The organism is Vitreimonas sp., from assembly GCF_035627415.1.
Lineage (GTDB): Bacteria > Pseudomonadota > Alphaproteobacteria > Caulobacterales > Aquidulcibacteraceae > Vitreimonas.
This window is the reverse complement of sequence record NZ_DASPLU010000020.1, coordinates 1-42,293: the sequence shown is the minus strand read 5'-3', so window position 1 is coordinate 42,293 and position 42,293 is coordinate 1. Positions and strand designations below refer to the sequence as shown.

Annotated in this window: 49 protein-coding genes; 36 read left to right on the top strand and 13 right to left on the bottom strand. The window is 66.6% G+C overall.

Translation table 11 applies throughout. The features are described from left to right. The 5 genes from queG to VEA80_RS12115 all read left to right on the top strand — a co-directional run. Positions 1-935, top strand: a 935-nt coding sequence (gene queG, locus VEA80_RS12135) for a tRNA epoxyqueuosine(34) reductase QueG (RefSeq protein WP_325061012.1), incomplete at its 5' end; no start/stop codon positions are given. Then, a complete protein-coding gene (mtgA, locus tag VEA80_RS12130) occupies positions 925-1,950 on the top strand; it encodes a monofunctional biosynthetic peptidoglycan transglycosylase (RefSeq protein WP_325061011.1) in 1,026 nt (341 codons plus the stop codon). The genes queG and mtgA, both read left to right, overlap by 11 nt. 78 nt (positions 1,951-2,028) lie before the next feature. Continuing rightward, positions 2,029-3,057, top strand: a complete 1,029-nt coding sequence (locus tag VEA80_RS12125; protein WP_325061010.1) for a hypothetical protein — start codon at positions 2,029-2,031, stop codon at positions 3,055-3,057. Positions 3,058-3,144: 87 nt separating this feature from the next. Further along, positions 3,145-3,417: a hypothetical protein gene (locus VEA80_RS12120; protein WP_325061009.1), complete on the top strand. Its 273-nt coding sequence runs from the start codon at positions 3,145-3,147 to the stop codon at positions 3,415-3,417. A gap of 67 nt (positions 3,418-3,484) precedes the next feature. After that, the gene (locus tag VEA80_RS12115) at positions 3,485-4,006 is read left to right on the top strand and encodes a rhodanese-like domain-containing protein (RefSeq protein ID WP_325061008.1); all 522 of its coding nucleotides are present in this window, start codon (positions 3,485-3,487) and stop codon (positions 4,004-4,006) included. Between the two features lie 63 nt (positions 4,007-4,069). Here VEA80_RS12115 and VEA80_RS12110 read toward each other — a convergent pair whose 3' ends face one another. Both VEA80_RS12110 and VEA80_RS12105 read right to left on the bottom strand, forming a co-directional pair. After that, the gene (locus VEA80_RS12110; RefSeq protein WP_325061007.1) at positions 4,070-4,456 is read right to left on the bottom strand and encodes a hypothetical protein; all 387 of its coding nucleotides are present in this window, start codon (positions 4,454-4,456) and stop codon (positions 4,070-4,072) included. Positions 4,457-4,545: 89 nt separating this feature from the next. Next, positions 4,546-5,241, bottom strand: coding sequence for a hypothetical protein (locus tag VEA80_RS12105; protein ID WP_325061006.1), 696 nt, complete (start codon positions 5,239-5,241; stop codon positions 4,546-4,548). A 262-nt stretch (positions 5,242-5,503) separates the two neighbouring features. Between VEA80_RS12105 and VEA80_RS12100 the strand changes: the two genes are divergently transcribed. The 4 genes from VEA80_RS12100 (at position 5,504) to VEA80_RS12085 (ending at position 8,884) form a co-directional block, all read left to right on the top strand. After that, a complete protein-coding gene (locus tag VEA80_RS12100; RefSeq protein ID WP_325061005.1) occupies positions 5,504-6,703 on the top strand; it encodes a glycosyltransferase family 4 protein in 1,200 nt (399 codons plus the stop codon). 24 nt (positions 6,704-6,727) lie between these two features. Next, positions 6,728-7,744, top strand: coding sequence for a glycosyltransferase family 9 protein (locus VEA80_RS12095; protein ID WP_325061004.1), 1,017 nt, complete (start codon positions 6,728-6,730; stop codon positions 7,742-7,744). Positions 7,745-7,841: 97 nt separating this feature from the next. Continuing rightward, positions 7,842-8,387 carry a translation initiation factor IF-3 gene (gene infC / locus VEA80_RS12090; protein ID WP_349257254.1) on the top strand — a complete coding sequence of 182 codons (546 nt, stop codon included), beginning with the start codon at positions 7,842-7,844 and terminating at the stop codon, positions 8,385-8,387. A 65-nt stretch (positions 8,388-8,452) separates the two neighbouring features. Then, complete coding sequence (locus VEA80_RS12085) at positions 8,453-8,884, top strand: hypothetical protein (RefSeq protein WP_325061002.1); 432 nt, start codon at positions 8,453-8,455, stop codon at positions 8,882-8,884. On the opposite strand, the gene VEA80_RS12080 is transcribed toward VEA80_RS12085, so the two are convergent. Then, the gene (locus VEA80_RS12080) at positions 8,881-9,297 is read right to left on the bottom strand and encodes a hypothetical protein (protein ID WP_325061001.1); all 417 of its coding nucleotides are present in this window, start codon (positions 9,295-9,297) and stop codon (positions 8,881-8,883) included. The genes VEA80_RS12085 and VEA80_RS12080 overlap by 4 nt on opposite strands. A gap of 60 nt (positions 9,298-9,357) precedes the next feature. After that, positions 9,358-9,576: a hypothetical protein gene (locus VEA80_RS12075; protein WP_325061000.1), complete on the bottom strand. Its 219-nt coding sequence runs from the start codon at positions 9,574-9,576 to the stop codon at positions 9,358-9,360. A 186-nt stretch (positions 9,577-9,762) separates the two neighbouring features. Between VEA80_RS12075 and rpmI the strand changes: the two genes are divergently transcribed. The 9 genes from rpmI (at position 9,763) to VEA80_RS12030 (ending at position 16,974) form a co-directional block, all read left to right on the top strand. Further along, a complete protein-coding gene (gene rpmI / locus VEA80_RS12070; protein ID WP_325060999.1) occupies positions 9,763-9,966 on the top strand; it encodes a 50S ribosomal protein L35 in 204 nt (67 codons plus the stop codon). 24 nt (positions 9,967-9,990) lie between these two features. Beyond that, the gene (gene rplT / locus VEA80_RS12065) at positions 9,991-10,347 is read left to right on the top strand and encodes a 50S ribosomal protein L20 (RefSeq protein WP_325060998.1); all 357 of its coding nucleotides are present in this window, start codon (positions 9,991-9,993) and stop codon (positions 10,345-10,347) included. Between the two features lie 147 nt (positions 10,348-10,494). Next, on the top strand, positions 10,495-11,574 hold the full coding sequence (gene pheS / locus VEA80_RS12060; RefSeq protein ID WP_325060997.1) for a phenylalanine--tRNA ligase subunit alpha: 1,080 nt from the start codon (positions 10,495-10,497) through the stop codon (positions 11,572-11,574). Continuing rightward, on the top strand, positions 11,574-11,954 hold the full coding sequence (locus VEA80_RS12055) for a WapI family immunity protein (protein ID WP_325060996.1): 381 nt from the start codon (positions 11,574-11,576) through the stop codon (positions 11,952-11,954). Before pheS ends, VEA80_RS12055 begins: the two co-directional genes overlap by 1 nt. Next, the gene (gene pheT, locus VEA80_RS12050; RefSeq protein ID WP_325060995.1) at positions 11,951-14,341 is read left to right on the top strand and encodes a phenylalanine--tRNA ligase subunit beta; all 2,391 of its coding nucleotides are present in this window, start codon (positions 11,951-11,953) and stop codon (positions 14,339-14,341) included. Before VEA80_RS12055 ends, pheT begins: the two co-directional genes overlap by 4 nt. A gap of 187 nt (positions 14,342-14,528) precedes the next feature. Then, positions 14,529-15,062, top strand: a complete 534-nt coding sequence (locus tag VEA80_RS12045) for a hypothetical protein (RefSeq protein WP_325060994.1) — start codon at positions 14,529-14,531, stop codon at positions 15,060-15,062. A 119-nt stretch (positions 15,063-15,181) separates the two neighbouring features. Further along, complete coding sequence (gene sugE, locus VEA80_RS12040) at positions 15,182-15,505, top strand: quaternary ammonium compound efflux SMR transporter SugE (RefSeq protein WP_325060993.1); 324 nt, start codon at positions 15,182-15,184, stop codon at positions 15,503-15,505. A gap of 57 nt (positions 15,506-15,562) precedes the next feature. Next, positions 15,563-16,072 carry a DUF2231 domain-containing protein gene (locus VEA80_RS12035; RefSeq protein WP_414731510.1) on the top strand — a complete coding sequence of 170 codons (510 nt, stop codon included), beginning with the start codon at positions 15,563-15,565 and terminating at the stop codon, positions 16,070-16,072. Between the two features lie 65 nt (positions 16,073-16,137). Beyond that, complete coding sequence (locus tag VEA80_RS12030) at positions 16,138-16,974, top strand: ion transporter (RefSeq protein WP_325060991.1); 837 nt, start codon at positions 16,138-16,140, stop codon at positions 16,972-16,974. Here VEA80_RS12030 and VEA80_RS12025 read toward each other — a convergent pair whose 3' ends face one another. Both VEA80_RS12025 and VEA80_RS12020 read right to left on the bottom strand, forming a co-directional pair. Further along, on the bottom strand, positions 16,975-17,547 hold the full coding sequence (locus tag VEA80_RS12025) for a DUF1134 domain-containing protein (RefSeq protein WP_325060990.1): 573 nt from the start codon (positions 17,545-17,547) through the stop codon (positions 16,975-16,977). It lies immediately after the preceding gene. A 68-nt stretch (positions 17,548-17,615) separates the two neighbouring features. Continuing rightward, on the bottom strand, positions 17,616-18,593 hold the full coding sequence (locus VEA80_RS12020; protein ID WP_325060989.1) for an acetyl-CoA carboxylase carboxyltransferase subunit alpha: 978 nt from the start codon (positions 18,591-18,593) through the stop codon (positions 17,616-17,618). Between the two features lie 313 nt (positions 18,594-18,906). On the opposite strand from VEA80_RS12020, the gene VEA80_RS12015 reads away from it, so the two are divergent. The 13 genes from VEA80_RS12015 to ftsH all read left to right on the top strand — a co-directional run bounded on the left by VEA80_RS12015 (position 18,907) and on the right by ftsH (position 33,077). Next, the gene (locus VEA80_RS12015) at positions 18,907-19,959 is read left to right on the top strand and encodes a CoA ester lyase (RefSeq protein WP_325060988.1); all 1,053 of its coding nucleotides are present in this window, start codon (positions 18,907-18,909) and stop codon (positions 19,957-19,959) included. A 97-nt stretch (positions 19,960-20,056) separates the two neighbouring features. Next, positions 20,057-21,406: a glycosyltransferase family 87 protein gene (locus VEA80_RS12010; RefSeq protein ID WP_325060987.1), complete on the top strand. Its 1,350-nt coding sequence runs from the start codon at positions 20,057-20,059 to the stop codon at positions 21,404-21,406. A 551-nt stretch (positions 21,407-21,957) separates the two neighbouring features. Beyond that, a complete protein-coding gene (locus tag VEA80_RS12005; RefSeq protein ID WP_325060986.1) occupies positions 21,958-23,271 on the top strand; it encodes an FAD/NAD(P)-binding protein in 1,314 nt (437 codons plus the stop codon). A gap of 100 nt (positions 23,272-23,371) precedes the next feature. Continuing rightward, positions 23,372-24,604: an acyltransferase gene (locus tag VEA80_RS12000; RefSeq protein WP_325060985.1), complete on the top strand. Its 1,233-nt coding sequence runs from the start codon at positions 23,372-23,374 to the stop codon at positions 24,602-24,604. Further along, positions 24,597-25,043: a YbgC/FadM family acyl-CoA thioesterase gene (locus VEA80_RS11995; RefSeq protein ID WP_325060984.1), complete on the top strand. Its 447-nt coding sequence runs from the start codon at positions 24,597-24,599 to the stop codon at positions 25,041-25,043. The genes VEA80_RS12000 and VEA80_RS11995 overlap by 8 nt, the downstream gene beginning before the upstream one ends. A gap of 85 nt (positions 25,044-25,128) precedes the next feature. Then, positions 25,129-25,815 (top strand): protein TolQ, encoded by a 687-nt coding sequence (gene tolQ / locus VEA80_RS11990; protein WP_325060983.1) that lies wholly within the window; start codon positions 25,129-25,131, stop codon positions 25,813-25,815. Further along, positions 25,815-26,285, top strand: coding sequence for a biopolymer transporter ExbD (locus tag VEA80_RS11985; RefSeq protein ID WP_325060982.1), 471 nt, complete (start codon positions 25,815-25,817; stop codon positions 26,283-26,285). The genes tolQ and VEA80_RS11985 overlap by 1 nt, the downstream gene beginning before the upstream one ends. Positions 26,286-26,289: 4 nt before the next feature. After that, entirely contained in the window at positions 26,290-27,018 is a 729-nt protein-coding gene (locus tag VEA80_RS11980) for a cell envelope integrity protein TolA (RefSeq protein WP_325060981.1), read from the top strand. Then, positions 27,015-28,346 carry a Tol-Pal system beta propeller repeat protein TolB gene (tolB, locus tag VEA80_RS11975; protein WP_325060980.1) on the top strand — a complete coding sequence of 444 codons (1,332 nt, stop codon included), beginning with the start codon at positions 27,015-27,017 and terminating at the stop codon, positions 28,344-28,346. Before VEA80_RS11980 ends, tolB begins: the two co-directional genes overlap by 4 nt. A 106-nt stretch (positions 28,347-28,452) precedes the next feature. Continuing rightward, positions 28,453-28,953, top strand: coding sequence for a peptidoglycan-associated lipoprotein Pal (gene pal, locus VEA80_RS11970; protein WP_325060979.1), 501 nt, complete (start codon positions 28,453-28,455; stop codon positions 28,951-28,953). A 42-nt stretch (positions 28,954-28,995) separates the two neighbouring features. Next, positions 28,996-29,808, top strand: coding sequence for a tetratricopeptide repeat protein (locus tag VEA80_RS11965; protein WP_325060978.1), 813 nt, complete (start codon positions 28,996-28,998; stop codon positions 29,806-29,808). A gap of 9 nt (positions 29,809-29,817) precedes the next feature. Continuing rightward, on the top strand, positions 29,818-31,011 hold the full coding sequence (gene tilS / locus VEA80_RS11960; protein ID WP_325060977.1) for a tRNA lysidine(34) synthetase TilS: 1,194 nt from the start codon (positions 29,818-29,820) through the stop codon (positions 31,009-31,011). Positions 31,012-31,151: 140 nt separating this feature from the next. After that, entirely contained in the window at positions 31,152-33,077 is a 1,926-nt protein-coding gene (ftsH, locus tag VEA80_RS11955; protein ID WP_325060976.1) for an ATP-dependent zinc metalloprotease FtsH, read from the top strand. A gap of 39 nt (positions 33,078-33,116) precedes the next feature. Here ftsH and VEA80_RS11950 read toward each other — a convergent pair whose 3' ends face one another. Then, positions 33,117-33,308: a hypothetical protein gene (locus VEA80_RS11950; RefSeq protein WP_325060975.1), complete on the bottom strand. Its 192-nt coding sequence runs from the start codon at positions 33,306-33,308 to the stop codon at positions 33,117-33,119. Positions 33,309-33,414: 106 nt separating this feature from the next. Between VEA80_RS11950 and VEA80_RS11945 the strand changes: the two genes are divergently transcribed. After that, positions 33,415-33,792: a VOC family protein gene (locus tag VEA80_RS11945; protein ID WP_325060974.1), complete on the top strand. Its 378-nt coding sequence runs from the start codon at positions 33,415-33,417 to the stop codon at positions 33,790-33,792. A gap of 29 nt (positions 33,793-33,821) precedes the next feature. Here the strand turns inward: VEA80_RS11945 and VEA80_RS11940 are convergent, their stop codons facing one another. The 5 genes from VEA80_RS11940 to uvrC all read right to left on the bottom strand — a co-directional run bounded on the left by VEA80_RS11940 (position 33,822) and on the right by uvrC (position 39,274). Further along, on the bottom strand, positions 33,822-34,802 hold the full coding sequence (locus VEA80_RS11940) for an SRPBCC domain-containing protein (RefSeq protein WP_325060973.1): 981 nt from the start codon (positions 34,800-34,802) through the stop codon (positions 33,822-33,824). 9 nt (positions 34,803-34,811) lie between these two features. Then, positions 34,812-35,138, bottom strand: coding sequence for a metalloregulator ArsR/SmtB family transcription factor (locus tag VEA80_RS11935; protein WP_325060972.1), 327 nt, complete (start codon positions 35,136-35,138; stop codon positions 34,812-34,814). Between the two features lie 198 nt (positions 35,139-35,336). After that, a complete protein-coding gene (locus tag VEA80_RS11930) occupies positions 35,337-36,485 on the bottom strand; it encodes a TIR domain-containing protein (RefSeq protein WP_325060971.1) in 1,149 nt (382 codons plus the stop codon). 46 nt (positions 36,486-36,531) lie between these two features. After that, positions 36,532-37,167, bottom strand: coding sequence for a CDP-diacylglycerol--glycerol-3-phosphate 3-phosphatidyltransferase (gene pgsA / locus VEA80_RS11925; RefSeq protein WP_325060970.1), 636 nt, complete (start codon positions 37,165-37,167; stop codon positions 36,532-36,534). Beyond that, positions 37,139-39,274: an excinuclease ABC subunit UvrC gene (gene uvrC, locus VEA80_RS11920; protein WP_325060969.1), complete on the bottom strand. Its 2,136-nt coding sequence runs from the start codon at positions 39,272-39,274 to the stop codon at positions 37,139-37,141. Before uvrC ends, pgsA begins: the two co-directional genes overlap by 29 nt. A 103-nt stretch (positions 39,275-39,377) precedes the next feature. Here uvrC and VEA80_RS11915 point away from each other — a divergent pair, with 103 nt between their 5' ends. The 4 genes from VEA80_RS11915 (at position 39,378) to VEA80_RS11900 (ending at position 41,882) form a co-directional block, all read left to right on the top strand. Further along, entirely contained in the window at positions 39,378-39,854 is a 477-nt protein-coding gene (locus tag VEA80_RS11915) for a hypothetical protein (protein WP_325060968.1), read from the top strand. After that, positions 39,851-40,159 (top strand): putative quinol monooxygenase, encoded by a 309-nt coding sequence (locus VEA80_RS11910; RefSeq protein WP_325060967.1) that lies wholly within the window; start codon positions 39,851-39,853, stop codon positions 40,157-40,159. The genes VEA80_RS11915 and VEA80_RS11910 overlap by 4 nt, the downstream gene beginning before the upstream one ends. Positions 40,160-40,220: 61 nt before the next feature. Continuing rightward, complete coding sequence (locus VEA80_RS11905) at positions 40,221-40,568, top strand: chorismate mutase (RefSeq protein WP_325060965.1); 348 nt, start codon at positions 40,221-40,223, stop codon at positions 40,566-40,568. 240 nt (positions 40,569-40,808) lie between these two features. Continuing rightward, positions 40,809-41,882, top strand: coding sequence for a hypothetical protein (locus VEA80_RS11900; protein WP_325060964.1), 1,074 nt, complete (start codon positions 40,809-40,811; stop codon positions 41,880-41,882). Between the two features lie 61 nt (positions 41,883-41,943). On the opposite strand, the gene VEA80_RS20470 is transcribed toward VEA80_RS11900, so the two are convergent. Further along, positions 41,944-42,293 (bottom strand): cold-shock protein (locus tag VEA80_RS20470; protein WP_349257252.1); only part of this gene is annotated, 350 nt, incomplete at its 5' end.

Here is a 42,293-nt window from a genome sequence, read left to right as displayed (position 1 = left end):
CCACCGAGCTATGGCCCGAGGCACGCTCGGCCATCGTGCTCGGTGTGAACTACGGGCCCGAACAAGACCCGCTGGAAATCCTCGATCATCCGGACCGCGGCGCCATCTCGGTCTATGCGCGGGGCGACGACTACCACGCGGTGGTGAAGGGGCGGCTGAAGACCTTCGCCGGCTGGGCCAAGGCCAAGTTCGGCGGCGAGGTGAAGGTGTTCATCGACACTGCGCCGCTGATGGAGAAGCCGCTGGCTGAGCGCGCCGGGCTGGGCTGGCAGGGCAAGCACACCAACCTGGTCAGCCGCGAGCATGGCTCGTGGCTGTTCCTCGGGGCGATCTACACCACGCTGCCGTTCGCGCCGGACGCGCCGCACATCGAACGGTGCGGCTCGTGCAGGGCGTGCCAGGCCGCCTGCCCGACCGACGCCTTCCCCGCGCCGTTCAGGCTCGATGCGCGGCGCTGCATCTCGTACCTGACGATCGAGCACAAGGGAGCGATCCCGGAGGTGTTCCGCGCGGCGATCGGCAACCGCATCTATGGCTGTGACGATTGCCTGGCGGTGTGCCCGTGGAACAAGTTCGCGGCGCAAGCGCGCGAAAACCGTATCGGCATGCGCGCGGATCTGCGTCTCGCGCCGCTCGCCGAACTCGCCGCGCTCGACGACGCCGCCTTCCGCGCGCGCTTCGCTGGCACGCCTGTGAAGCGTACGGGCCGCGACCGGTTCGTGCGCAACGTGCTCGTCGCCATCGGCAATTCCGGCGACGCCGATCTCGCCTCCGCGGCGATCGCGCGGCTCGGCGATAATTCAGCGCTGGTGCGCGGCATGGCCGTCTGGGCGTGCCGGCGCCTGCTTGACGCCGGGGCCTTCCAGCGCCTCAAATCCGAGCAGGCGCCGCGCGAGACTGAGGCGAGCGTGGCTGAGGAATGGCATGAGCCCTGACGAAGAGAATCCCGAACGTGAAGGCGAGCCGCCGCGCCCAAGTGAACCCGCAGCGGGAGGAGAGTCCGAGCCGAGCGAGCCGCCGTCCGAAGCGGACGATCACGAACCTCTGTACGATCCGAGGCCGCAGCCGCCTGAACCGGCGCCGCCGCCGCCGCGTTACGAGCGGATGCCTGAACCGCCGCCGCGTGAGGAACCTTTGTTCGGCGACGCCGAGATTCCGCTGCCGCCGCGCACGCCGCGGCGCAGCGATCGCCAGCGCGCGCGCGATGCGCGCACCAATCTCGATCTCGACCTCAGCCGCATCAAGCGGCGCAAGCGCTTCGGGCTGTTCAACACGCTCGTCTCGGTGATCTTCATCGCTTTCGTGCTGATCCCGGTGTCCTGGGCGGGCGCCTATCTCTTCTTCGATCCGCCGGCGACGATCCTGATGCTGCAGCGCGCGGCGGAAGGAGAGACCATCCGGCACTATCCGGTGCCGCTCGAGCGCATCTCGCCGCACATGGTGCGCGCGGTGATCGCGGCCGAGGACGGCAATTTCTGCACTCATGACGGCTTCGACGTCGAAGCGATTCAGCGTGCGATGCGCTCGAACGCGCGCGGCGGGAATGTGCGCGGCGGCTCGACCGTGAGCCAGCAGACGGCGAAGAATCTGTTTCTCTGGCCTGAGCGCTCTTGGGTGCGCAAAGGCTTCGAAACCTACTTCACGGCGCTGATCGAGTTCATGTGGCCGAAAGAGCGCATCATGGAGGCGTACCTGAACGCCGCCGAGTGGGGCGACGGCAATTTCGGCATCGAGGCTGCGGCGCGCGCCCGCTTCGGCGTCTCGGCCGAGGACCTGACGCCGCTGCAGGCCGCGCGCCTCGCCGCCGTGCTGCCCAATCCGAACCGCTGGAGCGCCGACAATCCGGGTCCGTATGTGCGCCGCCGTTCCGCGGCTTTGGTCGGCCGCGCGCGTGTGGTGCGCAACGAAGGGCTGGCCGGCTGCGTCCTTGAAAGTGACCGGCGTAACTAGTTTTCGCCTCGACAGGACTTTTCACTGCAACTCTGTTGCGAGTGCGATATGGTGAATGTCGCCTCGGGGGAGAGTGCGATGAATATGATCCTGATTATCGCCGTCGCGGTCGTGCTGGTCGCGCTGATCGCCGCCGCCGCCTTCGTCATCACGCGCTATTACGAAGCCCGCTATGACCGCACCTACATGACGCACAATGAGCGCGGCTTCAAACGCGCGCTCGAAGGCAAGGTGGTGCTGTGGGACGTCGAAGAGGCCGTCGTCAAAGGGCCCGAGGCCCCGCACATCGAGTTCGTCGCGCTCGATCCGTCGACGGGCGGTCGGCGCATGGTGCGGCTGCTTGATCCAAGGACCGGGTCGGTCAACCTGCGCCCGCAATATTGCGCGCCGCTGCCTTTCGAGGCGGTCACCGCCGACAGCCACCGCGTCATCGTCGATGCGCGCGTGCAGTTCAGCCTGAACCGGCGGCTGCTGAAGCACGTCTACGAAATCCAGGAATTCAGCCTCGCTCTGGATTCGCGCATCCAAAGCGCGTTTCGCTCCGAAATCGGCAAGCGCAAGGACGAAGAACTGCGCGCCGCCTTGCATGAAGTCGAACGCGCCGCGATCGAGCACTTGCGCCAAGCCGAAGCCGAAGGCGACGAGGCGGGCGAACCCGGCATGGCGCTCGGCGTCAACTTCCACACCGCGAACTTCACGTACACGCAGCCGGACGAATTCGCCGTCAACGCCTCGCCCGGCGCGAGCGTCGTCACCGCCGGCCCGGGCGGGACGCCCGCCGTCATCGACGCCGCGCGCGCAGCGATGCGGGCGCAAGGCGTGCTGGCGCTCCGGCCGCAGCAGATCGATCAGCTGGCCGATGTCTTCGCCGATCGCGATCCGGCCTCGACCGCCGCGATCCTGACGCTGCTCGAGATGCAGACGCGCCAGAACATCGCCGAAGCTCTGGCTTCGTCGGGTCAGCTGGTCGTGGTGACGCCGCAGGAGCTCGGCCTCATCAGCGCCGCCGCCCAGCGCGAAGCCGCTGCGCGCGTGCAGCGCAACGGCGCCGCCTACGAGCCGGTCCCTCCGCCGGTAACCAACGGCGGCATCCGCCCGGCGCTCTAAGCCTGCGACCCCCGCTTGCCGTCACCGGGGCGGGCCTGTCATGACAGAGCCCGCGCCCCGGGGGGCGGGACTTGAGATGAGGCTGGCGTGGATAATCTAAGGCTGCTGCTTAGCGTCGCGGCTTTCATCGGCATGATCGTGCTCTGCGTGATCGGCTGGAACTATGGCGGCATGGGCGGCCTGATCGGCGGCGGTCTCGGCTTTCTGGTCCGGCTTGGCGGGCGCGGCCTCGATTGGAGCGAGCGGCTCGGCAACGGCTATGTCGGCGCGCTGATGGGGATGCCGGTGGGGCTTTTGATCGGCGGCGCCTACGCGGTCGGCGTGCCGTACCTGATCGCGGCCATCAATAGCGGCAGCTGAGCCGCCGCAATAAAAGCCAGATCGAAGCGCCATCCTTCGCCTCGCCAGGAGGAGGAGGGTTCTTGCGATGCGCCTGTTCATTGCGCTTGCGGCTGCGTGCGGAGTGCTGACGGCGCCCGCGCTGGCGCAAGAGAAGCTGCGCCCGACAACCGAAGCGCAGATCGATTATCGGAGCTTCCGCGGGCTCACCGGCGAAGTGGAGGCCTATCGCGCCGAGAGGCTGATCTCACTCGCCGACTTCCAGCGGATGGCGCGCGAGCCCGGCACGATCGTTCTCGACGCGCGCTCGGCCGACGCCTACGCCCAAGGTCACATCGAAGGCGCGGTCAATCTGCCCTTCACGGATTTCACCGATCAATCCTTGCGCGCCGCGCTCCGCGATCCCGGCGTGCGGATCCTGATCTACTGCAACAACAATTTCTCGAACAACGCAGCGCCCGTGGTGCTGAAGCGGGTGGAGCTCGCGCTCAACATCCAGACCTTCATCAATCTCTACGGCTACGGTTATCGCAACGTCTACGAACTCGGCGATGTCGTTGATTTCAACGATCCCGAAGTCGGGTGGGTGCGCGGATTAGATGTTAGGTGATGGGGTGTTGGGTGTGAGCGGCGCCGAGCAGGTCACCGAACACCTAACACCCATCACCCAGCACTATTCCGCGAACAACCGCACCGTCGCCGTCCGGCGGCGGAAGCTCGTTTCTTCATAGAGCATCGACACCGTCGTGATGTTGCGCTCGTCGCCTTCGAGGTCGATGGCGCGCGTGCATTGGCCCGGATTGATGCGCTGGCGCACGCCGACGTCCTGATGTCCGCCATTGGCGAAGCGGACATCGAGATCGATGAAATGCACCGGGTTGCGATAGACGCAGAGCTTGATGCGGTCGAACCGGCGCGGCCCCTCGACGACGATGGTGTCGCGATCGGTGCGGTCACGCACTTCACGCACGCCGATCTGCGTCCAGGCTTCGGCTGGCGGCGCCGACGCGCACGCGGCGACGGCCAAAAACGCACCCATGGCAATGGCTTTGAACTTCACTTGGCGCCTCCCAGGCGACATCCCTCACCCTGGCTCAAACGGGCCAAGTGAGCGCTTCCGTCGCTGGGGCGGGCGAAATTTCGGCTACGCTATTGCTCGTCCACCGGCGCGCCGGTGCGCTTGCTCTCGCGCACGTGGCCGAGCACCAGCGCAGCGCTGACGCGATCGTCTTCGGTGGCCGCCAGCGTGAACGCCTGCTGCGCGTCGGCCTCGGCGAGGTCGAACGAGTTCTGATGCATCCGCGCCGACGCGCGCAGCCGCAGCGCCAGCGCATCGTTCGGACGCAGGTCGAGCGCGCGGGAGAGATCCTCTTCCGCGTGGCGCCAGTCTTCTTCCATAGCGTAGGCCCGCGCGCGATCGACCAGCAGGTCCGGCAGCTGCGTGGGGTCGCTCTCGATGGTGCTGATGGCGCGGGTGAAGGAGGCGCGCGCCCGCGCCGGTTCGCGCCCGAGCAGCCACGCGTTGCCGGCTTGGCTGAACAGTTCAGCCCGCGTCGCCGTCTCGGCCGGATTCACCGCCGACCCCAATGAGTCCAACCGCCGGGCGCCTTCCGCGTAGCGGTTCTGCGCAACCAGAGCCATCGCGGCGCACCGATATGCGCCGACCGACTGCACCTCGGCGGCCCAGGCCATCGCCTCTTCGTAGGCGCGCTCGGCGTCGTCATCGATCATCGCGACGCACTGGCTGAAGCGCTCAGCGGTGCGCGCGGCCGCGCCGCCCGCGTCGGGCGTCGCCGTCTGCATCAAAGCGAACGGCAGCAACAGGCTGGCGAATGCGGTCATCATGCGTGCGTAACTCCCCGGACCAAGGCGTAAAAAGCGATGCCCGAAGCGAAAGGTGATGCCAAGCGCCTCGCTCAGGGCAGGGGCAGATGCTGCAGCGCCGCCTCGACTTGGCCCCACGGCGGTGGCTCTACTAACAGGCGAAACTTGGCCCGCAGAAGGCGGGCGAAAGCGCGTCTTTAACGAATAGCAGCGCCAAGCTCGGCAAAATCGTGTCTAAACATCGGTTTAGCCGAAACGGGCGCAGTCGGGCGACGGCGAAGCATTGCAAGAAGGTCACATCCCGCGGGTTCTGCAAGTCACGCCTGAGCTGAACGCTGGCGGCGTGGAGCGGACTACGCTTGAAATAGCGGAGGCGATCAGCCGCGCCGGGGGGCTCGCTTTGGTCGCTAGCGCCGGCGGCCGTCTCGAGCCGGACCTCGAGACGGCCGGCGGCGAGCTGATCAAGCTCCCGCTCCAAACCAAGAACCCGTTCGTCGCCATCGCCAATGCGTGGAAGCTCGGCGCGCTGGCGCGGCAGCGGCGCGTCGACATCATCCATGCGCGCTCGCGCGCGCCAGCCTGGAGCGCGTTCTTCGCGGCGCGGCTCACCGGCAAGCCGTTCGTGACAACGTTCCACGGCATCTACAATTTTCGTTCGCCGCTGAAGCGCTTCTACAATTCGATCATGACGCGCGGCGACGCCGTCATCGCCAACTCGCACTACACGCGCGAGCACATCCTCGAGAATTACGATGTCGAACCGCAGCGCATCACCGTGATCCCGCGCGGCGTCGATCTTGCTCAGTTTGACCGCAGCAAGGTCCCGACGAGCGAGATCGAGATCACGCGCGGGGATTGGGGGCTCGCACCGCAGGACGCGCGCTGCGTCGTCATCGCGCCCGCGCGGCTGACGCGCTGGAAAGGCCAGCTCGTGCTGATCGAAGCGGTGCGGATGATCGAAGCGCGCCGGCCCGGCGCGCTCAAGGTGGTGCTCGCCGGCGACCCGCAGGGGCGGCAAGGGTACGTGACTGAATTGAAGGCGGCGATCGAGGCCGCCGGCTTACAGGAAGTTGTCCTGATCGCGGGGCACATCTCTCATATGCCGACGGCGTTCGCGGCGGCGGATATCGCCGTGTTCCCGGTGATCGAAGCGGAAGCGTTCGGCCGCGGCGCAGTGGAAGCGCAGGCGATGGGCGTGCCGGCCATCGCCAGCAATCTCGGCGGCTTCACCGAAACGATCGTCGAGGGCGAAACCGGGTTCCTTGTCCCGCCCGGCGCCGCGCAAGCCTTGGCCGGGGCGATCGAGCGGACCATGGACCTCGGCCGCGACGCGCGCGCCGAAATGGGACGCCAAGGCCAGCGGCGCGTGCAGAACCTGTATTCTAAGACAGCGCTCCAAACCGCCACATTAGCTGTTTACCAACGGCTTTTGCGCGATGCCGAGCAGCGCAAGACAGTTACGAAGCACGAGCCGGTGCTGTAAAAAGCTGCGGCGAGGAGTCGGGGAATGATCTGGCGCAAGTCTGCTGCGTCGTCCGATAGCGAAACGAATTCCGCCAAGCGCGTGCTGGTGATCCAGCTCGGCGGCCTGGGCGCGTTCGTAATGGCTTTGGCCGCGGCCAAGCGCATCCGCGAACACCACGTCGGCGCGCGCATCACGCTGCTGACGACGGAAGCGACCAAGGAGCTCGCCGAGAAGGCGCCGTATTTCGACACGGTCGAAGCCGACGGCAAGCCGACTGAGCCGCAAGCGATCACCAAACTGATCGCCCGTATCCGCGCCGCCAAATACGACATGATCTACGACCTCGAAGGGTCGAGCCGCACGAACAACTATTTCCAAGGTCTTAGACCGTGGCCGCCGAAATGGTCCGGCCCGACGCCGGGCGCCAGCCACACCTTCCTTGATGCCGCGCGCACGCAGATGCATCCGCTCGACCGCTATGCCGCGCAGCTGGCGGCGGCTGGATTGCCGCCCGAGCCGGTGATGTCGGACCTGACTTGGGTGCGGCACGTGCTGCGCGATCCCCCCCGCCTCAGCCCCGACTATTTCGGCATTCGCGGGCCCTACATCGTGCTGCTGCCGCGCGGCTCCAACGCCGATCCCGCACGTCGGTGGGACGATGCGAAGTACGCCGACCTCGCACGCCGCGCCGCCTCGCAGGGCGTGACGCCTGTCGTACTCGGCGGCGCCGACGAGCGCCCGGCCGGCGCCGCGGTCGCGAAGCTCGAGCCGCGGGCCAAAAACCTCGTCACCCGCCCCGATCTCTTCCAGACCGTCGGCCTGCTCGAGCGCGCCGCCTTTGCGGTGGGCGACGATGTGGACCTGATGCACATGGCCGCAGCCACTGGCGTGCCCTGTCTCGTCTTCCTGTCCGCGCTCAGCCATCCCGAACTCAGCGCGCCGCGCGGCCGCGGCGGCGTCGTCACGCTGACCGCCTCGGTCATCTCCGACCTGCCGGTGGAGCAGGTGGAGCGCCAACTCCGCAATTGCGGCGTCCTGCGCCAAGCCGCGACGGCTTGATGAAACCGCCCGTAAAGGCAATATTCCGTCCGCTGAGTCCGCGTCCCCAGGGGCGCGGACTGCGCGTGTCTTATCAACAGCAACAGGAGAATGCCCGATAGCTAGACGTCCGTACGCCGCGCCGCCGCCCTCGAAGGATGGCCCGCGGGTGAACGAGGAGATCCGCGGCGTTCCGCGCGTGCTCCTCATCGATGCAGAAGGGGAAAAGCAGGGCGAAATGCCGATCTCCGCCGCGCTCGAAGCAGCGCGCGAAGCGGGCCTCGACCTGGTCGAGGTGGCGCCCCAATCCGTGCCGCCCGTCTGCAAGATTCTCGACTACGGCAAGTTCCGGTTCGAGGAGCAGAAGAAAAAGGCCGAGACGCGCAAGAAGGCCAAGCGCGTCGAGCTCAAGGAAATCAAGGTCCGTCCGAACATCGACGACCACGATTACGAAGTGAAGATGAAGGCCATTCACCGCTTCTTCGAAGAAGGCGACAAGGTGAAGGTCACATTGCGCTTCCGCGGCCGCGAGATGGCGCACACGCACCTCGGCATGGAGCTGCTCGACCGGATGCGCAACGAGCTCGACGGCATCGCCAAGGTCGAGCACGAGCCGCGCTTCGAAGGCCGCCAGGTCGTGATGGTGATGGCGCCGCGGGCGTAACCGCGGCGCCATCAGCCGCCGTTCAGCTGTGGCCGATAGCTTGCCGCGACTAAGGAGTGTGTTCGATGCGCGCTGTTTTGTTTGCGGCTCTCGCTTTGGCGGCCTGCGCTTCGCCGGCTGGCGGCGCGCCTGAGCAAGCGCAGCTGCCCCAGCACATCCGCGAAGACCTCGCCCAGCGCAACGCCGCTTTATCTGAAGCCGGCGTCGTCGCCGCGCGCCTCAACGAAACCGCCGATCTCGGTGGCGGTCTCCGCGTGCGCCCGCTTGAAGTGCTCGAAGACAGCCGCTGCCCGCAGAACGCGCGCTGCGTCTGGGCCGGCCGCCTGCGCCTGCGCGTGACGGTCGAAGGCGTCGGCGAGCGCGAGCTGACGCTGGATGAAGCCGCGGTCGAGACGCCGCACGGTTCGTTTGCGCTCATGGCTGTTTCGCCCGGGCCATGGACCGATTGGTCCGAACACCAACGGCCGCCGTACCGCTTCGGCTTTCGCCGCGGCTAAGCCGCGCGCCCATACCGCCGCGCCGTCAGCCCCAAGTTCACGAACAGCAGCGCCAGCGCACCGCCCGCGCCAATCGCGTTGATCAGCGGGACCTTGTCCGGGTTCTGATCGGCCCAACTCAGCGCGCGTCCGCTGACGTCCTGCGCCGCCGCCGCGTCGCGGATCTGCGCCGCCTGTTCGCCGGCGAGGCCGAGATCCAAGTTCGGTAGGCCGATGCTGGCGAAGGTCCAATCGCCGAGCAGCGGCAGCTGGGTCGGCGAATAGAGCAGATTGACCCCGAACGCGATCAGCAGCGCCGCCAGCACGGCCGTCACGGCCGGCGCTCCGGCGATGGCTTTAAGGGCGGTGGAAAGCTTCGCCTTCTCCGCGCGCACCATGGCCTTGGCTTCGTCGAGCGATCGGGGCTGTCGCACGGACCCATCCTCCCAGAGCTTCAGAACTCTAGGGGACCAGCGCCCGCCCCGCCAGCGGGCTCAGCGGGTGTCGCGGTCCTCGCCCTTGCGGCCGCCCAGCTCGGACAGCCGCTTGAAAGCCTGCGCCCATTGCAGCCGCCAAAGCCTGCGTTCGGCGCTTTCGGCGCGAGCCGCAGCCCGCGCCAATTCCTCCGCGGTCCGCGAGGACGGATGGTCTTTTTCCGGATCGTGCGCCACAGCGTCGCCACCGTACTGCGCCCCCACGTTGCCAAAGCGCAACTTGCCTGTGAGTTCCCTCGTCAGCTGCAGATGGATTGCCAGACGGTAAGGCGCCCCCCTCTGGCCGCTTGTTCCGGCCCCGGCCCCGTGCTAGACGCCCCGCCTTCATGGGGCGGCCCGGCTAAACGGCATGCCGTGGCGGCCCTTTCGCGCGCCCAGCGCGCCTCGATCCGACTGGAGGATGAAATGCCGAAACTGAAGACCAAGAGCGGCGTGAAAAAGCGCTTCAAGCTCACGGCTTCGGGCAAGGTGAAGGCCGGCGTCGCCGGCAAGCGCCACCGCCTGATCAGCCACAACGCGAAGTACATTCGTCAGAACCGCGGCACCGACGCGCTGGCCAAGCCGGACGCCGACCGCGTGAAGCTGTGGATCCCCTACGGGCTCGACTAACCCTCAAACTGACGGAGTACTGACATGGCACGCGTCAAAGGGGGCGTCACCGCCCACGCTCGCCACAAGAAAGTTCTGAAGAAGGCGAAGGGCTATTATGGCCGCCGCAAGAACACCTTCCGCACCGCCAACGCGGCGGTGGAGAAGGCCGGCCTCTACGCCTATCGCGACCGCAAAGCCAAGAAGCGCGTTTTCCGCGCGCTCTGGATCCAGCGCATCAACGCCGCGGTGCGGGAAGAGGGCCTCACCTATTCCCGATTTATCAGCGGGCTCGCCAAGGCGGGCATCGAGCTGGACCGCAAGGTCATGGCCGACATCGCCATGAACGAGCCCGCGGCTTTCAAGGGTCTTGTTGCGCAAGCCCAAGCCGCACTGAAGTGACTCCTCCTCCCCCGCATGCGGGGGAGGTCCCGAGCGAAGCGAGGGGGAGGGGGTAAGTCCCTCTTAGAACGTGGCGCCTCAGCCCCCTCAGTCACGCTTCGCGTGACAGCTCCCCCGCACGCGGGGGAGCAGTTGAGGCGGCTCGATATGACCACTGACCTTCAAGCTCTCGAACGCGACCTCATCGCGCGCATCGAGCAGGCCAACGACGAAGCCTCCCTCGAAGCCCTGCGCGTCGAAGCGCTCGGCAAGCAGGGCAGCATCTCGGCGCTCATGAAGGGCCTGGGCGCGATGAGCCCGGACGAGCGTAAGACGTTCGGCGCGGCGCTCAACGTCCTCAAAGACAAGGTCACCGAAGCCATCGTCACCAAGAAGGCGGCGCACGCGGAAGCTGCGCTCGATCGCCAGCTTCAGGCCGAAGCGGTGGACGTGACGCTGCCGCCGGTTCGTCCTCGCCTCGGCACGATCCATCCGGTTTCCCAAGTGATGGAAGAACTCGCCGCCATTTTCGGCGAGATGGGCTTCTCGGTTGAAGAAGGCCCGGACATCGAGACCGACTTCAACAATTTCACCGCGCTCAACTTCCCTCCGAACCACCCGGCGCGCGAAACGCACGACACCTTCTTCCTCGATGCGAAGGGCGAAGACGGCGCGCGCAAGGTGCTGCGCACGCACACCTCACCCGTGCAAGTGCGCACGATGCTGAAGCAGAAGCCGCCCATCCGCATGATCTGCATGGGCCGCACGTTCCGCAAAGATTCCGACGCCACCCACACGCCGATGTTCCACCAGATCGAAGGCCTCGTCATCGACGAGACCACGAGCATGGCCGATCTCAAAAGCGTGCTGATCGCCGCGATCAAAGCGTATTTCGAAGTCGACGACGTGCGCCTCAGATTCCGCCCGCACCATTTCCCGTTCACCGAACCGAGCGCCGAAGTCGATGTCGGCTGCGACCGTTCCGGCGGCACGATTAGAATCGGCGCCGGCAACGATTGGCTCGAAATCCTCGGCAGCGGCATGGTGCACCCGAACGTGCTCAAGAATTGCGGCATCGATCCCGACAAATACCAAGGCTACGCCTTCGGCATGGGCATCGATCGCCTCGCCATGCTGAAATACGGCATGCCCGATCTCCGCGACTTCTTCGCCGCCGACACGCGCTGGCTGAAGCATTACGGCTTCAGTCCGTATCTGCTGCCGGGTTTGGCGCAGGGGATCGGGTGATGGTTGTCATCGGATCGCCAACGGCGAACGTGTCGCTGTCCTTCCGAGGTCGGCACGAAGAGCTCGGCTACATCTTATCTGAGGGCACATTTCAGGTGTCCTCGCTGAGCGGTGCGTTCTCAACGCTTTTGATGGAGCCAGAGCGGTTCATCTCCGACCTAGAGAGGATGGACAAGACACTAACCGGAAACTCAACGCTCTCGGGAATTGACCAGGAAGTCGCCATCAGCGTGAGCGTTCGCACGCTCGGTGGTGTCGAAGTGAATGCGCGCTTTGATGACCATCAATCGCATAAGGCAGACATAAGCTTCAGTATGGATCAGACCTATCTCGGCCCGCTTGCGCGCGCTCTCCGCACTGAACTAGGGGCGGCACAATGAAATTCACGCTCTCCTGGCTCAAAGAGCATCTCGCCACCGATGCGAGCATCGCGGCAATCGTCGAAACCATGACCATGACGGGTCTCGAGGTGGAATCCGTCGAGAACGCCGGCGAAAAGCTCGCGCCGTTCACCGTCGCGCGCATCATCAGCGCGGCGAAACACCCGAACGCCGACAAACTCCAAGTCTGCCAAGTCGAAACCGCGCAAGGCCAACTCGAAATCGTCTGCGGCGCGCCCAACGCGCGCGCCGGCCTCGTCACCGCGTTCGCGCCGATCGGCACGACCATCCCGGGCAGCGGCATCACGCTCGAAGCCCGCCCCGTGCGCGGCGTCGTCTCCAACGGCATGCTCTGCTCCGGCGCCGAGCTTGAACTCGACACCGACGCCGACGGCATCCTCGAACTCGATCCCGAGCTTAAAGTCGGAACCCCGCTCGCCGAAGCGCTGGGCTTGAACGATCCGGTGATCGACATCGAAGTCACGCCGAACCGGCCCGATTGGCTCGGCGTCGCCGGCATCGCCCGCGATCTCGCCGCTGCCGGTATCGGCAAGCAAACGACGAAACCGATCCTGCCAATCCCGGGCCGCTATCCGTCGCCGCAAAAAGTCGCGACCGAAAACGCGCACGCGTGCCCGATGTTCGCCGGCCGTTTCATCCGTGGCGTCAAGAACGGCCCGTCGCCCGCGTGGCTGCAGCAGCGTCTGCGCGCCATCGGCCAAAAGCCGATCAGCACGCTGGTCGACATCACCAATCTCATCACCCACGACCGCGGGCGCCCGCTGCACGTCTACGATGCGGGCAAGCTCAGTGGTGTTGTTCGCGCCCGCATGGGCCGCGACGGCGAGAGCTTCAAGGCGCTCAACGGCAACGTCTACAACGTGACGCCGCAAATGTGCGTCATCGCCGACGACGAGCGCGTGCTCGGCCTCGGCGGCGTCATCGGTGGTGAATATTCCGGCGTCAGCGAAACGACCGCGGACATCCTGGTCGAATGCGCACTGTTCGATCCAACGCTTACGCACCAGACCGGCCGCGCGCTCCAGCTCACCACCGACGCGCAGTACCGCTTCGCCCGCGGCGTCGATTCCGGTTTCGTCGTGCCCGGTCTCGAACTCGCAACCCGCATGATCCTCGATCTCTGCGGCGGCGAGCCCAGCGAAATCCAGGTCGCAGGCGCTGAGCCCGCGGCCCCGCAAGCCATCACCTTCAACCCCGACCGCGTGCGCCAGCTCGCCGGCATCGACGTGAAGCCCACGCGGGTGCGCGCCGTGCTGAAAGATCTTGGCTTCGAGGTCACCGGCGAAGGCCAGAGTTCGAAGAACTTCATCGTCCAGCCGCCGACCTGGCGGCGCGATGTCGAAGGCCCGGCCGATCTCGTCGAAGAAGTCGCGCGCATCGAAGGCTACGATAAGATGCCGCTGGTCGATCCGCCGCGCGCGCCGGGCTTCCGCCCGCCGCCGGCGAGCGTCGGCGAAAGCCGCTCGCGCCTCGCCAAGCGCGCCGCCGCGTCGCTCGGCTACAACGAAGCCATCACCTGGAGCTTCTGCTCGCGCGCCCAGGCGCAGGCCTTCGGCGGCGGCGGCGAAGAGATGCTGGTCGCCAACCCGATCGCCAGCGATCTCGATTGCATGCGCCCCACAGCGCTGCCGCAACTGCTCGCCGCCGCGCAACGCAACGCCGACCGCGGTTTCGACGACGCGCGTCTGTTCGAAGCCGGCCCCGCTTACACAAGCACCAGCGACTCCGGCCAGCAGCGCACGCTCGCCGCAATCTGGCGTGCGCGCCCGCCGCGCCACTGGCGCGCGCATCACCAGCCCGACATCTTCGACGTGAAGCGCGACGTGCGTACGATCCTCGAAGCCATCGGCGCGCCGGTCGCTTCGTTGCAAACCGCCAGCGAGGCGCCCGCCCACTGGCGCCCCGGCCGCACCGGCGCGCTGAAGCTCGGCCCCAAAGTGATCGCTTACTTCGGCGAAATTCACCCACGCGCTCTGAAAGCCATCGATGTCGAAGCCCCCGCGCTCGCATTCGAAATTTTCCTCGACGCATTGCCGGCCCCGCGCGCGAAAGGCCGCACCAAGCCGCCGTTGGAAAAGCTCGATCTCCAGCCGCTGACGCGTGACTTCGCCTTCATCGTCGATGACGGCACGCCAGCCGCCGACGTCGTCCGCGCCGCCATCGGCGCCGACAAGCAGCTCATCACCGACGTCAACCTGTTCGACGTCTATCGCGGCGAACGCATGCAGCCCGGCAAGAAATCGCTCGCCATCGAAGTCACGCTGCAGCCACGCGAAAAGACGCTGACCGACGCCGACATCGAAGCGGCCAGCGCCAAAATCGTCAGCGCTGTGATGAAGGCGACGGGCGGCACGCTGCGCGGCTAGAGCATGTTGCGCTCTGTTTGACGCAACAACTCACCCATCCCCGGAGGCTCGCGAAGCGAGCATTCCGCCTGCAAGCGCCGCGCTCTGTGGGATAGACATCCCCTCTATCCCCGCACTTTTCGCCCTAAGCCGTTGAAATCGCGCGACATCGCGAAAAGAAATCCGACGGCGCCGTGGCGGCTGTACAATGCGCCGCATGAAACACCGCCCCTCCGCCATCACAGAGCACAGACTCGCCAGGCTTATCGCCTGGGCGAGACTTGCGCTCGCGTGGCTGGGCGGGATGTGGATCGCCCTGTTCGAGCTCGACCGCCGCCACCCGTTGCACCGTCAGGCGCATGCGGAGTTGACCCGGGCCGCGAACTTCGTCGCCAGCCTCGTCGTCTATCGCGTCTATCTGAACATGGGTCGGCCGCGGCCACGCAGCCTCAGAATTCGCAGTTGGGCGCGCCGCGGGTTTGCCTGCCGCACCCGCGTACGTTCAATTCGGCGCGCCGCCCGCGGCGCTTGGCTGCGCAAGCTGATGCGCCATCGCGACTTGCGCGTGCGCTTCGCTCTCATCGTCAATGCGCTGAACAGCATCGACGCGCTCGCCGTGCGCGCGGCCAAGCGGCTGAAGCGGCGCCTTACGCGTCTGTTCGCCATGCGCGTCGTGCGTCCGCCGCAAGAGGCGCTCGCAACGCTCGCCCGCGTCGCGCCACTCCGCTTCGACACGTCCTGATGCGCGCCTGGCCGTCTCCCATCGTCTTGATCCCCGCGCGAAACACCCGATTCGCGCGGCGCCGCCGCATGCGCGCGACAATGATTGCCGGGGAGGGCGGCCGCGGTCCATATGAGCGCATGCAAGCCTGGATCACACTAGCCGTCGCCGGTCTTCTCGAAATCGTCTGGGCCATCGGCCTCAAATACGCCGACGGCTTCACCAAGCCGCTCGCCAGCGCCGTCACCATCGCCGCCATGATCGCCTCGATGTGGCTGCTCGCCCAAGCCGCCCGCACACTCCCCATCGGCACCGCCTATGCGGTCTGGACCGGCATCGGCGCCGTCGGCGCGGCGCTGCTCGGCATCATGCTGTTCTCCGAAAGCGCCAACGCCATCCGGCTCGGCTGCATCGGCCTCATCGTCGCCGGCATCGTCGGGCTCAAAGTGACGAGCCCAAGCTAGTTCCCGGAACGGTGCGTACGCGCCGGCGTTGCTCCGTTACTCCGGAGTTCCGCCATGATGTACGAAAATCCCAAGAGCACCGCCAAGATCGGCGGCCACCCCATACATCCAATGCTGATCGTGTTCCCGATCGCGTTCTGGATCGGCGCGCTGGTCTGCGACCTCGTCTACGCTAGCAATCCGCACGAGGATTGGGCGCAGGCCGCCGCCTGGCTCACCGGCGCCGGCGTCGTCACCGCGCTCGTCGCCGCGCTCGCCGGCTTCACCGATTTCTTCGGCGACAGCCGCATCCGCGCGCTGCGCGACGCCTGGCGGCACATGGTCGGCAATCTCATCGCCGTGACGCTCGCCGCGGTTTCCTGGGGCGTGCGCCTCTCCGAAGGCGCGGCCGAAGCCGTGCTGCCGTGGGGCCTCACGCTCTCGGCCGCAGTCGGCGTGATCCTGCTCTACACCGGCTGGAAGGGCGGCGAGCTCGCCTATCGCCACCGCGTCGGCGTGATGCAGCCGCCGAGCGACACCATCGCCGATCGCCAGCCGCAGACCATCCGCACCCGCGAACGCATCTGACGCGAGCCCGCTTGTCTCGCCCCTTCGCCCGGCCTTACTAGTCAGACGAGGGGAGGCGAGCGCGCATGCCGCTCATCAAACGCAAGCACGCGACGGCGAAGGCCTACGTCCACGACTGGCTCGAACCGGATCAGCCCGGCGGTATCAATTTCTTCTCCGGCACGATCATCGCGCTGGTGATCGTCAGCCTGTTCTCGCTCGCGATGGAGACCGAGCTGTTGCGCGTCGATTCCGGGCTCGACCGCGCCTGGCTGCCATTGGTGCAGTGGATCAATGTCGCCGTCGTTTGGATATTCGCGCTCGAATTCGCGCTCCGCTTCTGGTCCGAAGGCGAGAACCCGCGCCACGCCGGCGTGATCGGCCGCCTGCGCTTCTTGGCGCAGCCTGTCACCATCGGCGACGTGCTCGCCTTCGCGCCCGAACTGATCGCGATGCTGTTCTTTCCGAGCTACACCGGCATGCTGTTTCCGGCGATGCGCGCGCTTCGGCTCTTCCGCCTGTTCAAGCTCGCGCGCTACGTGCCGGCGTTCGCGATCGTCGGCGCAGCAGTGCGCCGCGCTTGGGCGCCGCTGATGGCTGCGCTCGCGGTCGCCGCGGCGCAGCTCTACATCGCCGCCATGATGCTCTACTTCATCGAAGGCGCGACCAAGCCGCAGGCGTTCGGCTCGATCGCCCGCGCGATGTGGTGGGCGGTCGTCACGCTCACCACTGTCGGCTACGGCGACGTCTATCCGGAAACGCTCTGGGGCCGCGTCGCCGCCGGCCTCGTCGCGCTCGCCGGTGTCGGCATCGTCGCATTGCCGACCGGCATTCTCGCCTCCGCCTTCGCCGAAGAATTTCGCGAACGCCACGAAGCCTCCCAACGCGCCCTCAACGACGCGCAGCAGGAAGCCGCGGAGTGATCAGAACGGATTGAGCCGGCGCCGGCGCGAGTAGGCGAGGTAGCCGATGTTCGCGCCCAGTCTGAAGCCGACGCCCGCGCGCATCGGCGCCAAAGTCACGCCGTTGCGCTCCTGATAGTTCACGCCGACGCCGCCGACGAAATAGGCCGTGCCTTCGACGCCTGGAAAGCGATGGAAAATCTGCTCGGGATCGCTCATGCCGTAGACCAGCGTGAACACCTTCGAGGCGTTGCCGCCGGTGTCGAAGCCGAGTGACGGCCCTTGCCAGTAGACGCGAGTCGCGCCGCCGCGATTCTTCAGCCGGAGCCGCCCGTCGCCGTAACGCAGCCCGACTCCGATGGCGCCGGAGCCTTCTTCGCCTTCGATGTAGCCGTTCGGGCGGCCGAGATCGGAGAACACGTGGCTGACGACGGCGGCGACGCCTTCCGCGCCGGCGCCGAAAAAGCGCTCGGCCGCGTCGACGATCTCCGGCTCGGAATAGGTGTCGTTGTTCTGCGCCAGCGCCGCCGCCGGCAGAAGCGCGCTCGCGCCCAGACCCAGCGCCAACGCGCGGCGTGACATAGCATCGGACATGGCATTCACCCTCAGGTAGGCCCGCACCGCATATGTGGCGCGCGCGACCCTGAGCGCAAGCTGAACGTCTAGGCGGCGCCGCTTTCCGCTTCGAACCGGCCGATGGCCAGGAAGCGTTCGCGACGCTGCTTGCGCAGCTCGTCCGGCGACAGCTGCGCCAGTTCGTCGAGCGAAGCCGCCACCGCCGCGCCGACCGTCGCGATCGCCGCCGCGGCTTCGCGATGCGCTCCGCCGACCGGCTCCTTCAAGATCTCGTCGATCACTTTGAGTTCGTGGAGATCCTGCGCCGTGATCTTCATCGCCGTCGCCGCCTCCTTCGCGCGCGCCGAATCTTTCCACAGGATCGACGCCGCGCCTTCGGGGCTGATCACCGAGTAGATCGAGTGCTCCAGCATCAGCACTTTGTTCGCCGCTGCGATTGCGATCGCGCCGCCGGAGCCGCCTTCGCCGGCGATCACCGCCACCATCGGCACGCCAAGCGTGAGGCAGCGTTCCGTCGAGCGCGCGATCGCTTCGGCTTGGCCGCGCTCTTCGGCGCCGATGCCCGGATAAGCGCCCGCCGTGTCGACGAAGCTGACGACCGGCAGACCGAATTTCTCGGCCAAGTCCATCAGCCGCACGGCCTTGCGATAGCCCTCGGGCCGCGCCATGCCGAAATTGTGCTTCAACCGATCGGCGGTGGTGCGGCCCTTCTCATGGCCCATCACCAGGATCGGCCGGCCGAGAAACTTGCCCGTGCCGCCGAGGATGGCGGAATCTTCGCCATAGTTGCGGTCGCCCGAGAGCTCGACAAAGTCCGTCACCAGCGCTGCGACGTAATCGCGAAAGCGCGGCCGGTCCTGGTGCCGCGCCACCTGCGTCTTCTGCCAGGGATCGAGTTTGGCGTAGATCGCCGCGAGCTGGCTTTCGGCCTTGGTCTTGAGGCGTGACAGCTCAACGCCTTGTGAGATCGCGTCCGCGCCGGAGGCCTCGGCCAAGGCGGCCAGCTCTTCGATCTTGTTTTCGATCTCGGCGACCGGTTTTTCGAAGTCGAGATAGGTGCGCAAAGCGGCTCAAACCCATGGGCCAGACCGGCCCGCCCTGGAAAGCGCCGGACAATACCGACCCGGCCCCATGCTTCAAGGTAAAGCGCCAGCCGGGCTAGGGCGATTGCCAGCCGGCCCGGCGCGTCCCATGCTGCAGGTGCGAGATTGGAGGCTACATGCGCGGCGCTTGCGGATTAGCGACCCCTTCCCCCTTGCGGGGAAGGGGCAGGGGATGGGGGGCGTTCAATCGCGCAGGCGCCGGGGCGTGTTTTGCGCCCCCCCTCCGCCCGCTTCGCGGGCGCCTCCCCCGCAAGGGGGGAGGCTGGAGCGAGCCATGAAACCGCCCCGCCACTTCTTCGCCCCGCTCGCCGCCGGCGCGCCCGCGCCCCTCCGCGAGCTTCCGGTCACCCTGGAGCGGATGATCCATTTCGTGCCGGCCCATAATGAGAAACTCCGGGCCCGCGTCCCCGACCTGGCCAAACAGGTCGACGTCATCCTCGCCAACCTCGAAGACGCGATCCCCGCCGACGCCAAGGACGCCGCCCGCGCCGGCGCCATCGAAATGGGCAAGCGCTTCGATTTCGCCGAGACCGGCGTCGGCTTCTGGAGCCGCATCAACGCGCTCAACTCGCCCTGGCACCTCGACGACGTAACCCAGCTCGTCGCCGAGATCGGCAACCAGCTCGACGTCATCATGGTGCCGAAAGTCGAAGGTCCGTGGGACATCCATTACATGGATCAACTGCTGGCTTTGCTCGAAGCCAAGCACAATGTGAAGCGTCCGATCCTGCTGCACGCCATTCTCGAAACCGCGCAGGGCGTCGCCAATGTGGAAGCCATCGCCGGCGCGAGCCCGCGCATGCACGGCATTTGCCTCGGGCCCGCCGATCTCGCCGCTTCGCGCAAGATGAAAACCACGCGCGTTGGCGGCGGCCATCCTGGCTATCGCGTGCTGAGCGACGCGCAGGAGGGCGCGAGCGAACGTGCTTCCGCGCAGCAGGATCTCTGGCACTACACGTTCGCACGCATGGTCGACGCCTGCGTCATGCACGGACTGAAGCCGATGTACGGTCCGTTCGGCGATTTCGCGGACGCCGCAGGCTGCGAGCAGCAATTCCGCAACGCCTATCTGATGGGCTGCGTCGGCGCCTGGACGCTGCATCCGTCGCAGATCGAGATCGCCAAGCGCGTGTTCACGCCCCACGTCGAAGAGGTGAAACTCGCCAAGCGAATGCTCGACGCCATGCCCGACGGCACGGGCGTCGCCCTCGTCGACGGCAAGATGCTCGACGACGCCACCTGGAAGCAGGCCAAAGTGATCGTGGATCTGGCGAAGCTGGTGGCGGCCAAAGAGCCGGACATGAGGGCGGCTTACGGCCTCGACTGACGTTCGAGACCCCTCGGGAACCGGGACTGATCGTCAAAGTCATTGCGGCCTGAGCCGCCGCAAGCGTAACGTCACGCCGCCGTCTGCGGGGTTTCATGTGAACGGACTGGCCTCAGCCCTCCGACCCAAGCGCATCAGCGATTGGCTGGTCGCGCTCGACGCGCAGCTTTGGCTGCGCGCTGCGGCGGCGCTGCTCGCTTTCGTGCTCATCGGCGTCGCCGCCGTGTGGGTCGCCAACGAGATTCAGGTGCGGGGCGATTGGCCGGCCTACACCGACATGGATCTCTATCTCGATGCCGCACGTGAGTTGTCGCACGGTCGCAACCCGTACGACGCGCCGGATCAGGGGCTGCATCGCTATCCCTATCCGCCGCTGTTCGCCGAACTGATCGCCGTGTTCGCGGCGGTGTTCGGCGCGTCGGCGGGTTACGTGTGGATCGTCACGACGGCGCTGTTCCTGCTCGTTTCGGTTTGGCTGATGAGCCGGCGGTTCGGTTTTGCAGCGCCCGCGCATCTGGCGCTGCTCGGGGCGGGACTGCTGCTGATCGGGCGCACCGCGCGCGCCGACCTGATGCATGGCCAGCTCAATTTCATGCTGCTGCTCCTGCTGCTGCTGGGATTGATGGCGTGGCGGGCGCGGCGGATGTGGGCTGCGGGCGCGTTTTGGGCGGTGGCGATCTGCTGCAAGCCGTTTCTCGGCGTCGTCGTGTTCTTCCTCGTCCGCCAGAAAAGCTGGAAGGCGGCGCTTGCGACAGTGGCCTTCAGCGCGATCCTTTTCTGGTCATCGTTTCTGCCGACCTATCCGAACGTGTTCGACACATTCGAGTCGTGGCGCGAAACCACTCGCCACTACGCCTCGATCGAATATGCCGCCAATCCGCTGAACCAGTCGTTCTACGCGCTCGGCCTCCGTCTCTTCACTTCGAACGATTACAGCGAGGCTTGGCTGATCGCGACGCCGCTCGCGTTGGCGCTGCTGGCGCTCGCCGCCGTCGTCGCGATAGCGACGTTCTGGATCATCGCCGCACCTGGGCGCGCAGCGGCGCCAGATGAAGCCGGCGCCTTCGATCTTCTGCGCTTCGGCGCTGCGCTTGCGGCGTTGCTCAGTATCGGGCCGGTGACCGAGGGCGATCACATGTTTATGGTCTTGCCGGGCGTCGTCGGCGCGATGGCATTGACTTGGCGCCGCATTCGCGCCGACTCGCCACGGCAAGGCCTGTGGATCGCCATGGCCACGGCGTGGCTCGTGCTCGCCCTGGTGTTGGCCTGGCCGCGCCAGCTCCTGCTTTACTTCGGCGACGAGTCCACCTGGGTTCATCTGCGCGGCGCCGGCATTCTCCTGAGCGGCGCCTATGGCGTGCTGCTGCTCACAGCCGCTGTGTTCACAGCCATCGTGATCCGGCGCGAGTTCGCCGTGACGCGCCCGGGTCGTCCCGCCGCGGCGTAACGCGCGTCACGCCGCGCTGCCCGCCGGTTGGCTACACCACCGCCGACAACGGTGGGACCACGAATGAAAACCAAACACCTCTTTGCGCTGATCGGCGTCACGCTCTTCTACTTCGGCGTCACAGTGCTCACGTCGCCGGTGCTCTCCGCCGCCTGACGGGCGGCTTGACCGCAGTGCGCCAGCAACGGCGAGAATGCTGGAGCGCACACCTGGGTGGTCCCGTGACCGTCGATCCGGAACCGGCTTTCGCTCCCAGAGTTAATCGCATCCGCAGCACACGACGGATGTGAGACCTATGCGAACCAAACACGTCCTCGCTTTTATCGGCGCAACAATGGCCTACTTCGCCATTGCCGCGCTGAGCTCGCCGATGCTGCAGGGTTTGATGTGATCGTGTCGTCAGCCGGCTGCTGAGACGCACCCGCTCGGAGGGGCAGCGGGGCATACGCTCGTCGCACGGAGCTATGCGTTCGAGCATGGCACTTTTTCCTGGAGCTGGGCGATGATGCGCCGATGTGTGCTCATTGCCCCTTCGATTCCGCCCGTCTGCTATGACGCGCAAGCGCATTGCAATAATTGGCGGCGGTTTCAGCGGCGTGTGTCTTGCCAGCTTGCTGATGCGGGCGAAGCAATCGGTCACGTTGATCGAGCGCGGCGCCCGGCTCGGGGCGGGGCTTGCCTACGGCGTGCGTGACGACAGCTATCTGCTCAACGTACGCGCTTCGAACATGAGCGCGTTCGCCGACGATCCGGATCATTTCGCGCGCTGGCTGAGAGCGCGCACCGGGCAAGCCGGTGAGGCCTTCGCGGCGCGCAAGCTCTATGGCGCCTACATGGGCGAGACCCTGCGCAGAGAGAGTGGCGCGTTCGGCCGTCGTCTCAAGCGCCTGCGCCACGAAGTCCGCGCTTGCGAACGCCTCGGCAACGCTTGGCGCATCAGGCTGGCAAGCGGGACATTGGAAGCAGACGCAGTCGTGCTCGCGCTCGGCCATCGGCCGCCGCGCAATATCGCCGCGATGAGCGATATTGCGGTCATCGGAGCCTGGGATCGGCGCGCGCTGCGGCGCGTCGGCTCCGGCGACGTGCTGCTGCTGGGCACAGGGCTCACGATGGTCGATGTCGCGCTTGCGTTGGCGCGAAGGCGGCGGGACCGCGTCATTCATGCGCTTTCGCGCAGGGGTCTCACGCCCCGCCCACATCTCGACCCGCCATGGCCGCGCCCGAGCGATACATTCGATCTGCCTCTGCGGCTCTGCGACGCGGTCGCCGCCTTTCGCGCGGAAGCGGCGCGCCTGGCCGCAGAAGGCGAGCCATGGCAGCAGGCGATGGAGCGTCTTCGCCCTCACACGACGCCGCTCTGGACCCGGCTCTCGCCGACTGCTCAGCGCCGATTTCTCCGCCACTTGCGGCCGTGGTGGGACGTTCACCGTCACCGCATGGCGCCTGAAGCCGCCGCGGACATCGCCGCGCTTCAAACTGAAGGACGTCTCCGCATCATCGCCGGAGAGGTCATCGCTGCTGAACAGATGAAGGGCAAAGTCGCGGTCGAGTATCGCCGGCGCACGAGCGTCGCGCGCAATCGCCTGGATGTGGCGGGCATCGTTAACTGCACCGGGGGCGATGCGGATCTCCGGCGCAGCAACGATCCTCTGATCGTCCAACTGATTGATGCCGGACTTGCACGCCCACATGCGAGCGGGCTCGGATTCGACCTCGATGACAGAAGCCGAGTGATCGATGCCGAAGGGCGCCCGCACGACGATCTTTACGCTCTTGGTCCGTTGACACAGGGAGCATTCTGGGAATCCACGGCGGCGCCCGACATCCGCGTTTGGGCCTCCAGGATCGCAGCGGAATTGTGCTGAAACGGCATGCTTTGCGGGCGCCTGGCGACTAGGCGCCGTAACGTTCGCGCGCGGCGGGCTTTCCGTTTGATGGCGCGCGCGCGCGTGGTTCTTTGCTGCCATGGCAGCATTGGGGACACGTGTCGGCAGATGGGCCGGCTACGAAGGGCGCGCCAACGCGCTCGATGTCGGCCGCGGCATCGCCATCCTCAGTGTGATCTACGGGCACGCGCTCGCGCCCTGGTTCATGGGCGCGGGCGAGCACTTCAGCGAAGCCGCCTTCCTGCAATGGAAGTTCGGCGCCTCGTTCATGATGGTGTTCTTCTTCTTTCTGTCCGGCGTCGGCTGGCGGGAGGACAAGTCCCTCGCGACCACGCTGCGCCAGGCGCTCTCGCTCGTCATCTTGACGCTGATCGCCTGTGTGCTGTTCGACTTGCTGCGCCTCATCGCAACGCTTGCCGGTTTCGCCGCGGCGCTCGGTGTCGATCCGCTCGAGCCGATGCGCTTCGTGCGCGGTCTCGCCCGCATGGCGGTCCTTGGCGATGTCTATTCGCTGACCGCGCTCTGGTTTCTCGTCGCGCTCGCAGTCGTGCGCGTCATCGCCGCGGTGGCGAACCGCTTCGGCGATCTTGTGCTGATCGGCGTGGGGTTGGGGCTCTTCGCGCTCACGCTCACCGCCACGGCGCTGAGCTGGCGCAACGTTTACCAGATCGATCTTCTCGGCGTCGCCTTTCTCGCCTTCATCGCCGGCCACTACGCCCGCGACTTGGTGCAGGCGCTCGAGCGCCGACGCGCCGCCGCCTATGCGCTGCTGCTGGTTGCCGGCGCCGGTACGGCGCTCACGTTCCACCTGAACGAAGGCTGCCGCTGGGACGTGACGGCGCAATGCGGCCAAGCCTGGCTCGGCGGCCATTTCGGCGTCTCGATGGTGATCGGTCAGTTCGGCAACATCCCGATGTTTATGGTCACGGCAGTTTGCGGCGCCGCCTTCGCGATGTCGCTGTCGATCCTGCTCGCCCGCTATGGCGGCTTCGTCGGCGCCAGAATCGACGCCTGGGGCCGCAACTCGCTCAACCTGCTGGTCGTCAATTCGCTCTTCCTGCACCTGGTCAATCCGCAGATCGAACGCTGGGTGATGCCGCGCATCGCCGGGGAGGGCGTTCTTTTCTTTCTCGGCCTGCTGACGCTGACGATGGCCCTCAACCTCGCCGCCGTGCACGCGCTGACCCGGCCGCTGAAACAGCTCAACAACCTCTCGCTGCGGCTTGCGCGCGAGGCGCTCGATCTCGCCCACCGCCCCTTCGGTGCGATTGTCGTCCGCCGCGCGCTTCGTGTATCCCAGGGGAATGACTGACGACGAGCCGAGCGCCGGCCGCTTCGAGGGGCGCGTCCATTTCCTGCCGGTGCGGATCTATTACGAGGACACCGATTTCACCGGCCTCGTCTATCACGCCAATTACCTGCGCTATTTCGAGCGGGGCCGCAGCGATTTCCTCCGCCTCGCCGGAATTCACCATACGGAACTCCTGAACGGCCCCGATCCGATGGGCTTCGCCGTCAACAAGATCACCCTGGAATTCGTGCAGCCGGCCCGGATCGACGATGCACTCCGGGTCCGGACCGTGTTCGAAACGATGCGCGGGCCCCGCATCTTCATCAGCCAGCTCCTGCTGCGCGGGACCGACACCCTGGCCCAGGCGCAGCTTGAGGTCTGTTGCATCAGCCTCACGGGCCGGCCGCGAAAGCCGCCCGCCACGCTTTTGGAACGGCTTAAACCCTTTCTAGAGCCATAGGCGTCCAGCTTTTGACAAACTAATCCGGCTCTAAACCGGGTCGGGGCGCGGCTGAGTCTCGAAAGCCGTGGATGCGGGAGCAAGCATGGAATCCGCCGAGCAAATTACTGTCCTGACCCTGTTCATGCAGGCCGACCCTGTCGTGAAGGGGGTCATGCTGGTGCTGGCCGTCGCCTCGGTCTGGTCGTGGGCGATCGCGGTCGAAAAGTGGCTGCAATTTGGCGACCTGGAATCGCAAGCGCGCAAGTTCGAGCGTGAGTTCTGGTCCGGCCGTTCGATGGACGACGTCGACGACCGCGCCGGCGATAAGCCGCGGGACGCGCTCTCCCGGATTTACGCGACCGCCTCGCGCGAATTCCGCGAAGCCCGCCGCGGCGGCATTGTCGGCGAAGCTGGCCAGCAGCTGCTGGATCGCGTCGACCGGCTGATGCAAGCGCAGATCTCGCGCGAAGTCAGCCGCGCGGCGCGCAATCTTGGCTTTCTCGCCACCGTCGCCGCATCTGCGCCGTTCATCGGCCTCTTCGGCACGGTGTGGGGCATCATGAACGCCTTCACCAACATCGCCGCCCAGCAGCAGACCAACCTCGCGGTCGTCGCCCCCGGCATCGCCGAAGCTCTGTTCGCGACCGCGCTCGGCCTCGTCGCCGCCATCCCGGCGGTCATCTTCTACAACAAGTTCTCCGGCGATCTCGACCGCTTCGGCGATCGGCTCGAAACCTTCAGCGATGAAGTCGCCGCGCGCATTTCGCGCCGCTTGAGCGAGCGCGGCTGATGGCTGGCGGGCTCGCCGCTTCCAAGAGGCGCGGCGGCGGACGCAGGCGCCGCGCCGGCCGCTTGGCCGAGATCAACGTCACGCCGTTCGTGGACGTGATGCTCGTCCTGCTGATCGTGTTCATGGTGACGGCGCCGCTGCTCACCGTCTCGATCCCGATCGAGTTGCCGCGCACCGAAGCGAAGCAATCGGCCGCCGAGACCGATCCGCTCTCGATCACGATCCAGAACGACGGCGTCATTTATCTGCAGGAAACGCCGGTCACGCTCGAAGAGCTGGTGCCGCGCCTCCGGGCCATTTCCAACGAAGGCTACGACCGCTCGATCTACATTCGCGGCGATGCGCGCACTTCGTGGGACACGATGGCCGAAGTGCTGGCGAGCGTGAGCTCGGCCGGCTTCCGCAAGCTGCAACTCGTCACCGATACGGACGACGGCCCACGCGCACGCCCGGCCGCGGGGAGCGAATGATCCCATGCGGGCCGGTCTGGTCGTCTCCATTATCGGCCACGTTGGGGCAGTCCTGATGACGATGCTCGTCTGGGAGGCGCGCTCGTCGTTGCCGACCGGCGGTGTCGCAGTCGTGCCGGTGGAGATCGTCGACATCGCCGAAGAGTCGAACGTCCGCGCGCTCAGGACCGACGAGGCGGAGGAAGAGGCCTCGGCGCAAGAGGAAGAAACCACGCCGGAAGAGACTCAGCCCGCTCCCACTCCGGCGCCCGGGCAACGCCGTCCGCAGCCGCGCCAGCAAGAGGAAAATTTCGACGTCGCCGACGCCAGCGACTTCATCGACCGGCAGCGTGAACGGAACAATCGCAACCGCGAAGGCGAGACCTCGGATCGCAACCAGGAAGGCGTCGGCCGCGGCACCGCCGAGACGGCGTCTCTCGAAGCGCGCATCGCCAGCCTTTCTCGGCAAGCCCTCGAGCGTTGCTGGCGCACGGTCGCCGATCTGCCGGATCCGCAGCGGCTGCGCGTCGTCGTCGCCATCCGCCTCAACCGGGACGGCAGCCTCAACGGGCAGCCGCGCGTCATCAGCCCCACAAACTACACTTTTGACCCGTTGATGGCCGAAGCCGTGAACCGCGCGCTGCGTGCGGTCCGCACCTGCGATCCGATCACCCGGTTGCCGGAGGACCCGATCGTGGGCGAGGCTTACGACCTCTGGCGCGAGCAGGAAGTGACATTCGGATTGCGGCAATGAAGAGAGCAGAAGCCATGTGGACAAGAATCTTCGCGGCCTTCGTCGTCGCCTTCGCCATGGTCTCGTCCGCGGCGCCGCCGGCGGCGGCGCAAGTGCGCGTCAGCGTGGAAGACGGCCACCTCAACCCGATGCCGATCGCCATCGTGGAGTTCCTCGGCCCCAATCCGGCCTCGCAGCAGATCGGCCGCGATGTCGTCGGCGTGATCCGGGCCAATTTGGACCGTTCCGCGCTCTTCCGGCCCATTCAATCGAACGCTTTCATCGAGCGCATTCAGGCTCTGAACGTGCCGCCGCGCTTTGCGGACTGGAAGATCATCGACGCGCAAGCGCTGGTCGTGGGCGAAGTGACGCCGCAGGCAGACGGACGCATCAGGGTCGATTACCGCGTCTATGACGTCTTCGCCGAGCGCGAGATGGTCAGCGACACGCTGGTGACCACCCCCGACAACTGGCGGCGTATCGCGCACAAGATTTCCGACGAGATCTACGAACAGCTCACCGGCGAGCGCGGCTATTTCGACACCCGCATCGTCTTCGTTTCGGAAACCGGCCCGCGCACGCGCCGCGTCAAGCGGCTGATGATCATGGATCAGGACGGCGCCAATCCGTTCTTCCTCACCAGCGCCGACGCCATGGTGCTGACGCCGCGCTTCTCGCCGACGGCGCAGACCATCACCTATATGAGCTTCGAAACCGGCGCGCCGCGCGTGTTCCTGTACGATCTCGGCACCAACCGGCGCGAAGTGCTGGGCGACTTCCCGGGCATGACGTTCTCGCCGCGCTTCTCGCCAAACGGGCGCGGCATCGTCTTCACGCTCGATATGAACGGCAATTCCGAGATCTTCGCGATGGATCTCGGCAATCGCGCGCGCCGGCGGCTGACCAACAACGCGGCGATCGACACCTCGCCCAGCTATTCGCCGGAAGGCAATCAGATCGTGTTCACCTCGGACCGCGGCGGCTCTCCGCAGCTCTATGTGATGAACAGCGACGGCTCGGGCCAGCGCCGCATCAGCTTCGGCTCGGGCCGCTACTCGACCCCCGTCTGGTCCCCGCGCGGCGATCTCATCGCCTTCACCCGCGAGGGCGGGGGCCGCTTCGCCATCGGCGTCATGCGCCCGGACGGCTCGGGCGAGCGCATCCTCACCGAGTCCTATCTCGACGAAGCGCCGACATGGTCCCCTAATGGTCGCGTAATCATGTTCTTCCGCGAGGGCCGCGGTGGCGGCGCGCGGTTATGGTCTGTTGACCTTACTGGGCGGAATTTACGCGAGATTCCCACGCAAACCGACGCTTCTGACCCGGCTTGGTCGCCTCTATTGCCGTGATCGGAACAAGATTGTTTGCTAGGAACCAGCTCTGTAAGGTTTGCATTCTTGAGCCGGGGGAACGGCGTTCGCCGAATGCGCCGCTGATCAGGGGAGAATTGTCCTAATGCGTAACACCGTCATCGCTCTCGCAGCCGTCGCCACGCTCGCCGCGTGCGCCAGCCGTCCTGAGCCCACGCCGACTCCGACGCCGACGCCGACGACGCCGCCGGTGACGCAGCCCAGCGGCCCGACGCCGGGCTCGGCCGAAGACTTCCGCGTCTCGGTCGGCGATCGCGTGTTCTTCGGCTATGACCGCTTCGATCTGACGCCGGAAGCCCGCTCGGTGCTCGAGCGCCAAGCGGCCTGGCTGCAGCGTTATCCGAACGTCCGCATCCTTGTCGCTGGCAACGCCGACGAACGCGGCACGCGCGAATACAACCTCGCTCTCGGCGCCCGCCGCGCCGCCGCCGCGAAGGACTTCCTGGTGTCGCTCGGCGTCGCCGCGAACCGCCTCGAAACCGTTTCGTACGGCAAGGAGCGTCCGCTCGACCCGCGCTCGAACGAAGAAGCCTGGAGTGTGAACCGGAACGCACACACCCAGATCGTCAGCGGCGCGGTCTCGTAAGCGCCCAATTTTAGCCAGAGCGAGCGGACAAGGGTTACGCCCATGACTTATCGTTCGGCTCAAACCACACGGACCCGGCTTGCGGCGTGCCTCGCCGCAGCCGGGCTTCTTTTTGCTGCGGCCGCTTCGGCGCAAACCCCGCTGCCGCCGCCCAGCGTTCCGGTCGGCGCGGACCAGCGCCAGGATCGGATCGAGGAACTCGAGCGCCAGCTGCGCGAGCAGACTGGCGAGAACGAGCGCCTGCAGCATCAGCTGAACGAGGCCCAGCGCGAGATCACGCGGCTGCGCGGCATGGTCGGCGAGCTCGCCGGCGTGAACCAGCAGCTGTCGACGCCGCCCCCGGCCGATGCGGCGAGCCCGCCCGCCGCAGGCGGCGCCGGTCCGGCGCCGTCCTCGCTGAATGAAGCGCAGCGCAACGCGACCGGCACGCTGGGCAGCCTGCCGGCGTCCGAAGCGCCGGCCCAGCGCGATCCGGTCGCGGAATACACCCGCGCCCGCACGCTGCTGAACAATGGCCAGTACGCCGAAGCGGAAGCCGCGCTCGCCTCCTTCCTCGAGGCATTCCCGAACGTCGACACGGCCGCGGACGCGCGATTCTGGTTCGCCTTCACGCTCGCGGCGCGCAATAACCACGCCGATGCCGCGGCGAATTTCGTTCAGTACTTGCAAGCCAACCGCAACGGCCCGCGCGCGGCCGAAGCGCAAGTGCGGCTCGGCATGGCGCTCGTCCAAATGGGCGACACGCGCCGCGGCTGCAGCGCCTTCACCTCGCTCGCGCGCCAATACCCGAACGCCTCGCGCACCGTGCGCGATCTCGCCGCCCGCGAAGCCCGCGCCGCCAACTGCGCGGCTTAGGCACGCGCCATGCTCGATCGCGTGACGATCGAGCAGCTGGGCGCTGCGGCGGGCAAGGGGCCCATCCTCGTCGCGCTGTCGGGCGGCGGCGATTCACTTGCGCTCCTGCATCTGCTGGTCGAACGGCTTGGCGCGCAGCGCTTGCGCGCGGCAATCGTCGACCACGCGCTGCGCGAGGGCTCCGCCGCTGACGCAGCGCGCGCCGCCGAAAGCGCGGAAGCGGCCGGCGTCGGCGCCTACATCCTCACGCTCACCTGGCCCGATGGCGCCAACCGCGCCCAGAGCGCCGCCCGTGAAGCCCGCTACTCTGTGCTCTGCGCCCACGCCCGGGCTCTCGGCGCGCACGTCGTCGCCACGGGCCACACACGCGACGATCAGGCCGAAACCGTGTTGCTGCGCGCGGCGCGCGGCAGCGGCTGGCGTGGCCTGGCCGCCATGGCGCCGCTCGCGCCGATGCCGATCTGGCCGGAAGGGCGGAGGCTTCTGCTCGCGCGGCCGCTGCTCGTCGCCCGCCGCGCGGATCTGCGCGCCTATCTTGGGCGACGCGGCGTCCGCTGGCTCGAAGATCCGGCCAACGCCAATCCGAGTTTCGCCCGCGTTCGCGCCCGCGCCGCACTGGCGCAGCTGAGCGCAGCAGGCCTCGAGCCGATGCGCTTCGCGACGCTCGCCGAACGCCTGGCGCCGCACGCCCGCGCGCTGGACGACGCCGCGCTCGCGCTGATCGCGCACGCTGTCTCGTTTGACCAAGATAACGCTGTCATCGATCGCGACGCATGGCGCGGCGACGAGGAGGTGCGCGTTCGCGCGCTCAACGCGCTCCTAGTCGCAGTCGGGGGCAGTGCGCGCACGCCCGATGCGCGCGCGGGTGAGCTTGCCGCCGCCTTCACCCTGAGCGGCGCACTGGTGCGCCCGACGAAACACGGCGTCCGCATCAGCCGCGATCCTGGCGCGCTTGCAGGACGCGCCGACGGCGCGCGGCCTCCGCCGCCGCTCGAACTCACGCCGGGTGTCGAAACCGTCTGGGACAATCGGGTGGCGGTGGTCGCGATGGAACCAGGCTGGTCCGTCATCGTCGAGAGCGGCGCTCCATGGCTCGCGCGCGGCGCCGAACGGCGCCCCTTTAAAGCCCTCGAACCTGAATGGCTGCTCCGGCCACGGGTTGAACACCTGCTTGGCCGCATTAACGACACTAAACCGGTGTGAATTTTCTATCTTGGCGTTCACCCCGCCTTGACCGGGTTCGTGGCAGTAAGGGGTGTTCAGCTGGGACTTGGGTCCCTATCTTGCTGAACGAAAAGTTTCCGCGCCCAACGCCGGCGCGCGCTGGGCCAGAAGGTCGATTAATGCCTGTCCGTTCATTGTTGATTTGGGGCGTTGTCGCCCTCGTTCTCGTCGTGCTGGTCACTGTCCTGCAGGGCGGCAACAACCCGCGCGGCGCAACCGAGCTGCCGTACTCGCAGTTGCTTGATCGGGTCGAAGCCGGCCAGATCGCCAACGTCTCGACGCAAGGCGAGACGCTGATTAGCACAGGCAAGGACGGCAAGAGCAGCTACATCACCTATCTGCCGACCGGCACGATGGCGAACGTCGTGCAACAGCTCGACGCCGCGAACGTCGAAGTGAAGACCGAGCGGCCGAAGAACGGCCCCGGCATCGGCGACATGCTGCTGGCGATCCTGCCGATGCTGCTGCTGATCGGCGCTTGGTTCTTCTTCATGCGCCAGATGCAGGGCGGCAGCCGTGGCGCCATGGGCTTCGGCCGTTCGAAGGCGCGCCTGCTGACGGAAGCGAAAGGCCGCGTGACGTTCGAGGACGTCGCCGGCATCGATGAAGCCAAGGAAGAGCTCGGCGAGATCGTCGAGTTCCTGAAGGACCCGGGCAAGTTCCAGCGCCTCGGCGGCAAGATTCCAAAGGGCGCGCTGCTGGTCGGTCCGCCCGGCACCGGTAAGACGCTGCTCGCCCGCGCCATCGCCGGCGAAGCCAACGTGCCGTTCTTCTCGATCTCGGGCTCGGACTTCGTGGAAATGTTCGTCGGCGTCGGCGCCAGCCGCGTGCGCGACATGTTCGAGCAGGCGAAGAAGAACGCGCCCTGCATCATCTTCATCGACGAAATCGACGCCGTCGGCCGCCATCGCGGCGCCGGCCTCGGCGGCGGCAATGACGAGCGCGAACAGACGCTCAACCAATTGCTGGTCGAGATGGACGGCTTCGAAGCCAATGAAGGCATCATCCTGATCGCGGCGACCAACCGCCCGGACGTGCTCGATCCGGCGCTGCTCCGGCCCGGCCGCTTCGACCGTCAGATCGTGGTGCCGAACCCTGACCTCACCGGCCGCGAAAAGATCCTGCGCGTTCACACCCGCAATGTGCCGGTGGCGCAGGGCGTCGACCTCAAGACGATCGCCCGGGGCACGCCCGGCTTCTCCGGCGCCGACCTCGCCAACCTCGTCAACGAAGCCGCGCTGCTGGCGGCTCGCCGGGGCAAGCGCGTCGTCACGAACCGCGAGTTCGAGGACGCGAAGGACAAGGTCATGATGGGCGCCGAGCGGCGCTCGATGGTGATGAGCGATCAAGAGAAGAAGCTCACGGCATGGCACGAAGCTGGCCACGCCATCGTCGCGCTCGAAGTGCCGGAGAGCGATCCGGTGCACAAGGCGACGATCATCCCGCGCGGACGTGCGCTCGGCATGGTCATGCAGCTGCCCGAGAGCGATCGGTACTCGATGAACTACACGCAGATGACGTCGCGCCTCGCCGTTATGATGGGCGGCCGCGTCGCGGAAGAGCTCATCTTCGGCAAGGAGAAGGTGACGTCTGGCGCCGCCTCCGACATCTCCGCCGCCACGCGCCTCGCGCGCATGATGGTGACGCGCTGGGGCTATTCGGACGAACTCGGCTTCGTCGCGTACGGCGACAACAATGACGAGGTGTTCCTCGGCATGAGCGTCCAACGCAACCAGAACGTCGCCGAAGCCACGGCGCAGAAGATCGACGCCGAAGTGAAGCGCCTGGTCGACGAAGGTTACAGCCGCGCCAAGCAAATCCTGACCGAGAAGGCGAAGGAGCATCAGTACCTCGCCGAAGCGCTGCTCGAATACGAGACGCTGAACGGCGAGGAAATCGCCAAGGTGCTGAAGGGCGAGAAGCTCGATCGTCCGGAAGACACCCCGTCGACGCCGACGCCGCCGACCCCGGCGCTCCCGGTCACGGACGAGGAGCCGGAGACCCATCCAGGCGGATGGGGCGGGGCCCAGCCGCAAGGCGCTTGATACGAATGAACCGCCGGCGGCAACGCCGGCGGTTTTGTTTTAGAGCGCGAGTGCGACGCTCCCGATCAGCCCGAACAGGACACCAGCCGTCACCGCTGCGCGCATCGCCGCGGCGTGACGGCGCTGCGCCATCTCTTCGGCCACCTGCTCCTGCAGCAATTGCGCGCGCCAAGCGTCGCGGCGAACGCTGGCGGTCTCGCGCGGGGCGGCGTCAGAGCGTTGGTCGAACATGGCGCGCGCCCTCGCAAGCGCGGCGCCAACCGCTAACGCTCAGCAACCTTAATTCGACTGGGAGCGCGCTCGCGCCGTGCTAGGCTGGCGGCAGCGGAGGACGCCCATGCTCGGATCATCAACCATCACAGCGCTCGTCGGCACGGCCAAGCCTGAAGCGGCGAAGGCGTTCTATGGCGAGACGCTGGGTTTGAAATTCGTCGCCGAAGACCAGTTCGCGGCGATCTTCGAAGGCAAGAATTTGAAAATCCGCGTGTCCAAGACGCCGGTGGTCGTGCCGGCGCCCTACGCGATCCTTTCATTCGACGTCGCGAACATGGAGGAGGCGGTCGATGCGCTCGCCGCCAAGGGCGTGACGTTCGCGCGCTTCGGCTTCCTGCCGCAAGATGCGAAGGGAATTTGGTCCGCGCCCGACGGCACGAAGGTCGCGTGGTTTCACGACCCGGACTTGAACCTGCTGAGCTTGGTGCAGCACGCGAGCTGAACGAGCGCGGGTCTTCAGACCCGCACTTCTCACTTCTCCGCCAGCACCTCGGCCCATTTGTCGACGATGAACGTCCAGCCTTGCTGTGTGCGCTCGGCGTAGTCGGCCCATTTCGGGTGCATCTGGTGCGTCAGCACGAACTCGGATGCATCGCCCTTCGGCGTAATGTCGATGGTGACGATGCTCGTGTCGCCCGCTTCTTCATCGACGCCCCAAGTGAAGATGATCCGCCGCGGGCGGTCCAGGTCGCGATATTCGCCGACGTGGTCGATCAGCTGGCCGCCGCGCCGCACGAGAAACGAGAAACGCCCGCCGACGCGCGCATCGACGTTGAGATGCACAATCTCTTCGTCGCGCACGCCCGGGCCCATCATGAAGCGCTCGATCATCTTGGGATCGAGCCAGGCGTCATAGATGCGCTCCACCGGCGCCTTGATCGTGCGCGCCACGCGCACGACGGGACCGTCGAACTTCGGAATGAGCTGACTGTCGTCTGCTTCGTACTTTGCATGCGCGTCGAGCACATTGGCCCAGAACGTGTTGGTCGACCTGCCGTCAAGCAGATCGGCGAGCGCTTGCACATGGGCGGTCCAGCCTCCGGCATAGTTGCGGATGTTGGCGTTGGTATCGACCCGCGAGTGCGTCAGCACCAGCAGCGTTTCATCGTCCCGAGAGGTGAGCTCAAAGCGCACTTCAGAGACGTGCTCGTCGCCATCGCCCCAGGTGAAGGCAATGAGGCGCGGCGGCTCGAACGCGAGGATGCGGCCCTGCATCTCGAACTCGCCGCGCTCCATCTCCGACCAGCGCGCCGGCGGCTTCTCGTCGGTGATGCGGTGGTGGCCGAATTTGATCGTGAAACGCTGGCCGTGGTCGGTGAAATCATCGCCTGCCGTGAACCAGCGCTGGCGCTTCTCGGCGTCGACGAGGTGCGCCCAAACCTTCTCGATCGGCGCCTTGAGTGTGCGTTCGAGGCGGAAGGTGTCGGGTGCAATGGCGCGGCCGTATTGCATGGCGAGCTCCTAGTCTTCGTCTTCGGCCAGCGCGCGTTCGAGCGCGTCGAGGCGGTTGTTCCAGAATGTGCGCTGTTGCTCGATCCAATCGGCGGCCGCGTCGAGCGGCTTGGGATTGAGCGAGAGGTAGTGTTCGCGGCCGGCGCGGCGACGGCGCACCAGATCGGCCCGCTCCAGCATGCGGATGTGCTTGGAGACGGCGTTCAGCGACATCTCGAACGGCGCGGCGATTTCGGTGACGCGCGCCTCGCCGGCGCTGAGCCGGCTCAGGATCGCGCGCCGCGTCGGGTCGGCCAGGGCCAGCATGGTGGCGTCAAGGGCGGCGGCTGCGGACATATTCAACCATATGGTTGAATGATGAGCTGCGTCAAGGCCGCACTGGCAGCCGCCGGCGCTATGGGTTACGGACGCGCCAAGTTTCGCGAATCCAACCGAGGCAAGACATGGCCGCGCTCATCGCCATCGGCGTCTTCATCGTCGCCATCTTCCTGCTGAACCTCTTGGATTTCGGCCGGCTGGACTAAGTCCGCCGCGTTAGTCGCGCAGCCGCAACTGAAGCTCCACCGTCGCGCGCCGGTTCAGCGGCTCGCGCACGCCCGGGCCGGTCTCGACCGCGAGCGCGTGTTGACCTCGCGCCTCGGTTGAGATGACCTCCGCCGCCACGCCCTGTTCGACCAGGAAGTCGCGCACCGCGGAAGCGCGGCGTTCGCTGACACCAATGGAATAGGCCGGCGACGCTTCAGTCTCGTCGTGGCCGATGATCCGGACACTCTCTATCTCGCAGCGCCGCGCGCGGAGCAGTGCGTCTTCAAGCGCGCTCCGGGCCTCGGAATTGAGGCTCGTCCGGTCGTAGGCGAAATAGATCTCGAACGGTTGGATCACGCACGGCGAGACCCAGCGCGGTGGCGAAGTCGCCGCCGCGTCCTCTGTCGCTCCGGGGGCCGAGATCGGCGCGGCAGTCGGCGCCGCTTGCGGCGACGCGGGCGGAACGGCAGCGCTCGTTTGCAGCGTCTGATCGACCGCCAGCGACTCTGGTCCTGCTGCATCGGGAACGACTGAGGTCGGCGCCTCGCGCAGCCACAAAGCAATCGTGGCGACGGCCGCCGCAGCCAAACCGCCGACCGCCCATGCAAATGGCGAAGTCAAAAAAGCGCGCTGCTTTGGCGCGGCGAAGGGCGGCGCGTGCGGCTCGAGCTTCGGTCCGAGCGGAAGCGCGGGCAGCGCCGGCGCGCCCGCTGCTCTCCATGCGGATTCCAACGCCGAGAGGGCGTGCGCATCTGGCTGCGGCGCACGACCGGTGAGGCGTTCCAATTCGCGCAGCAACTGTTCCAGCGCGGCTTGGTCCGACGGTGCGCCATCCCAGCCGGCGAGATTGATCGTGTGATCGAGCTGAAACCCGAACGGCAGATCGACCGGCTCTATGAAGACGGGGACGGCCTGGCCGCGTGACTTCGCGAACAGCGCCTCCTGCCGCACCCATTCGCTGTCGCGCGAGAGGCCGCACCAAAGCACGACGACAACCTTCGCCGCCTTCAGCTCGTTTTCGATTTGCCGCGTGAAGTCGCGGCCGGCGATGAGGGCGTAATCCCACCAGACAGAATAGCCGTATGCGGACAGCACTGAGGCCATGTGCTGCGCCGCCTGGCGCCGCTCAGCCTTGTAGCTGATGAAAACGTCCGCCATGCCCCCCTCCCGATTAGGGAAGGCTAGCCCGACTCGGATAGCGCGGTCACGTCTTGCGCAGCAGCGTCGCCACGTATTGCGCGCCGCTGACCAGCGCCAGGATCGCCGCCGCCCATAGAAGCAGGCGCGCGCCCCAATAAAGTCCGAGCACCAAAGCGGCCGATTGGCCGAGCAGGGCCGCGGTCTGGAACGCGAGGAACGCGGCGACGCCGCACATCTCCGCCGCCGCCTTCCATTTGCCGAGCTGACTCACTGGCAGCGCCTTGCCTTGCGCGGCGATGCCTTCGCGTAAACCCGCCACCGCAACGTCGCGGCCGAGGATCACCACTGCTGCGAACACCAGCTCCATCGGCAGCGCGGCGTAGGCGAGCACGAGCACGACGCAGGTGATAAGCACTTTGTCGGCGCAATGGTCGAGCGCGGCGCCGAGCGGCGTCACGGCGTTGAGCTTGCGCGCCGCCCAGCCGTCGAGCCAGTCGGTGGCTGCGGCGATAACGAACAGCACGAACGCCGTGCCGAAGATCAATCCCGCGAGGGGAGGATCGACATAGAAAAGTGTCGCCGCCCACAGCACCAGAGCCGCGATGCTTGGGCCCATGACAATGCGAAACACGGTGAGCAGCGTCGGGATGCTGCTCTTGCGCGCCGGAGCGTCAGCGCTTGTTGTCGTGGAAGAAGTCATAGATGCGCTTCGCCAATTCTCTGTTCACGCCTTCGACCTCTTCCAGCTCCGCCAACGCCGCGCGGGAAACGCCGCGCGCCGAGCCGAACCGGTCGAGCAGCGCGCGCTTGCGGGCAGGGCCGATGCCGCCGATTTCGTCGAGCGGATTCTTGGCGATGCCGGCTTTGCGTTTGCCGCGGTGTGCGCCGATGGCGAAGCGATGCGCTTCGTCGCGGAGCCGCTGTAGGTAGTAGAGGACTGGGCTTTTCTCGTCGAGCCGGAACGCGGCGCGCCCCGGAATGAAGAAGCGCTCGCGGCCTGCATCACGGTCGACGCCCTTGGCGATGCCGGCGATGAAGACGCGGTTCTGGAGGCCCAGCTCGTCCAGCGCTTCGAGCGCTGCTGAAAGCTGGCCTTCACCGCCGTCGATCAGCACGAGATCGGGCCAGGCGCCGAACTTGGTTTCGCGCTCGGGTTCATCGCTCTCTTTCGAGAAATCCACGCCGCCATCGGTGACTTTGCCGCCGCTGCTTTCTTGTGCTCCCCCGCTTGCGGGGGAGCTGTCAGCGAAGCTGACTGAGGGGGCGTTGGCGCTGGTGTTTGACGGACTTCCCCCCTTCGGCTCGCAGACGCTCGCCACCTCCCCCGCTTGCGGGGGAGGAGTTTGCGTCGGCGCGTCGGCTTCATCCCGCTCCTGCAGCATCCGCGCAAACCTGCGCCGGATCATCGCTTTCATCATCGCGAAGTCGTCGCCGCCGAACTCTTCGCTCTTCATGTTGAACTTGCGGTACTGGTTCTTGGTGAAGCCCTCAGGCCCGGCGACGATCATCGCGCCGAGAGCATTCGCGCCTTGGATATGGCTGTTGTCGTAAACCTCGATCCGTTCGGGGCGCTGCGGCAGGCCGAACACTTCGGCGACGCCGTCGAGCAGCTTCGCCACGCTGCCGGTCTCGGCCATGCGCCGCCCCAGCGCTTCGCGCGCGTTCAGCAGGGCCGCGTCGACGATCTCGCGCTTCTCGCCGCGCTCCGGCTTGCGGATCTCGACCTTGCACTCCGCGCGCACGCAGAGTGCTTCCTCCAAGAGTTCGCGATCCGTGGGCTCGGTGTTGGTCAGCACCAGCTTCGGCGGTTCGCGGTCGTCGTAGAATTGGGCGATGAAGGCGGCGAGAATGTCCGGCGGCGTCTCCTCTGCGCCGTGGCGGGGGAAGTAGGCGCGGTTGCCCCAGTTCTGGCCGGCGCGGAAGAAGAACACTTGGATGCAGCTTTGGCCGCCCTCGCAATGCAGCGCGAACACGTCGGCTTCGTCGAATGTTTGCGGATTGATGCCCTGCGAGGCGCGCACCGAGGCCAAAGCGCGAATGCGGTTACGCAGCCGCGCGGCGTGTTCGAACTCAAGTTTTTCGGCCGCTTCGCGCATCTCCGCCGCGAGCCGGTCCTGCAACTGCGCCGAACGGCCTTCGAGGAAATCGACCGAGTCCTTCACCAATCCGGCATACTCCTCGCCGCTGACGAAGTTCACGCACGGGGCCGAACAGCGCTTGATCTGATAGAGCATGCACGGCCGTGTTCGGCCGGCGTACGTCGAGTCCGAGCACGAGCGCAGCAGGAACGCCTTCTGCAACGTGTTGAGCGTGCGATTCACCGCGCCGGCGCTGGCGAACGGCCCGTAGAATTTGCCTTTGAAGCTCTTCGCGCCGCGATGCTTCTGCAGCGCCGGCGCGGGATGATCCATGCGGATGGCGATGTACGGGAAGCTCTTGTCGTCCCGCATCAGCACGTTGTAGCGCGGCCTGAGCCGCTTGATCATGTTGGTTTCCAAGAGCAGCGCTTCGGTCTCGGTCGCCGTGACGATCACTTCGAGCGAGGCCGTCTGGTGGATCATCCGGTAGACGGCGTTGGTGTGTGCGCGCCCTTGGGCGTACTGGCCGACCCGGTTCTTCAGGCTCTTGGCCTTGCCGACATAGAGCACCTCGCCGTCCGCGCCGAGCATGCGGTAGACGCCTGGCCGCGACGGCAGCCGCTTCCACGCATCGCGGATCGCCTCCACCCCCTTCAGTTCGGGGCGCGGGGCGTCTTCGCCCGGCAGCTCATTCAGCGGGGGCAGGGAGGGTTTGTCGGCGCCGCTCATCGGGAGGGTCAGTCTAGCACCGACAAATGGGGCTTTGCGCGCTTGATCCCAGGGGTTGGCCGCTCTAGCCCTGGATCGTCGCCCAGAAGGGGAGGGCTCTCTGATGCGCGGACTTTTGCTCGGCCTCGCTGTCGCCGTGGCGGCGCTCACCGGCAGCGCGGCGGCGCAGGGCGATTACCGCCGCCAAGTGATGGGATATCTCGAGCACGGTCTGGAGCGTCACGCCGCGCTCGGCTACGCCCGCGACCGCACTATTCCCGATCTCACCGCGCCGCTCGAACTCGATCGCCCGTATCTCTGGTCGATCTATCTGCTCGAAGGGCGGACTTATCGCGTCTACGGCGCCTGCGACGACGATTGCGGCGATCTCGACATGGAGATCTACGGCGCCGACGGACACTTCATCGAACGTGACGTGGCGCGCGACGACACGCCTTATGTCCAGCTCACGCCGACGCAGACCGGCCGTCATTATGTGCGGTTGTGGCTTTACGAATGTCGCGCCGAGCCTTGCTATGTCGCCGCGCGCGTCGTCGCTGGCGGGCGGCCATCCGAACGCACTGCGGAGGAAGCGCGATGATTGTCGTTCAAGGCTGGGTGCGCGTGCATGAAGGCGATGTCGGCAAACTGCGTGACGCGGCGCATGCGCTCGTCGCCGCCACGCGCAAGGAGCCGGGCAATCTCGCTTACGCCTTCGCCGAGGACGTCAACGAGCCGGGACTCTTTCATGTCGTCGAGCGCTGGGCCAACGAAGCGGCGGTCGCCAACCACATGCTCACCAGTTCGCTGGCCGAGTTCATGCCGAAGCTCGCCGCCATGCGCGACGTCCGGCTCCGCATCGCCCGCTACGATGCCCCCGGCGAAACCGTGCTGATGGAAGTTTGACGCGCGCCCCGCGACCGCATGCCTTATCGACCCCGTCGCAGGGGCAGCCCAGGTAGAGCACATGGATGACGCGCCCCCGCCGGCCAAGAAACCCGACGCCCGCTTCCAGGCGCCGGACCCGCAAGCCTGCGAGACCATGAAGGACGTCCGCGCCGGCGTGGACGAGATCGACCGCATGCTGGTGGCGCTCATTACCCGCCGCCAGGGCTACATGGACGCCGCCGCCCGCATCAAGCCGGACCGCAACGTGGTCCGCGATGAGGCCCGCATCCAGCAAGTGCTTGATAACGTGAAGGCTGAGGCGGAGAAGCACGGCCTTTCCTGGACCATCGCCGAGCCGGTCTGGCGCGAGATGATGGAACGCTGCATCGCCTACGAATTCGAGGTCTGGGACCGCACGCGGACGTGAGTTCCCAATAGAATAACGGCGGTATTGCTGCGCCTGCGTGCTGACGGCGCGCCTCTCCTTATGTTAACCAACCCTCGGCTGGGGTGGCTGTTGTCCGGGGCGGGCGATGGCTTTGAAGATTTCCGATGAGGTTCGCGCGGAGCGCGAGACCGGGACGCGCCATGCAAGCATGCATGGCGGCGCGTGGCGCCGATTCCCCGCCGATGATAAGGCCTTACGCTTCCGCATGAGGGGCGGCGCATGAGGTGGTTTCTCGGATTCGTGCTGGTGGTCGCGCTCGTCACGGGCGCGCTCTACGCTGTTGGCCGCTTTCTGCTGCCGAACCAGCTCGAAGTGATGCGCGTGACCCAGATCGAACGCCCGCGCGCGTCGGTGTTCGCGATGATCAACGATCTGAACATCGCCAAGGAATGGTCACCCTATTACGCCCGCGACCCGAATGCCCAATTCACGATCTCGCCTGATCCGGGCCAGGGCCAGCGCATGCATTGGACGTCGAATGTCCGCGAAGTGGGTTCGGGCAGCATGTCGATCGTCCGCTCGATGGAGAACCAGTCCGTCGAAGGCATTATCCAGATCGGCGAGCGCGCCACTCTGAACTCGCGCCTCGACCTCGAGCGGGCCGAGGGGATCACCGGTGTGACGTGGTCGGTCGGCGGCATCTGCCCCGAGGGCTGGGTCAATGTCCCGTGCCGCTACATGAACCTGATTATGCGCTCGACGATTGAGAAGGAGCTCGACGACGGCCTGGCGCGCTTGAAGGATCGCGCCGAGCAGCTGCCGCCGCACGATTTCGAAGGCTACGACATCGTCGAAGTGGTGCTGGCGCCGCAGAACGTGATGTTCGTGGACGTCACGCTCTCCAACATGTCGCCGTCATTCGACGAGGGCTACAACGCCGAACAACAGGGCGTGGCGGCGCTTGAAGGCGCGGTCACGGCGGCTGGCGGCCAGGCCGATCGAAGCAAGCTTATTCGCGCCTACCCGCAAGACAATGGCGCAGGCGGCCGCTACCGGTTCAGCGTCGGCTATGAATATAGCGGGCCCACTCCGGTGCTCATCGGTTCGCGCGTCGGTCAAACGCCGGGCGGCGCCGTGCTGCGCGGCACCTTCGTGGGTCGTCGGTCACAGGTCGCGCAAATGTACGCCCGGCTCGAGGCCTACCGGCAGGCGCACAGAATTGGTCTGCGCCCGGGCGCTGACTATTGGGAGATTGCGACCCCGGTTGCGCAGCCCGAAGGCGGCAACCCTACCGACCCGATGCAGCGCATCGAGATTTACGTTCCGATCGAGGGCCGCTCGGGTCAGACCTGAGGACAAAAAAGCCCGCGAGGATCGCTCCTCGCGGGCTTCTCTTGTCCTCGCTCCGAAAGCGCTATTCAGCGACCTTCAGGTTCACGGCCTTCGGACCTTTGCCCTTGGTGTCGGGCAGGGTCTGGAAGTTGACGCGCTGGCCTTCGACCAGCTGCGTGAGGCCCGCGCGTTCGACCGCACTCACGTGCACGAACACGTCGGCGCCGCCGCCGTCCGGTGTGATGAAGCCGAAGCCGCGCGCGCCGTTGAAGAACTTCACGGTGCCGTCCTGCGGATCGCCCAGGGGCTGACGCGGGGGCCGATCGCCGCCGCCGAAGCCGCCGCCGCCTTCACGCGGGCCGCGGAAACCGCCGCCGCCACCGCCGTAACCGCCGCCGCCGCCTTCACGACGGAAGCCGCCGCCGCCACCAC

Excerpts from the sequence above, each read along its gene's own strand:
- mtgA (WP_325061011.1), top strand. The coding sequence starts at position 925 with ATGAGCCCTGACGAAGAGAATCCCGAACGTGAAGGCGAGCCGCCGCGC.
- VEA80_RS12125 (WP_325061010.1), top strand. The coding sequence starts at position 2,029 with ATGAATATGATCCTGATTATCGCCGTCGCGGTCGTGCTGGTCGCGCTG.
- VEA80_RS12115 (WP_325061008.1), top strand. The coding sequence starts at position 3,485 with ATGCGCCTGTTCATTGCGCTTGCGGCTGCGTGCGGAGTGCTGACGGCG.
- VEA80_RS12105 (WP_325061006.1), bottom strand. The coding sequence starts at position 5,241 with ATGATGACCGCATTCGCCAGCCTGTTGCTGCCGTTCGCTTTGATGCAG.
- VEA80_RS12095 (WP_325061004.1), top strand. The coding sequence starts at position 6,728 with ATGATCTGGCGCAAGTCTGCTGCGTCGTCCGATAGCGAAACGAATTCC.
- VEA80_RS12085 (WP_325061002.1), top strand. The coding sequence starts at position 8,453 with ATGCGCGCTGTTTTGTTTGCGGCTCTCGCTTTGGCGGCCTGCGCTTCG.
- rpmI (WP_325060999.1), top strand. The coding sequence starts at position 9,763 with ATGCCGAAACTGAAGACCAAGAGCGGCGTGAAAAAGCGCTTCAAGCTC.
- rplT (WP_325060998.1), top strand. The coding sequence starts at position 9,991 with ATGGCACGCGTCAAAGGGGGCGTCACCGCCCACGCTCGCCACAAGAAA.
- pheS (WP_325060997.1), top strand. The coding sequence starts at position 10,495 with ATGACCACTGACCTTCAAGCTCTCGAACGCGACCTCATCGCGCGCATC.
- VEA80_RS12055 (WP_325060996.1), top strand. The coding sequence starts at position 11,574 with ATGGTTGTCATCGGATCGCCAACGGCGAACGTGTCGCTGTCCTTCCGA.
- pheT (WP_325060995.1), top strand. The coding sequence starts at position 11,951 with ATGAAATTCACGCTCTCCTGGCTCAAAGAGCATCTCGCCACCGATGCG.
- VEA80_RS12045 (WP_325060994.1), top strand. The coding sequence starts at position 14,529 with ATGCGCCGCATGAAACACCGCCCCTCCGCCATCACAGAGCACAGACTC.
- sugE (WP_325060993.1), top strand. The coding sequence starts at position 15,182 with ATGCAAGCCTGGATCACACTAGCCGTCGCCGGTCTTCTCGAAATCGTC.
- VEA80_RS12035 (WP_414731510.1), top strand. The coding sequence starts at position 15,563 with ATGTACGAAAATCCCAAGAGCACCGCCAAGATCGGCGGCCACCCCATA.
- VEA80_RS12030 (WP_325060991.1), top strand. The coding sequence starts at position 16,138 with ATGCCGCTCATCAAACGCAAGCACGCGACGGCGAAGGCCTACGTCCAC.
- VEA80_RS12025 (WP_325060990.1), bottom strand. The coding sequence starts at position 17,547 with ATGTCCGATGCTATGTCACGCCGCGCGTTGGCGCTGGGTCTGGGCGCG.
- VEA80_RS12015 (WP_325060988.1), top strand. The coding sequence starts at position 18,907 with ATGAAACCGCCCCGCCACTTCTTCGCCCCGCTCGCCGCCGGCGCGCCC.
- VEA80_RS12005 (WP_325060986.1), top strand. The coding sequence starts at position 21,958 with ATGACGCGCAAGCGCATTGCAATAATTGGCGGCGGTTTCAGCGGCGTG.
- VEA80_RS12000 (WP_325060985.1), top strand. The coding sequence starts at position 23,372 with ATGGCAGCATTGGGGACACGTGTCGGCAGATGGGCCGGCTACGAAGGG.
- VEA80_RS11995 (WP_325060984.1), top strand. The coding sequence starts at position 24,597 with ATGACTGACGACGAGCCGAGCGCCGGCCGCTTCGAGGGGCGCGTCCAT.
- tolQ (WP_325060983.1), top strand. The coding sequence starts at position 25,129 with ATGGAATCCGCCGAGCAAATTACTGTCCTGACCCTGTTCATGCAGGCC.
- VEA80_RS11985 (WP_325060982.1), top strand. The coding sequence starts at position 25,815 with ATGGCTGGCGGGCTCGCCGCTTCCAAGAGGCGCGGCGGCGGACGCAGG.
- VEA80_RS11980 (WP_325060981.1), top strand. The coding sequence starts at position 26,290 with ATGCGGGCCGGTCTGGTCGTCTCCATTATCGGCCACGTTGGGGCAGTC.
- tolB (WP_325060980.1), top strand. The coding sequence starts at position 27,015 with ATGAAGAGAGCAGAAGCCATGTGGACAAGAATCTTCGCGGCCTTCGTC.
- pal (WP_325060979.1), top strand. The coding sequence starts at position 28,453 with ATGCGTAACACCGTCATCGCTCTCGCAGCCGTCGCCACGCTCGCCGCG.
- VEA80_RS11965 (WP_325060978.1), top strand. The coding sequence starts at position 28,996 with ATGACTTATCGTTCGGCTCAAACCACACGGACCCGGCTTGCGGCGTGC.
- tilS (WP_325060977.1), top strand. The coding sequence starts at position 29,818 with ATGCTCGATCGCGTGACGATCGAGCAGCTGGGCGCTGCGGCGGGCAAG.
- ftsH (WP_325060976.1), top strand. The coding sequence starts at position 31,152 with ATGCCTGTCCGTTCATTGTTGATTTGGGGCGTTGTCGCCCTCGTTCTC.
- VEA80_RS11950 (WP_325060975.1), bottom strand. The coding sequence starts at position 33,308 with ATGTTCGACCAACGCTCTGACGCCGCCCCGCGCGAGACCGCCAGCGTT.
- VEA80_RS11945 (WP_325060974.1), top strand. The coding sequence starts at position 33,415 with ATGCTCGGATCATCAACCATCACAGCGCTCGTCGGCACGGCCAAGCCT.
- VEA80_RS11940 (WP_325060973.1), bottom strand. The coding sequence starts at position 34,802 with ATGCAATACGGCCGCGCCATTGCACCCGACACCTTCCGCCTCGAACGC.
- VEA80_RS11935 (WP_325060972.1), bottom strand. The coding sequence starts at position 35,138 with ATGTCCGCAGCCGCCGCCCTTGACGCCACCATGCTGGCCCTGGCCGAC.
- VEA80_RS11930 (WP_325060971.1), bottom strand. The coding sequence starts at position 36,485 with ATGGCGGACGTTTTCATCAGCTACAAGGCTGAGCGGCGCCAGGCGGCG.
- pgsA (WP_325060970.1), bottom strand. The coding sequence starts at position 37,167 with ATGACTTCTTCCACGACAACAAGCGCTGACGCTCCGGCGCGCAAGAGC.
- uvrC (WP_325060969.1), bottom strand. The coding sequence starts at position 39,274 with ATGAGCGGCGCCGACAAACCCTCCCTGCCCCCGCTGAATGAGCTGCCG.
- VEA80_RS11915 (WP_325060968.1), top strand. The coding sequence starts at position 39,378 with ATGCGCGGACTTTTGCTCGGCCTCGCTGTCGCCGTGGCGGCGCTCACC.
- VEA80_RS11910 (WP_325060967.1), top strand. The coding sequence starts at position 39,851 with ATGATTGTCGTTCAAGGCTGGGTGCGCGTGCATGAAGGCGATGTCGGC.
- VEA80_RS11905 (WP_325060965.1), top strand. The coding sequence starts at position 40,221 with ATGGATGACGCGCCCCCGCCGGCCAAGAAACCCGACGCCCGCTTCCAG.
- VEA80_RS11900 (WP_325060964.1), top strand. The coding sequence starts at position 40,809 with ATGAGGTGGTTTCTCGGATTCGTGCTGGTGGTCGCGCTCGTCACGGGC.